General features: G+C 71.9%; 55 protein-coding genes (1 of these 55 cut by a window edge). 27 read left to right on the top strand and 28 right to left on the bottom strand.

Going from position 1 to position 55345, the window contains the following annotated elements:
* Positions 1 to 209: 209 nt before the first annotated feature.
* Entirely contained in the window at positions 210 to 1058 is an 849-nt protein-coding gene (locus AB0I15_RS32710) for a glycosyltransferase (protein ID WP_358103731.1), read from the bottom strand.
* A 116-nt stretch (positions 1059 to 1174) separates the two neighbouring features.
* Between AB0I15_RS32710 and AB0I15_RS32715 the strand changes: the two genes are divergently transcribed.
* The 5 genes from AB0I15_RS32715 to aspS all read left to right on the top strand — a co-directional run bounded on the left by AB0I15_RS32715 (position 1175) and on the right by aspS (position 6901).
* The gene (locus tag AB0I15_RS32715) at positions 1175 to 1831 is read left to right on the top strand and encodes a TetR/AcrR family transcriptional regulator (RefSeq protein ID WP_358103734.1); all 657 of its coding nucleotides are present in this window, start codon (positions 1175 to 1177) and stop codon (positions 1829 to 1831) included.
* Positions 1828 to 3186: a carotenoid oxygenase family protein gene (locus tag AB0I15_RS32720; protein ID WP_358103736.1), complete on the top strand. Its 1359-nt coding sequence runs from the start codon at positions 1828 to 1830 to the stop codon at positions 3184 to 3186. The genes AB0I15_RS32715 and AB0I15_RS32720 overlap by 4 nt, the downstream gene beginning before the upstream one ends.
* A gap of 52 nt (positions 3187 to 3238) precedes the next feature.
* Positions 3239 to 3895, top strand: coding sequence for a (d)CMP kinase (gene cmk / locus AB0I15_RS32725; RefSeq protein ID WP_358103738.1), 657 nt, complete (start codon positions 3239 to 3241; stop codon positions 3893 to 3895).
* Positions 3896 to 3925: 30 nt separating this feature from the next.
* On the top strand, positions 3926 to 5317 hold the full coding sequence (gene der / locus AB0I15_RS32730; protein WP_358103741.1) for a ribosome biogenesis GTPase Der: 1392 nt from the start codon (positions 3926 to 3928) through the stop codon (positions 5315 to 5317).
* Positions 5318 to 5638: 321 nt separating this feature from the next.
* The gene (aspS, locus tag AB0I15_RS32735; RefSeq protein ID WP_358103744.1) at positions 5639 to 6901 is read left to right on the top strand and encodes an aspartate--tRNA(Asn) ligase; all 1263 of its coding nucleotides are present in this window, start codon (positions 5639 to 5641) and stop codon (positions 6899 to 6901) included.
* Between the two features lie 145 nt (positions 6902 to 7046).
* Here aspS and AB0I15_RS32740 read toward each other — a convergent pair whose 3' ends face one another.
* Genes AB0I15_RS32740 through AB0I15_RS32750 form a run of 3 tightly spaced genes read right to left on the bottom strand, consistent with a single transcriptional unit; the run spans position 7047 to position 9957 of the window.
* A complete protein-coding gene (locus tag AB0I15_RS32740) occupies positions 7047 to 8792 on the bottom strand; it encodes an MFS transporter (RefSeq protein ID WP_358103747.1) in 1746 nt (581 codons plus the stop codon).
* Complete coding sequence (locus AB0I15_RS32745) at positions 8789 to 9439, bottom strand: LppX_LprAFG lipoprotein (protein ID WP_358103750.1); 651 nt, start codon at positions 9437 to 9439, stop codon at positions 8789 to 8791. The genes AB0I15_RS32740 and AB0I15_RS32745 overlap by 4 nt, the downstream gene beginning before the upstream one ends.
* 59 nt (positions 9440 to 9498) lie before the next feature.
* Positions 9499 to 9957: a MarR family transcriptional regulator gene (locus AB0I15_RS32750; protein ID WP_358103752.1), complete on the bottom strand. Its 459-nt coding sequence runs from the start codon at positions 9955 to 9957 to the stop codon at positions 9499 to 9501.
* Positions 9958 to 9991: 34 nt separating this feature from the next.
* On the opposite strand from AB0I15_RS32750, the gene AB0I15_RS32755 reads away from it, so the two are divergent.
* The gene (locus tag AB0I15_RS32755) at positions 9992 to 10924 is read left to right on the top strand and encodes a cation diffusion facilitator family transporter (protein WP_358103756.1); all 933 of its coding nucleotides are present in this window, start codon (positions 9992 to 9994) and stop codon (positions 10922 to 10924) included.
* A gap of 3 nt (positions 10925 to 10927) precedes the next feature.
* Here the strand turns inward: AB0I15_RS32755 and AB0I15_RS32760 are convergent, their stop codons facing one another.
* From AB0I15_RS32760 to AB0I15_RS32810, 11 genes are all read right to left on the bottom strand, one after another.
* The gene (locus AB0I15_RS32760) at positions 10928 to 11515 is read right to left on the bottom strand and encodes a 4'-phosphopantetheinyl transferase superfamily protein (protein WP_358103759.1); all 588 of its coding nucleotides are present in this window, start codon (positions 11513 to 11515) and stop codon (positions 10928 to 10930) included.
* A gap of 17 nt (positions 11516 to 11532) precedes the next feature.
* Positions 11533 to 12375 (bottom strand): hypothetical protein, encoded by an 843-nt coding sequence (locus AB0I15_RS32765; RefSeq protein ID WP_358103762.1) that lies wholly within the window; start codon positions 12373 to 12375, stop codon positions 11533 to 11535.
* The gene (locus tag AB0I15_RS32770; RefSeq protein WP_358103765.1) at positions 12372 to 13745 is read right to left on the bottom strand and encodes an MCE family protein; all 1374 of its coding nucleotides are present in this window, start codon (positions 13743 to 13745) and stop codon (positions 12372 to 12374) included. Before AB0I15_RS32770 ends, AB0I15_RS32765 begins: the two co-directional genes overlap by 4 nt.
* The gene (locus tag AB0I15_RS32775; RefSeq protein ID WP_358103768.1) at positions 13742 to 14767 is read right to left on the bottom strand and encodes an MCE family protein; all 1026 of its coding nucleotides are present in this window, start codon (positions 14765 to 14767) and stop codon (positions 13742 to 13744) included. The genes AB0I15_RS32770 and AB0I15_RS32775 overlap by 4 nt, the downstream gene beginning before the upstream one ends.
* Positions 14764 to 15801, bottom strand: a complete 1038-nt coding sequence (locus AB0I15_RS32780) for an MCE family protein (protein ID WP_358103771.1) — start codon at positions 15799 to 15801, stop codon at positions 14764 to 14766. Before AB0I15_RS32780 ends, AB0I15_RS32775 begins: the two co-directional genes overlap by 4 nt.
* The gene (locus AB0I15_RS32785) at positions 15798 to 16823 is read right to left on the bottom strand and encodes an MlaD family protein (protein WP_358103773.1); all 1026 of its coding nucleotides are present in this window, start codon (positions 16821 to 16823) and stop codon (positions 15798 to 15800) included. Before AB0I15_RS32785 ends, AB0I15_RS32780 begins: the two co-directional genes overlap by 4 nt.
* The gene (locus AB0I15_RS32790; protein WP_358103776.1) at positions 16823 to 17872 is read right to left on the bottom strand and encodes an MCE family protein; all 1050 of its coding nucleotides are present in this window, start codon (positions 17870 to 17872) and stop codon (positions 16823 to 16825) included. The genes AB0I15_RS32785 and AB0I15_RS32790 overlap by 1 nt, the downstream gene beginning before the upstream one ends.
* 18 nt (positions 17873 to 17890) lie before the next feature.
* Entirely contained in the window at positions 17891 to 18910 is a 1020-nt protein-coding gene (locus AB0I15_RS32795) for an MlaD family protein (protein WP_358103778.1), read from the bottom strand.
* Between the two features lie 4 nt (positions 18911 to 18914).
* The gene (locus AB0I15_RS32800; RefSeq protein WP_358103781.1) at positions 18915 to 19769 is read right to left on the bottom strand and encodes an ABC transporter permease; all 855 of its coding nucleotides are present in this window, start codon (positions 19767 to 19769) and stop codon (positions 18915 to 18917) included.
* Positions 19769 to 20560, bottom strand: coding sequence for an ABC transporter permease (locus AB0I15_RS32805; protein WP_358103784.1), 792 nt, complete (start codon positions 20558 to 20560; stop codon positions 19769 to 19771). The genes AB0I15_RS32800 and AB0I15_RS32805 overlap by 1 nt, the downstream gene beginning before the upstream one ends.
* A 136-nt stretch (positions 20561 to 20696) precedes the next feature.
* On the bottom strand, positions 20697 to 22091 hold the full coding sequence (locus tag AB0I15_RS32810) for an aminopeptidase P family protein (RefSeq protein ID WP_358103787.1): 1395 nt from the start codon (positions 22089 to 22091) through the stop codon (positions 20697 to 20699).
* Positions 22092 to 22256: 165 nt separating this feature from the next.
* Here AB0I15_RS32810 and AB0I15_RS32815 point away from each other — a divergent pair, with 165 nt between their 5' ends.
* The 5 genes from AB0I15_RS32815 to AB0I15_RS32835 all read left to right on the top strand — a co-directional run bounded on the left by AB0I15_RS32815 (position 22257) and on the right by AB0I15_RS32835 (position 26956).
* Complete coding sequence (locus AB0I15_RS32815; RefSeq protein WP_358103790.1) at positions 22257 to 22685, top strand: CBS domain-containing protein; 429 nt, start codon at positions 22257 to 22259, stop codon at positions 22683 to 22685.
* A gap of 49 nt (positions 22686 to 22734) precedes the next feature.
* Positions 22735 to 23391, top strand: coding sequence for a hypothetical protein (locus AB0I15_RS32820; protein ID WP_358103793.1), 657 nt, complete (start codon positions 22735 to 22737; stop codon positions 23389 to 23391).
* 205 nt (positions 23392 to 23596) lie between these two features.
* Positions 23597 to 24484 carry an endo alpha-1,4 polygalactosaminidase gene (locus AB0I15_RS32825; RefSeq protein ID WP_358103796.1) on the top strand — a complete coding sequence of 296 codons (888 nt, stop codon included), beginning with the start codon at positions 23597 to 23599 and terminating at the stop codon, positions 24482 to 24484.
* Positions 24485 to 24548: 64 nt separating this feature from the next.
* Entirely contained in the window at positions 24549 to 25322 is a 774-nt protein-coding gene (locus AB0I15_RS32830) for a cyclase family protein (protein ID WP_358103799.1), read from the top strand.
* Positions 25319 to 26956: a thiamine pyrophosphate-binding protein gene (locus AB0I15_RS32835; protein ID WP_358103802.1), complete on the top strand. Its 1638-nt coding sequence runs from the start codon at positions 25319 to 25321 to the stop codon at positions 26954 to 26956. The genes AB0I15_RS32830 and AB0I15_RS32835 overlap by 4 nt, the downstream gene beginning before the upstream one ends.
* A gap of 165 nt (positions 26957 to 27121) precedes the next feature.
* Here the strand turns inward: AB0I15_RS32835 and AB0I15_RS32840 are convergent, their stop codons facing one another.
* Genes AB0I15_RS32840 through dhaK form a run of 3 tightly spaced genes read right to left on the bottom strand, consistent with a single transcriptional unit; the run spans position 27122 to position 29155 of the window.
* Positions 27122 to 27484, bottom strand: a complete 363-nt coding sequence (locus AB0I15_RS32840) for a phosphoenolpyruvate--protein phosphotransferase (protein WP_358103805.1) — start codon at positions 27482 to 27484, stop codon at positions 27122 to 27124.
* 28 nt (positions 27485 to 27512) lie between these two features.
* Positions 27513 to 28175: a dihydroxyacetone kinase subunit DhaL gene (gene dhaL / locus AB0I15_RS32845; RefSeq protein WP_358103808.1), complete on the bottom strand. Its 663-nt coding sequence runs from the start codon at positions 28173 to 28175 to the stop codon at positions 27513 to 27515.
* Positions 28175 to 29155, bottom strand: a complete 981-nt coding sequence (gene dhaK, locus AB0I15_RS32850; protein WP_358103811.1) for a dihydroxyacetone kinase subunit DhaK — start codon at positions 29153 to 29155, stop codon at positions 28175 to 28177. The genes dhaL and dhaK overlap by 1 nt, the downstream gene beginning before the upstream one ends.
* Before the next feature lie 54 nt (positions 29156 to 29209).
* On the opposite strand from dhaK, the gene AB0I15_RS32855 reads away from it, so the two are divergent.
* Together AB0I15_RS32855 and AB0I15_RS32860 are read left to right on the top strand one after the other, a co-directional pair.
* Positions 29210 to 30376, top strand: a complete 1167-nt coding sequence (locus AB0I15_RS32855; protein ID WP_358103814.1) for a cytochrome P450 — start codon at positions 29210 to 29212, stop codon at positions 30374 to 30376.
* Between the two features lie 18 nt (positions 30377 to 30394).
* Positions 30395 to 31141 carry a lysophospholipid acyltransferase family protein gene (locus tag AB0I15_RS32860; protein WP_358103817.1) on the top strand — a complete coding sequence of 249 codons (747 nt, stop codon included), beginning with the start codon at positions 30395 to 30397 and terminating at the stop codon, positions 31139 to 31141.
* A gap of 171 nt (positions 31142 to 31312) precedes the next feature.
* Here AB0I15_RS32860 and AB0I15_RS32865 read toward each other — a convergent pair whose 3' ends face one another.
* The gene (locus AB0I15_RS32865; RefSeq protein WP_358103820.1) at positions 31313 to 32119 is read right to left on the bottom strand and encodes a serine/threonine-protein kinase; all 807 of its coding nucleotides are present in this window, start codon (positions 32117 to 32119) and stop codon (positions 31313 to 31315) included.
* Between the two features lie 57 nt (positions 32120 to 32176).
* Positions 32177 to 33421: an MFS transporter gene (locus AB0I15_RS32870; RefSeq protein WP_358103823.1), complete on the bottom strand. Its 1245-nt coding sequence runs from the start codon at positions 33419 to 33421 to the stop codon at positions 32177 to 32179.
* Positions 33422 to 33488: 67 nt separating this feature from the next.
* On the opposite strand from AB0I15_RS32870, the gene AB0I15_RS32875 reads away from it, so the two are divergent.
* The gene (locus AB0I15_RS32875) at positions 33489 to 34091 is read left to right on the top strand and encodes a helix-turn-helix domain-containing protein (protein ID WP_358103827.1); all 603 of its coding nucleotides are present in this window, start codon (positions 33489 to 33491) and stop codon (positions 34089 to 34091) included.
* 679 nt (positions 34092 to 34770) lie between these two features.
* On the opposite strand, the gene AB0I15_RS32880 is transcribed toward AB0I15_RS32875, so the two are convergent.
* From AB0I15_RS32880 to AB0I15_RS32895, 4 genes are all read right to left on the bottom strand, one after another.
* Complete coding sequence (locus AB0I15_RS32880) at positions 34771 to 35403, bottom strand: DJ-1/PfpI family protein (protein ID WP_358103830.1); 633 nt, start codon at positions 35401 to 35403, stop codon at positions 34771 to 34773.
* A 3-nt stretch (positions 35404 to 35406) separates the two neighbouring features.
* Complete coding sequence (locus AB0I15_RS32885; RefSeq protein WP_358103833.1) at positions 35407 to 36369, bottom strand: GlxA family transcriptional regulator; 963 nt, start codon at positions 36367 to 36369, stop codon at positions 35407 to 35409.
* A gap of 122 nt (positions 36370 to 36491) precedes the next feature.
* Entirely contained in the window at positions 36492 to 38117 is a 1626-nt protein-coding gene (gene pruA, locus AB0I15_RS32890) for an L-glutamate gamma-semialdehyde dehydrogenase (protein ID WP_358103836.1), read from the bottom strand.
* A complete protein-coding gene (locus tag AB0I15_RS32895; protein WP_358103840.1) occupies positions 38118 to 39035 on the bottom strand; it encodes a proline dehydrogenase family protein in 918 nt (305 codons plus the stop codon).
* Positions 39036 to 39111: 76 nt separating this feature from the next.
* Between AB0I15_RS32895 and AB0I15_RS32900 the strand changes: the two genes are divergently transcribed.
* Both AB0I15_RS32900 and ppk2 read left to right on the top strand, forming a co-directional pair.
* Complete coding sequence (locus AB0I15_RS32900; protein WP_358103843.1) at positions 39112 to 40176, top strand: helix-turn-helix domain-containing protein; 1065 nt, start codon at positions 39112 to 39114, stop codon at positions 40174 to 40176.
* A 66-nt stretch (positions 40177 to 40242) separates the two neighbouring features.
* The gene (ppk2, locus tag AB0I15_RS32905; protein WP_358103846.1) at positions 40243 to 41169 is read left to right on the top strand and encodes a polyphosphate kinase 2; all 927 of its coding nucleotides are present in this window, start codon (positions 40243 to 40245) and stop codon (positions 41167 to 41169) included.
* Positions 41170 to 41204: 35 nt separating this feature from the next.
* Here ppk2 and AB0I15_RS32910 read toward each other — a convergent pair whose 3' ends face one another.
* Complete coding sequence (locus AB0I15_RS32910; protein WP_358103849.1) at positions 41205 to 42260, bottom strand: LLM class flavin-dependent oxidoreductase; 1056 nt, start codon at positions 42258 to 42260, stop codon at positions 41205 to 41207.
* 159 nt (positions 42261 to 42419) lie between these two features.
* On the opposite strand from AB0I15_RS32910, the gene AB0I15_RS32915 reads away from it, so the two are divergent.
* Both AB0I15_RS32915 and AB0I15_RS32920 read left to right on the top strand, forming a co-directional pair.
* Positions 42420 to 44672 (top strand): CoA transferase, encoded by a 2253-nt coding sequence (locus tag AB0I15_RS32915; RefSeq protein WP_358103852.1) that lies wholly within the window; start codon positions 42420 to 42422, stop codon positions 44670 to 44672.
* Between the two features lie 16 nt (positions 44673 to 44688).
* Positions 44689 to 45459: an enoyl-CoA hydratase-related protein gene (locus AB0I15_RS32920; RefSeq protein WP_358103855.1), complete on the top strand. Its 771-nt coding sequence runs from the start codon at positions 44689 to 44691 to the stop codon at positions 45457 to 45459.
* 12 nt (positions 45460 to 45471) lie between these two features.
* On the opposite strand, the gene fdxA is transcribed toward AB0I15_RS32920, so the two are convergent.
* A complete protein-coding gene (gene fdxA / locus AB0I15_RS32925; RefSeq protein WP_358103858.1) occupies positions 45472 to 45816 on the bottom strand; it encodes a ferredoxin in 345 nt (114 codons plus the stop codon).
* Positions 45813 to 46805: an NAD(P)/FAD-dependent oxidoreductase gene (locus AB0I15_RS32930; protein ID WP_358103861.1), complete on the bottom strand. Its 993-nt coding sequence runs from the start codon at positions 46803 to 46805 to the stop codon at positions 45813 to 45815. The genes fdxA and AB0I15_RS32930 overlap by 4 nt, the downstream gene beginning before the upstream one ends.
* A gap of 216 nt (positions 46806 to 47021) precedes the next feature.
* On the opposite strand from AB0I15_RS32930, the gene AB0I15_RS32935 reads away from it, so the two are divergent.
* The 8 genes from AB0I15_RS32935 to AB0I15_RS32970 all read left to right on the top strand — a co-directional run bounded on the left by AB0I15_RS32935 (position 47022) and on the right by AB0I15_RS32970 (position 54200).
* On the top strand, positions 47022 to 48248 hold the full coding sequence (locus tag AB0I15_RS32935) for a Rieske 2Fe-2S domain-containing protein (protein ID WP_358103864.1): 1227 nt from the start codon (positions 47022 to 47024) through the stop codon (positions 48246 to 48248).
* On the top strand, positions 48248 to 49186 hold the full coding sequence (locus AB0I15_RS32940) for a hypothetical protein (protein WP_358103867.1): 939 nt from the start codon (positions 48248 to 48250) through the stop codon (positions 49184 to 49186). The genes AB0I15_RS32935 and AB0I15_RS32940 overlap by 1 nt, the downstream gene beginning before the upstream one ends.
* A gap of 32 nt (positions 49187 to 49218) precedes the next feature.
* Entirely contained in the window at positions 49219 to 50583 is a 1365-nt protein-coding gene (locus tag AB0I15_RS32945; RefSeq protein WP_358103870.1) for a hypothetical protein, read from the top strand.
* Between the two features lie 9 nt (positions 50584 to 50592).
* On the top strand, positions 50593 to 51438 hold the full coding sequence (locus AB0I15_RS32950; protein ID WP_358103873.1) for an alpha/beta hydrolase: 846 nt from the start codon (positions 50593 to 50595) through the stop codon (positions 51436 to 51438).
* Between the two features lie 3 nt (positions 51439 to 51441).
* On the top strand, positions 51442 to 51573 hold the full coding sequence (locus tag AB0I15_RS32955) for a hypothetical protein (protein ID WP_358103876.1): 132 nt from the start codon (positions 51442 to 51444) through the stop codon (positions 51571 to 51573).
* Complete coding sequence (locus AB0I15_RS32960; RefSeq protein ID WP_358103879.1) at positions 51570 to 52418, top strand: alpha/beta fold hydrolase; 849 nt, start codon at positions 51570 to 51572, stop codon at positions 52416 to 52418. The genes AB0I15_RS32955 and AB0I15_RS32960 overlap by 4 nt, the downstream gene beginning before the upstream one ends.
* Positions 52415 to 53353: a zinc-binding dehydrogenase gene (locus AB0I15_RS32965; RefSeq protein WP_358103882.1), complete on the top strand. Its 939-nt coding sequence runs from the start codon at positions 52415 to 52417 to the stop codon at positions 53351 to 53353. The genes AB0I15_RS32960 and AB0I15_RS32965 overlap by 4 nt, the downstream gene beginning before the upstream one ends.
* 61 nt (positions 53354 to 53414) lie before the next feature.
* Positions 53415 to 54200 (top strand): IclR family transcriptional regulator, encoded by a 786-nt coding sequence (locus tag AB0I15_RS32970; protein WP_358103885.1) that lies wholly within the window; start codon positions 53415 to 53417, stop codon positions 54198 to 54200.
* Here AB0I15_RS32970 and AB0I15_RS32975 read toward each other — a convergent pair.
* A complete protein-coding gene (locus AB0I15_RS32975; protein WP_358103888.1) occupies positions 54168 to 54986 on the bottom strand; it encodes an alpha/beta fold hydrolase in 819 nt (272 codons plus the stop codon). The genes AB0I15_RS32970 and AB0I15_RS32975 overlap by 33 nt on opposite strands.
* Positions 54987 to 55090: 104 nt before the next feature.
* Between AB0I15_RS32975 and AB0I15_RS32980 the strand changes: the two genes are divergently transcribed.
* Positions 55091 to 55345, top strand: partial view of an IclR family transcriptional regulator gene (locus AB0I15_RS32980; protein WP_358103891.1) — the 5' end (the start) only. 558 nt of this gene lie beyond the right edge of the window; the window shows 255 of its 813 coding nt (coding positions 1–255); it begins with the start codon at positions 55091 to 55093; the stop codon falls past the right edge of the window.

Here is a 55345-nt window from a genome sequence, read left to right on the forward strand (position 1 = left end):
GTCCCGTCTGCCCCGGGGGGGGGGGGGGGGGTTGGGGGGGGGGGGGGGGGGCGCGCCCGGGGCCGGGGGGGGGGGGGGGGGGGGGGCCGGGGGGCCCCCCCCCCGCCTCACCCCCACGCTTCGGCGCCCGGCGTTCGCCGTCCCTGACGGGCGCTCGTACCTGTCGGCTGCCCTCATTTCACGAGACGTAACGAGCGCTCCCAGGCGGATCAGCCGCCGGCCCGCTCCAGCCGGCGCCGCGCCCGTTCCACCGAGGCCGGCAGCCCGCGCCGCTCGGCGAGCGCCCGGGGCAGCCTCGGTACGGCCGTACGCAGCCCCGCCCACCCCGCCGGCCCGCCACGTAGCGCGTCGAACGACCGGCGCGCCACCACCCGCCACGGGCGGCGCAGCACCGCGGTCAGCACGGCGTCGCGCGCGGCCAGCGCCTGCCTGCCGCGTGGGTCCCTGACGGGCGAGGGGTGATGGTGGGCCACGACGTCGTCCACGTACGCCAGCCCCCACCCCTTGGCGGCCAGGTCCACGGCCAGCCGTTCCTCCTCGCCGAAGAAGAAGAGCACGTCGTCGAAGCCGCCGGCCTCGAGGAACGCCTCCCTGCGCACCACCGCCCCGCACCCCAGGAACCCCAGCACGCTCGGCCCCGGCAGGCCGGGCTCGACGCCGAGAGGTGAGCGGCGCATCCGCTCCGACCTCGCGTCCAGCCGCTCCTCCGGGCCCACCAGCACGCGGGCGGCCACCAGCGCCAGCCGCGGGCAGGCGTCCAGCACGTCGGCGGCCCGCTCCAGCGCGCCCCGCGCCCACCAGGAGTCGTCGCCGGCGAAGGCCACGTACGGCGTCCCGGCCAGCCGGACGCCGAGGTTGCGCGCGGGCGCGCCCAGGTCGGCGCCCGGCTCGACGAGCCGGACGTCGGGGAAGTGGCGGCGGACGAACCCGGCGGTCCCGTCGGTGGAGTCGTTGTCCACGAGGATCACCGGGCGGGGGTGCAGGGGGAGGGAGCGGGCCAGTGACCGCAGCCGGTCCTTGCTCGCCACCACCACCGTGACCCGCGCTTCACCCGTCACATGGGGTCACTTACCGCCAGCCCTTCTCTTACTCCTCCCGCGAGGGCATTGACGACCGGCGCGGGAGGGCGTAAGAAGAGGGTAACAGTGTTACCCGATAGAAACGGCGTTACCACATGACCTCCGTGTACCAGCAGGCCCAGCGGGAAGGGCAGAGCGTCGTCAGGGCGGCGATTCTCGACGCGGCCAAGCGGCTGCTCGTCGCAGAGGGCCCGGCGTCGCTCACCGTCCGGCGGATCTCCGGCGAGGTGGGCTGCTCCACGAAGGTGATCTACACGCTCTTCGGCGGCAAAGACGGGCTCAGCGAGGCGCTGTGGCTGGAGGGGTTCGCCAGGTTCGAGCGGCGGCTGCTGCGGGTGTCCCCGGAGGGCGACGCCCTGGATCGGCTGTACGCGGGGCTCATGGCCTACCGGGACTACGCGCTGAGCGAGCCCGACTACTACCGGGTCATGTTCCAGGGCGCGATGCCGGGGTTCAAGCCGGGGGAGGCGGCGGTCGAGGCGGCCAAGAGGACGTTCGACCTGCTGGTGCACGGCGTGGCGCACTGCATGGAGGCCGGGGTGCTGCGGGGGGCGGGCGGGGCCGGCGCGGTGGAGATCGCCGACGTGCTGTGGATGGCCATTCACGGCGCCGTAAGTCTGGAAATTTCGTGTTTTTTCGATGAGGACGTGGCCGCGCGGCGCTACCGGCTGCTCTGCACCTCGGTGCTGACGCCGTTCCTGGCCGCCCGCAGCGCCACCGATGAGGCGACGGACGAGAGGGACATGTCATGACCACCCCGTACAAGGATGGCTTCGCTCCGGTCTCCGAGGAGATCACGGCCTTCGACCTCGAGGTCACCGGGCGCATCCCGGCCGAGCTCAACGGCCGCTACCTGCGCAACGGGCCCAACCCGCTCAGCCTCGACGACCCCAGCGCCGGTCACCTGTTCCTCGGCGAGGGCATGGTGCACGGCGTACGGCTGCGCGACGGCCGCGCCGAGTGGTACCGCAACCGCTGGGTCCGCAGCGCGGCCGTCGCCCAGCGGCTCGGTGAGCAGCCGAGGCCGGGGCCGGTCCACGCGGGCATGGACTTCGCGGCCAACACCCACGTCATCGGGGTGGGCGGGCGCACGTTCGCCACCGTGGAGGCGGGGGCGCTGCCGTACGAGCTGGGCTACGAGCTCGACACCGTCGGCGCGTGCGACTTCGGCGGCGGGCTGCCCGGCGGGTACGCCGCGCACACCCACGCCGACCCGGTCACCGGCGAGCTGCACGCGCTGGCCTACTACTGGGGCTGGGACCACCACCAGCACGTCGTCATCGACGCCAAGGGCCAGGTCACGCAGGTCAGGGACATCCCGATCCCCGACGCGCCAATGGTGCACGACTTCGCGATCACCGAGCGGTTCGTGGTGATCTACGACCTGCCGGTCACGTTCAGCATGGAGCACGCGCAGGCGGGGACGCTGCTGCCGTACGCGTGGAACGAGGCGCACGCCGCCAGGATCGGGCTCCTGTCGCGCGAGAGCGGCGACCTGCGGTGGGTGGAGGCGCCGTCGTGCTGGGTGTTCCACACGCTCAACGCCTACGACGACGGCGACACGGTGGTGGTGGACGTGGTCAGCTACCCGAAGGGGTTCGTGGACGCGCGGCTCGACGCGGGCGGCCCGCCCACGCTCGACCGGTGGCGGATCGACCTGACCACCGGCCGGGTCGGGCAGACGCGGCTCGACGACCGCACGCAGGAGTTCCCGCGCATGGACGAGCGCCGTACCGGCCTGCCCTACCGCTACGGCTACACCGCCACCACCCGTGAGCTGCACGACGTGGTCGGGCGGGGCGAGGTCGAGCTGGAGGACCTGCCCGACGAGGCGTTCGACAACACGCTCATCAAGCACGACCTGGAGCGGGGCACGCAGGAGTCGCGGCGGTTCGGGCGGGGCGCGTACGTGGGCGAGCCCGTGTTCGTCGGCGCGGGGGAGGCCGAGGACGACGGCTACGTGATCTCGTACGTCAACAACCCGGCCAGGGGCGCCGCCGACCTGGTGATCCTGCCGGCGCAGGACTTCACCGGCGAGCCGGTCGCCACCGTGCACCTGCCCGCCCGCGTGCCGCTCGGCTTCCACGGGAGCTGGATCGCCGACTGACCTGGAGGCGGTAGCCTTCTCAGGTTGGGAAAACGTGAACAGGGGAGAGGCCGTGACCGGACTGGTCGTCGCCATGGACGGCCCTTCGGGGTCGGGTAAGTCGAGCGTGTCGCGCGGGGTCGCCCGCGCGCTGGGCCTGCGTTACCTCGACACCGGGGCGATGTACCGCGCGATGACCTGGTGGATGCTCCAGCAGGGCGTCGACCTGGCCGACCCCGCCGCCGTCGCGGCTCGCAGCGGCGAGCCCGCCATCGTCGCGGGCACCGATCCCGACGGCCCCGCCATCCACGTCGACGGCGTCGACGTGGCGGGGCCGATCAGGCAGGGCGACGTCACCGGCGCGGTCTCCGTCGTCGCCGCCGTCCCCGAGGTGCGGGTGCGCCTGGTCGCTCTGCAGCGGGAGATCATCGGCTCCGGTGACATCGTGGTCGAGGGCCGCGACATCGGCACGGTCGTCTACCCCGACGCCGCCGTCAAGGTCTACCTGACGGCCGATCCGGAGGCCCGTGCCCGCCGGCGCAGCGCCGAGCTGACCGGCTCCACGGTGGAGGCGCACCAGGCCGCCATGGCCCGGCGTGACACCCTGGATTCAACACGTAAGACGGACCCACTCTCGATGGCGGCTGGCGCCGTCGAGCTCGACACCACCCCGTTGACGCTGGAGGAGGTCATCGGGGAGGTGCTGAGGCTGGTCAAAGAGCGCACCTGAGCGTGCGGTACTCACAAAGGATGAAATATCGTGTCCACGGGGGATTGGGTCGAGGCAGACCTCGACGATCTTGAGATCACCGAGCACTACGACAGCACTCCGCTGCCGGTCGTCGCCATCGTAGGACGGCCGAACGTCGGCAAGTCCACGCTGGTCAACCGCATTATCGGCCGCCGCGAGGCCGTCGTCGAGGACGTTCCGGGGGTCACCCGCGACCGCGTCACCTACGACGCCAACTGGCGTGGCCGCCGCTTCACCGTCGTCGACACCGGCGGCTGGGACCCCGAGGCCACCGGGATGAACCTGCGCATCGCCGAGCAGGCCCAGGTCGCCGTCGAGCTGGCCGACGTCATCGTCTTCGTGGTCGACGCCACGGTGGGCGCGACCGACGCCGACGAGATCGTGGGCTCGATCCTGCGGCAGTCGGGCAAGCCGGTCATCCTGGCCGCCAACAAGGTGGACAACCAGCAGCTCGAGCTGGAGGCCGCCGCGCTGTGGTCGCTCGGGCTGGGCGAGCCCTACCCGGTGTCGGCCCTGCACGGGCGCTCCAGCGGTGACCTGCTCGACGTGATGCTCGACGCGCTGCCCGACACGCCCGCCGTCACGTTCGGCACCGAGCGGGGGCCCGCGCGCGTGGCCCTGCTCGGCAAGCCCAACGTCGGCAAGTCCTCGCTGCTCAACAAGCTGGCCGGCGAGGAGCGGGTGCTGGTCGACCCGATGGCGGGCACCACCCGCGACCCGGTGGACGAGCTGATCGAGCTGGGCGGGCGCACCTGGCGCTTCGTCGACACGGCCGGCATCCGGCGGCGCGACCGCGAGCTGCAGGGCGCCGACTTCTACGCCGCCATGCGCACGCGGGCGGCGCTGGAGCGCACCGAGGTGGCGATCGTGCTGATCGACGCCAGCGAGCCGCTCACCGAGCAGGACCTGCGCATCATCGGCCTGGTCATCGAGTCGGGGCGGGCCATGGTGGTCGCCTTCAACAAGTGGGACCTGGTCGACGAGGACCGGCGCTACTACCTGGAGAAGGAGATCGACCGGCAGCTCGTACGCACGCCGTGGGCGCTGCGGGTCAACATCTCGGCCAAGACCGGGCGGCACGTCGACCGGCTGGTCCCGGCGCTGGAGAAGGCGCTCGACTCGTGGTCGACGCGGGTGCCGACGGCGCGGCTCAACGCGTTCTTGACCGAGCTGGTGCAGCAGACGCCGCCGCCGGTGCGGGGCGGCAAGCAGCCGAAGATCCTCTTCGCCACGCAGGCGTCGGTGGAGCCGCCGAAGTTCGTGCTGTTCACCTCCGGGTGGCTGGAGGACACCTACCGGCGCTTCATCGAGCGGCGGATCCGCGAGGAGTTCGGCTTCGCCGGATCGCCCATCGATGTCACGATGAAGATCCGGGAAAAGCGCCAGAAGAAGGATAAATAGGCATTTGGCGGACAAGGGGGGCGGCAATGCCTTTGCCGTCCCCCTCCGCATGCTCATAAGATCAGACGCAACACGTTGACGGAGACGAGTAGCCAGCGGCTTCGCACGGGCCGAGAGAGCCGCCGGTAGCTGCGAAGGCGGTCCCGCGCACCACTGGCGAAGACACTCCCGAGTGCGGGGAGGAAATGCCCCGCCGGTCTGACCCCCGTCACCAGGTCGTCGAGGTCGCCTCGCCAGAGGCGGCGAAAGTGCGGTGGCACCGGGAGCTCCCTTCTCCCCCGCACTCCCAAGGGGTCATGCACTTCCTCGTGAGGAGCTGTGATGATCTCTCGTGTCATGTCGGCGGAGCTCGCTGAGCACGCCGGGCAACGAGTGACGATCGCCGGGTGGGTCCATCGCCGCCGGCGGCTCAAATCCGTGTCCTTCCTCGTCGTCAGAGACCGTGCCGGTCTGGCCCAGGCGGTGACCGAGGGCGACCTGCCTCCAGAGGAGAGCGTCGTCGAGGTCACCGGCACCGTGGCCGCCAACCCGCAGGCGCCCGGCGGGTTCGAGCTGGTCTCGCCCGAGGTCGAGGTGCTGGCGGAGCCCCGGGTGGCGCCGCCGTTCGACCTGTACCGGCCGGTCGTCGGGGCCTCGCTCCCGACCGTGCTCGACCACGCTCCCGTCGCGCTGCGGCACCCGCTGCTGCGGGCGCCGCTGGAGATCTCGGCGGCCAGCGCGGCCGGGTTCCGCGAGACGCTCGACGGGCTGGGCTTCACCGAGATCCACACGCCGAAGATCGTCGCCTCGGCCACCGAGTCGGGCGCGAACGTCTTCGGCATCGACTACTTCGGCCGGACCGCGTACCTCGCGCAGTCGCCGCAGTTCTACAAGCAGACCATGGTCGGGGTGTTCGAGCGGGTCTACGAGGTCGGGCCCGTCTTCCGCGCCGAACCGCACGACACGGTACGGCATCTGGCCCAGTACACGAGCCTGGACGCCGAGCTCGGCTTCATCCGCGACCACCGCGACGTGATGGCGGTGCTGCGGGAGGTGGTGGCGGGCATGCTCGACTCGGTACGCCGCCGCGCCGCCCCCGCCCTCGACCTCCTGGAGGTCGCGCTGCCGGAGGTGCCCGACGAGATCCCGGCCATCCACTTCACCGAGGCGCAGGAGCTGACCTCGTCCGGAGAGCCCGACCTCGCGCCCGCGCAGGAGCGGTGGCTGTCGGAGTGGGCGGAGAAGGAGCACGGGTCGGAGTTCCTGTTCGTCACCGGGTACCCGATGGCCAAGCGGCCCTTCTACACCCATCCCGACCCTGCCCGGCCCGGCTACTCCAACGGCTTCGACCTGCTGTTCCGCGGGATGGAGCTGGTGACGGGCGGGCAGCGGCTGCATCGGTACGCCGACTACACCGCGGCGCTGGCCGCCAAGAACGAGGAGACGGGGCCGTACCGGGGGTACCTTCAGGCGTTCCGCTACGGGATGCCGCCGCACGGCGGGTTCGCCATGGGGCTGGAGCGGTGGACGGCCCGGCTGACGGGCGCCGCCAACATCCGCGAGAGCACGGCCTTCCCCCGCGACCTCAACCGCCTCTCACCCTGACGCGCCGCGAACCCTGACGCCCCGCGCGCGATCGACGACCTGCGCACGGTTGAGGGCCCTCACACGATTGAGAGTCCTCAGCCGTGTGAGGGCCCTCTCACGCCACTTCGGGCGGGAGCCCTGCCGGTCGGCGAGGCCGGCGCGGTCAGGGGTGTGCCCTGCGTGGCATGAGGAGGGCGACGGCCGCGCCGAGCAGGCAGATGAAGGCCGTGACGAGGAACATCTCGGTGTACTCGGTGTGCAGCGCCGCCTGCACCTTCCCCGTGTAGTCGGCCAGCCGCCGCTGATAGGTCTCCGGGTCGACCCCGAACGGGAGCGGCGTGTCGAGATCGGCCGTCAGCGACTGGAACCGGTAGAACCCCCACGCCGACACCGCCGCGATGCCGATGAGCATGCCCATCATCCGGGCCACCACGACCGCCGCCGACGCCACGCCGTGCTGCGCGGCCGTGCTCACCCGCAGCACCGCCGACGAGACCGGGGCGATCACCAGGCCCAGCCCGAGCCCGGCCACGACCAGGTCGAGGTCGACCGCGAGGCCCGCGCCGGCCAGGTCGAGCGGCCACCGGCTCATCAGCCAGTAGCCGGCCGCCGCCACCGCCAGGCCCCCCACGGCCACGACCCGCTCGCCCATCCTGCGCGACAGCAGCCCGCCGACCAGGGCTCCGGCGGTCAGCGCGGCCAGGAACCTGGCCAGGACCAGCGACGCCTCCAGCGCGGTCTTGCCGAGCAGGGTCTGGGCGGTGAACGGGACGAACACCATGGTGACGAGGAGCGCGGCCCCGGCCAGGAAGCTGACGGCCAGGGTGGCGAGCAGGGGGCCCTTGCGGGTGCCGGTGAGGTCGAGGAGGCGTACCGGGGAGCGGATCTCCCACCACACGAAACCGCCGCCCGCCAGCGCGCCGGCCGCGATCACCGGCAGGCCCCACGGAGGGAGCACGGAGCTGGCCGGGTCGGGGTTGTACAGGCCGACGACGAGGAGCCCGAGGGCCAGCGCGAGCAGCACCCCGCCGACGACGTCCACCCGCCCGGCGGCCATCGTGGTACGGGTCCCGGTGGCGCCCGCCTCCACTGCGGCGTCCGCCCTCCGGGAATCCGCCGCCGCGACGCCGCCTCCCGGCAGGTGGGCCGGAAGAGCGGCGCCCGTCGTGACGTCGGCGGCCTTTGCGCTGTCGGCGGTCACTGTGACGTCCGTGTTCATGCCGGCCGTCGTGATGTCGGCGGGCGTCGTGTCCGTGGTGGAGCTCGTGGTGGTGGTCGGTGCGGCGGTGTCAGAGGGAGCGGTGAGGGAGCGGGTGTGGGGTGGGACGGTGAGGTGGACGGCGATGGCGGCCAGGGCGGCGAGAGGCAGGTTGATCCAGAAGATGGCGTGCCAGCCACCGAGTTCGACACCTGCCACCACGGTGCTGGGGATCAGCGCCACCACGCCGCCGTACAGCGGGCCGAGCGCGCTGCCCAACTCCTGGGCCGCCCCCACCGCCCCCAGGGCCACGGGACGCTCCCGCTCGTCCCACAGGTCCCCGATGAGCGCCATGGTGATCGGCAGCAGCGCGCCCCCGGCCACCCCCTGCACGGTACGCCCGGCCACCACCATGCCCTCCCCGGACGCCAGGGCCGTCAGCACCGACCCGACGGCGAACGCGGCCAGGCAGGCGTGGATCAGGGGCCGCCGCCCGTAGCGGTCGGAGAGCTGGCCGAGCAGGGGCATCGCGGCGACGTAGCCCAGCAGGAAGCCCGTGACGATCGGCGTCGCCCGCTCCAGGTGGTTGAGCGGGATGCCGACGTCCTCGGCGATGTCGATGAGGACCGTCACCACCACGTACGCGTCCAGCGCGGCCAGGAGCACCACCGCGCCGCCCGCGCCGAGCGCGACCCGGCGGGCGCGCCTCATTTGGCGGCGGGCGGCGTGATCGTGACCGGCGCGTCGTAGTCGCTGAACGACACCGTCACCGTGCCGCCCTGCAGGGGCAGGCTCGCCTTGGTGAGCCGGCTCGTCGCCTGGTCGAGCCAGACCTTGCCGTTGACGCCCTGCGTGACGCCGGGCACGATCTGGCCGACGACCTGGGCGGGGAAGGTGGTGGCGACCCGGTAGGAGCCGCTCTCCACGGCCTCGACCTTCGGATCGGTGGCCGTGGCGAGCAGTTGCGCGATGCCCTTGGTCGGCTCGAGGATCACCGACGGGTCGTAGAACTGCGCGAGCTGCTGGCGGGTCATCTTCTGGAAGCCACCCGTCGGGCCCTTGAAGTGCACGGTCTCCCCGATGAGGGAGAAGCTGACCTCCTGCAGGGTGCCCAGCACGTCGAGCGTGATCGTGCCGTCGGCGTTCCCCTCCGCCGTGAGCCGGCCGTCGGCCTTCTTGACCGGTACGTTGGGCTTGCCTTCTGTCGCGATGGCGAAGCCGGCCGACTTGACGTTCTTCATGGCCTCGGAGGCCTTCTTCATCAGGTCGGGACCGGCGGGCAACTCGGCTCCGCCGCCGCCCGACGAGCACGCCGAAGCCAACGCGAGCACGGCCACGAGGAGGAGCTTTCTGAGCATGACCGGATCGTAGCGAGCGCCCGCGAGGGCCGTGCGCCATCCCCGATATCGGTTGGGTGTCAGCGCAGCTTCTTCAGATGCTCCACGATCGGAGCGTACGCCTCCTCGATCGCGTCGAGCTGCTCGTCGGTGAGCAGGTCGACGAAATGCTCACGCACGCTCGTCACGTGGAACGGTGCCACCCGCTGGATCGTCTCCCAGCCCTCGTCGGTGAGCACGGCGAACGTGCCCCGCCGGTCGTCCCGGCAGTCCTCCCTGGTCACCAGGCCCTTGGCCTCCATGCGGGAGATCTGGTGCGACAACCGGCTGCGCGACTGGATCGTCGCGTCGGCCAGGTCGCTCATCCGCATGCGGCGGCCCTGGCTCTCGGAGAGGTTGACGAGGATCTCGTAGTCGTTCAGCGAGAGCGAGTGCTCCTGCAACTCGCGGTCGAGCCGGTGCAGGAGCAGCCTGTGCAGCGCCAGGTGCGTACGCCAGGCACGCTGTTCGGCGATGGAAAGCCAGCGAGGCGCGCTCATGATCTCTAATCTAGCGCACATACAGTGGTGCGCTATGGAGGAGAAATCGGGCGAGAGCCTGGGCACGGTGCTCGTGGCCGGCGCGGCGAACCTGACGATCGCCCTGGCCAAACTCATCGCCGGTCTCATCGGCGGCTCGGCGGCCATGCTGTCGGAGGCGGCACACTCCGCCGCCGACACCGTGACCGAACTCCTGCTGCTGGTGTCGGTCCGCCGCTCCGACAAGCCCGCCGACCGGCGGCACCCGTTCGGGTACGGCAAGGCCGGCTTCTTCTGGGCCATGATGGCGGCGGTCGCGACGCTGGTCGGCGGGGCGGGCTTCTCGATCACGCACGGCCTGCACGAGATCAGCCACGGCGAGGAGCTGTCGAACCTCACCCCCTCCTACATCGTCCTGGCCGTCTCCTTCGTCATCGAGAGCGTCTCGCTGACCAAGGCGCTCTCGCAGTTGCGCGGTGAGGCCGCGCGACACCGCGTCGGCCCGCTGCGCCTGGTGCGGCTCACCTCCGACACCGCGCTGAAGGCCGTCCTGTTCGAGGACGTCGCGGCCCTCATCGGGCTGCTGATCGCGGGCGCCGGGCTGCTCGGCTCGCAGCTCAGCGGCTCGGCGCTCTGGGACGGCGCCGCGTCGGTCGCGATCGGCCTGCTCCTGCTGGTCGTCGCGCTCATCCTGATCCAGTCGAACATGTCGCTGCTCATCGGCCAGGCCGCGCCCCTGCAGATCGAGAGCGGCATCCGCGCCGAGCTGATGGCCCAGCCGGAGGTGGTGGCGGTGGTCGAGCTCCTCACCATGATGATCGGCCCCGGTGACATCCTGGTCGCCGCGAAGATCGACTTCCGGGACGAGGCGAGCGCGGCCGGAGTGGAGCGCGCCTGCGAGGAGGTGGACCGGCGGCTGCGGGATCGCTTCCCGGGCGTCAAACAGGTCTTCCTCGACCCGACCCCGACCAGCCGCCGGCCCTCCTAGCGATCACTCCGGGATCGGCGCCCTCCGGGCCGGGGCGTCGGTGACGATCGCGACCCGGATGTCCGGGCCCGCGCTCCACTCCAGCAGGTGCCGGCCGGTCATGTCGTCGCCGCCCGCGTTGAGCTTGTCGAGGGTCAGTTCGCCTCGTTTGATCAGCGCCTCCTTGCGCGTCCAGTGCCTGATCAGCTCGTCGTTGCCGGTGACCATCGCGCGCTCGCGCGGGGTGAGCACCCGGTCGGCCAGGCCCGGGTCGAGCGGGCCGGGCGGCACGTGCTCGGCGTCCACGCCGACCTTGCCCGGCCCGGCGGCCGCGCACACGTAGCCGCGCGTGTGACTGAAGCTCACCCCCAGGTCGGGGGCCTGCTCGAGATAGGGCCTGCCGTGCCCGAACCCGTGCAGGTCGCAATATTGCAGCAGGGTCAGCTCATCCGGCCGGGCGTCGAGGACGGCGGCGGCGCAGAGTCGTACGAGGAGGTGGGCCGCGACGAAGCAGTCGCGGTCGGCCTCGAACCTGAACCGCGCGGCTCGCTCCCGCTCCACCTCGGTGAGCCAGTCGTCCGGGGCGCGCACCTCGTCGGGGCGGCCACCCATCGCTAAAGGGCCGATCGTCAGTCCTTCTTCTTCTCGTCGCCGTCGAGGTTGTACTGGTCTTCCGAGGCCGCGCCGAGCACGGTCACGTCATGGATCTTCCAGGTCCCCTTCTCCTTCACAAGACTGATCTTAAGGTGGGAGTCCTTGACGGAGCGGATCGCCTGCGAAGTGTTCACCTGTTGATCGACGACGACGATGGCGTGGGCGGTGGCCTCGTCCACGTCGGCCACGTACACCTCACGCACCGTGGCGTGCGCGGTGGCCTTGAGCTTGACGATGACCTGCGCCATCGTGCCGCCGAACGCGGCGTCGTAGGTGGCCAGGAAGTCGCCCGTGGCCTGGGCGGCGAGGGTGGAGCGGGTGGTCTGGAGGTCCTGGTAGTCGTAGCTGAGCAGGGCCGTGCTGAACGCGCCGGCCGCGCCGGAGACCTCCAGGCGCAGGGCGCGCTCGGACTCCAGCCTGGTGAGGGCGTCCTGGGCCTGGGTGGCGGAGATCCACTGCAGCACGGCGGTGGCGGCGATCGCGGCCACCACCATCGCGGCCATGGCCCCCATCACCCGCGCCCGCGTGAACCGCCCCCCACCCTTCGCGGGGGCCACGCCGGACGCCGGAGCCGCGCCGGGCTCGGCGGTCGCGTCCGACGCCGGAGTCGCGCCGGATTCGGGGGCTGTGTCGGGTTCAGGGGCCGTGTCGGATGTGGAGGCCGCGTCGGAGGCGGTTTGCGGGGTCGTCTCGGGGCGGGGGGCGGCGTCCGGTTCGGGGCGGGTGGCCGCCGGGTCGGTGGGGCCGGTGGAGGCCTCGCCCGTCGCGGCGGGTTCTTCCGTGCGGGCCTGCTCGGCGACGTCCGGCCTGGTGGTCATGTCGACTCCTCACGGCGGCGGGCGGCCCGGCCCGCCGCGATCCAGCCCACGATGCCACCACTCGCCACCACGGCGAGGAATATCGCGGCAATCAGCGGAGCGGTGTTCAGCGGGGTATCGGACGCGGCCCGGGTGGCGGCCACGCCCTTGGGCGTGCGCGTGGCCTCGGGGCTCTTCTCGGGTTCCTCGGTGTTCTTCGCGACCGGGCGTTCCGGCGTCTTACGGGGCCGCTCGGTGGGAGGGCCGGCGACGTCCCGGCGGTCACCTGCGCGGTCACCTGCGCGGTCACCGGTGCGGTCGTCGGTGCGGTCGGATCCGGCGGCCCGCCGGTCGGGGCAGGTGCGCAGCTTGGGCACCGTGGGCGGGCCGAGCGGGCCCGCGTACTCCTCGGCCGGGGTGGGGCCGCCCGGCACGCTGAAGACGAACGTCGCCTTGCCGTACACGGTGCCGCCGCGCCGGTCGCTGATGTCGTCGGCCAGGCTCAGCGCGGTCGGCACGATGCCCAGCAGGTGGTGCACGTTCCGCTCGGTCTCCGCCGAGAACGCCGGCCGGTGCGGCAGCCCGGCGGCCGTCAGCAGGCACGAGAACCCCGGCCGCGACCGCTTGATGGCCGTGTCGAGCTGCGCGAACACCCCGGGCCCCTGGTCCAGGAAGGCGTTCAGGTCCGTACGGGAGGCCCGCAGCGCCGCCGTCACCGCGCTCAGGTCGGTGATCCCGGAGGCCAGCTTCTCCCGCCTGCCGGCCAGCGTGTGCGTGAGCCGGGTGAGCTGTACCGACAGTTCGTCGAGCACCTCGGCGTTGTCGGCCAGGGTGCCGGTCACCGCGTGGGCGTCCTCGATGATGTTCCTGATCGACGACGCCCGGCCGTCCAGGGCGACGGCCAGTTCGTGGGTGATGGTCTTGGCGTCGCGCGGCGGCACCGCGTTCAGCAGCTTGCCGACGCCCTCGAACAGCTTCTTGTAGTCGAGCGGCACCGTCGTCCTGGCCAGCGGGATCGTCTCGCCGGCCGCGAGCGAGGGCCCGGTGACGCCCTTGGCGGGCGGCGAGAGCTCCACGTACGGCTCCCCGATGGCGGACTTGCGCCGCACCTCGGCCGTCACGCCCTTCGGCAGCCGGATCTCCCGGTCGATGTCGAGCCCCACGACGATCTTGCCGGGCGCCAGCCGCACGTCGCCGATCTTGCCGACCCGCACCCCCAGGTAGGCCACGTCGAACCCCCGGATCAGCCCCGGCGAGGAGACGAACTCGGCCGACACCCGGTAGGGCCGCTCGATCGCGTCCAGCCGGATGATCGTGCTGAACGCCCACGCCGTCATGACGATGCCCAGCACGACGAAGAACCCCAGGTTCAGATAGATCCGGTTTTTCATCGCGGCGGCTCCAGCAGCAGGCGGAAGTCCTCGATCCGGTTCGGCAGGGCGGGCCGCCGGTCGCCGGGTTGCGGCGCGGGCAGGAGCACGCCCTTCAGCCAGAGGTAGATGAGCACCTGCCCGTTCACCGTGATGGGCGGCGCGTCGATGAACTTCTGCAGCTTGGCCACCAGCGCCTTCAGGTCCTCCCGGCCCCGCTGCATCGCCGACGAGATGGCCGACAGCTCGCGCAGGAGCGTGCGCAGCCGGGCGGCGTGGCGCGGGTACACGGTGAGGTTGGCCTCCTTGGCGAGGTTCGTCAGCGCGATGATCGTCTTCTTCACGTGCTTGCGCCCGTGCGCGATGCGCGCGGTGGCGGAGGCCAGCGTGCCCGGCAGCCGGTCCAGCTCGGCGCTGCCCTCGGCCAGGTCGTCGCCGAGCCGGGCCAGGGCGTCGATGCTGGTGCCCAGGTCGTGGCGGGCGGCGGTGTAGGCGTCGGTGACCTCGGCGGTCTGCCTGATCAGCTTGTTGACGTCGTCGCCCTGGCCGGCGAACGCGGTGGAGGCGGCGTCGAGGATGGCGTTCACGTCCTGCGCGCCGAGCGCCTCGATGAGCGGCCCGGCCTTCGCGGTGACCTGCTCGATGTCCGGCTCTACCGAGGTGTCGGCGATCGTGGCGCCGTTCGCCAGGTACGGCCCCGTCGACAGGTCCTTGCCCACCGGCGGCGTGAGCAGCACGTAGTTCTCGCCCAGCACGGACGTCTTGGCCACCGTGGCCGTGCTGCCCACGGGCACCCGGTGCTCGGACAGGATCGACATCGTCACCCTGGCCCGGTAGCCCTGCAGCCGGATGCCGGTGACCGTGCCCACCCGCACGTCGGAGATCTGCACGCTGTGCCCGGCGACCAGGCTCTGCACGTCGTCGAAGACCGCGTTCAGCGTCAGGTCGCCGGTGGTCGCGCCGAGCGTCTGCAGCGAGCACGACGCCGTGCACGTCGCCGCGACGGCCAGTGCCGTCAGCCCGGCCAGCAGCCGCGGCCTCATCGCCCGCCTCCCTGCCGGCCGGCGGGCCGCTGGAAGGGGCAGTTGCTGAGCCCGCCCGGCAGGCACGGCACCTCGCCCAGGTTGAGGGCGTCGAACAGCGGCGTCAGCCACACCCTGGTCATGGCGTTGAGCACCACGCGGATCTTGAGGACGTGCTGCTTCCTGTCCCAGGAGTCGATCAGGATGTCGGCGAAGTCGGCCGCCCCCTTGACCGCCCGCGCCATGGACTCGCTGTTGGCCCTGACCGTCAGCACCAGCTCGGCCAGTGTCGTGGTGGCCTGTGGAAGCCGCTGCGCGTACTGCTCGATGATGACGTCGCCGCGCCGGACGAACCCGGCCATGGAGGAGACGAACTCGCGCAGCCGCTGCCGCTCCTCCGCCAGGATCGCGCTCGCCTCGGAGAACGCGTCGATCGCGCCCGTCACCTGCCTCTCGCGCTGGTTGAGGCTGGTGGCCAGCTCGTTCAGGCCCTCGGCCAGGTCGACGAGCCGTTGGTCCTGCTTGGCCAGCACGCCGGTGAGGCCGGAGGTGTCGGCGATCGCGTTGTTGATCGTCTTGCCGCGCCCCCGGACGCCGTCGGCCAGGTCGCCCGCCACCTCGCCCAGCTTGTCGTCGTCGAGGGCGTCGGTCAGCTTGGTGAACGCGTCGAGCGCGTCGTCGATCTCCACCGGCAGGTCGGTGCGCTCCAGCGGGATGGTCGCCCCGGCCTGCACCCGCTGGTCGCCGGGCTTCCAGGGGGGATAGAGGACGACGTTGCGCTCGCCGAGCGTGTTCTGCGGCGCGACCACGGCCTTGACGTCGGCGGGCAGCGGCACGTGCCGATCGACCCGCAGCTCAACGCGAACTTTATCCCCTAATATCCGGATATTGTCGACGTAGCCGGCGTCCAGCCCCATCACCTTCACCCGCGCCTCCTCGTACAGGGCGGGCGCCTTGCTGAAGATCGCCACCAGCCGGTACGGCTCCGCCCCCGCCACCGAGCACCCGGACGTCAGGAACACCCCGGTCAGCAGCACCGCCAGCAGCCGTCTCATCTGTCGCTCTTCCTGTCCTTGGCGATCGCGCCGAGCACCTCCGGGTTGATGGGGCCGAGGCCCGTGGCTATGGCCTCGAGCCACGGGCCCTGGCCGCCCATCGTGGACAGGCCGGCGAACGTCGGCCCCGCCCACGCCAGGAGCGAGTTGAGCCGCTCGTTGCTGCCGCTGAGCCGGGTGGTGATGGCGGCGTTGTCGTCGAGCACCTGGATCAGCGTGCGCTCGTGCTCGTTGATCAGCCGGGTCGTGCTGCGTACCAGGTCGCTGCCGTCGCCGAGCAGGACGCGCAGCTCGGCCCGGCGCGCCCGCAGCTCGTTCAGCATGATCTCGATCGCGTCGATGAGCCGTCCGAGCTGCTTGTCCTTGCGCTCGAGGACGTCCATGACGCGGGTGCCGTTGTCGAGCAGCCGCTGCAGTTGCGGCTCGCTCTTGCTGATCGTCTCCGACAGGTCGCCGACGTTGTCCAGCAGGCGTGTGACGCGGCCGCGCTTGAAGGTGTCCATCTTGCCGAGCTCGGTGAGCAGGTCGTCCACGGCCTCGGTGTCGAGCCGCTCGACCAGCCGGGTCGCGTCCTTGATGGCGTCGTTGATCAGGGTCGGCACGCCGGTCCGCGTCACCGGGATGCGCCGCTGCGCCTCGGGGAGCTGGTCGAGGTAGGGGGCCGACACCGCCCCGGTGAGCTTGACGTAGCGCCCGCCGAGCAGGTTCGACAGGGCGATGTCGGCCCGGGTGCCACGGCCCAGCCGTACCCCGTCGTCCACCTTCCAGCCGATGATCACCTGGCCCTGGGCGTAGTCGGCGCGCACTTCGGTGACCTTGCCGACGCGCACCCCGGCCACCCGGACGTCGTTGCCGGTCCGCAGGCCGCCGGAGTCCACGAACACCCCCGACATGGTGTAGCCGCCCTCCAGCAGCCCCAGGTTGCCCACCAGGAACGTGGTGACCAGGATCGCGCCGAGCGTGGCCAGCGACACCAGGCCGACGGCGTGCCGGTTGCGGTCGCGGAACGACTTGAGCGCCATCACCGGCCCACCAGCAGCTTCCGCAGGTCCTTCTCGCTCTGGACCCGCGTGTTGCGCAGCGGCGGCGGCGACTGCATCGGATAGGGACAGGGCGCGGCGCTCAGCGCCACGCACGGCACCGCGGTGATGAAGTAGTGGCCGCGGTTCACGGTCGAGTACGCGCGGGCGAACAGCGGCTGGAACGTGCTGACCGTCTTGTCGATCTCACCCACGTGCCGCCGGATGCCGCCGGTCAGCCCCGACAGGTTGTCCACCAGGGCGCCGAGCTCGTCGGCGTTCTTGCCGAGCACCTCGTTCGAGGTGTGGAACGTGGTCGCCAGCTCCACCAGCGCGTCGTCGATCAGCTCGCGGTTGTCGGCGAACGCCTCCGACAGCGTGACCAGGTTGTCCACGAGCTGCTCGATCTGCTTGTCCCGCCGGGCGACCACGCCGGTGACGGTGGCGTAGTCCTCCAGGAGCTGTTCGATGGTCTTCTTGCGCTCGTTGATCGTGGCGGTGATCGCGTTCACGTTGTCGAGCAGCCTCGGGATGTTCTTGTCGTTGCCCTTGAGCGACCTGGCGGCGGCGGTGAGGAGCTGGTTGATCTGCTCGGGGTCCAGGCTCCGGGTGAGCGGCCCGAGGTCGCTCACCAGCTCGCCGATGTCCACGACCGAGGAGGTGCGGGTGATGCGCGCGCCGGGCGCCAGCCGGCCGGGCGCGGTGCCGGGCAGCAGGTAGATGACGCGCTGGCCGACGGCGTTGCGCCAGCGTACGGCGGCCTCGGTGTCGGTGGGCACCCGTACGGCGTCCTGCACCTCCAGGGTCACCTCGGCCCGGCCGTCCACGACCCGGATGGTGTCCACCTGGCCGACGGGCGCCCCGGCGATCTTCACCTGGTCGCCCTCGACCAGCCCGGACACGTCGTCGAACATCGCGACCAGCCGGTAGCCGCCGGCCGTGCTCACCCGCGCGATCTGCACGCTGATCACCACGATCAGCGTGACGGTCAGGCCGAGGAACAGCGCGAACCGCACGAAGGTCCAGCGGCGGCGGACGCGTTCCATGCTCATCCCGCGCTCACCTCACCCTCACCGCCTCCCGTCGGTCGGGCCGCAGGCACCGACGATCAGCTCGCAGATGTCGGTGGCCACGAACGCCTGCACCTGGAGCTGGCGGTTGCCGTTCGGGCCGGGCGCCTCGATCAGCTCGTTGAGCAGGTCCACCAGCTCGTTCAGCCCGCGTACGCCGTCGCCGGCCAGGCCGAGCTGGGCGTAGATGAGCGCGGCCACCCGCTCGCCCGAGTGCACGCCCGCCCGCAGGTTCCCGCGGTGCTTGGCCAGGCCGTGCGCCACCTGGCCGGAGATCGAGGTGACCTCCTGGAGCAGGGCGCGTACCTTGTCGGCCCGCCTGAGCAGGTCCGGCGTGATGACGTTGACGTCGGAGGAGATGGCGATCAGCTCGTCGCCCTTGTCCGACAGGGCCGTGCCGAGCAGCGCGGCGTCACGCAGGAACTGACGGGCCCGCTGCCGCTGCCGGTGCGCGACGCCCACGACCGTGCCCGCGTCGCCGATCAGCTCGCGCAGGTTCCCGCCCTCGCCCTCGAGCCCCTTGGCGAGCGTGTGCACGATGACCGTGACCTCACGCGGATCGACGGCGTCCAGGCCCCGGTAGGCGTCGCCGAGCGTGTCCGACAGGTCCAGCGGGGCCTCGGTGGCGGTGATGACGGCGCCGGCGCCCAGGTACGGGCCCGTGGTCTCCTTGGAGCCCGGCTTGAGGTTGACGAACTTGGGGCCGAACACCGACGCCGGCTCCACGGAGGCCACCGTGGACTCGGGCACCCGCACGCCCGGGTCGATGTGCATGGTCACCACGGCCCGGCCCCTGGCGTTCAGCGCGATGCCGGTCACCTCGCCCACCGTGACGCCGCGGATCTTGACCGGGGAGGCGGTGTCGAGGCCCTGCCCGGCCCGGGTGAACACGGCGTCGATCCGGGTGCCGCTGAGCTCGGTGGTGGTGCGGACGACGAACAGGGTGGCGGCCGCGAGGACGGCGAGCACGGCGAACGCGATGCCCACCCGGGCGGCGAGGGAGAGCTCTGATCGGGCCACCGGCTCACCCCGTCAGCGGTATGTTGCCGCCGGCACCCCAGAACAGGTACGACAGCAACAGGTTGAGCAGCACGATCGTGACGATCGACTGGCGGATGGCCCGGCCCGCCGCCACCCCCACGCCCACCGGCCCGCCCGTGGCGTGGAAGCCGTAGAAGCAGTGGATGACGACGACCGCGAACGCGAACACGGCGACCTTGGAGACGCTGAACACGATGTCACTGACCGGCAGGTACAGGTAGAAGTAGTAGTCGTAGACCCCGGGCGCCAGCCCGAACAGCACGGTGCACATCAGCCGGGTCGCGAAGAAGCTGGCGAACAGCGCGATCAGATAGATCGGCACCAGCGCCAGCAGCGCCGCCACCACCCGCGTGCAGATCAGATAGGTGAAGGCGTTGATGCCCATCACCTCCAGCGCGTCGATCTCCTCCGAGATCCGCATCGCGCCCAGCTCCGCCGTGAACGACGAGCCGACCTGCGCCGCGAGCGCCGTGGCCGCGATGATCGGGGTGATCTCGCGGACGTTGGCGAAGCTGCCCACCAGGCCCATGAACGACTCAGCGCCGATCGCCTGCAGCCCCTGGTAGCCCTGCAGGCCCACGGTCGCGCCCACGACGAACGCCATCGTGAACACCACGAAGATCATGCCGCCGCCGATGACGGTCGCCCCGACGCCCACCACGACGTCGCTGACCTGCCTGATGACGACCTTGAAGTATTTGAGCCGCAGGATCACGTCGCGGACCGAGTAGAACAGCACCTTCCACACGAACAGCGGCCAGTCGGCCAGCGTCGCGAACCGCTCGGCGACGTCCCGCCCCCGCAGGGCGAGTCTGAGGCCGGCCGTCCGCGTGACCATCAGAGCGACCTCGGCGGGTAGGCCAGGAAGTACACGGCCGAGATCACGTAGTTGAACGTGAACACCAGCATGAACGTCACCACGGTCGCCTGGTTGACCGCGCGCCCCACGCCGACCGGGCTGGTCGCGCACGTCATGCCCTTGTAGCAGGCCACGCCCGCCGCGATGAACCCGAAGATCCACGCCTTGAACAGCGTGACGTACAGGTCGGAGGCCACGACCAGCGACAGGGCCCCGTCGAAGTACGCGCCGGGGGTGACGCCCTGGACGACCACGTTGAACAGGTAGCCGCCGCTCGCGCCCGCCAGGATGACCAGCGGGCACAGGCACACCGCGATCGTGCTGGCCGCCCACAGGCGCGGCGTGACCAGGCGATGGATCGGGTTGACCGACATGACCTCCATCGCGCTCAGCTCGTCGCGGATGTGGCGCGCGCCGATGTCGGAGGTCATCGCGCTGCCGCCGGCCCCCGCGATGAGCAGCGCGCTGGCCAGCGGCGCCACCTCGCGGATGAGGCCGACGAAGACCGCGCTGCCGGTGGCCGAGCCGGCGCCGAGCTGCCGGGCCAGCTCGCCCACCTGCAGGGCCACGGTGGCGCCGAGCGGCAGGGACACCAGCAGCACGGGGACACTGGTGACGCGGGCGAGGAACCGGCACTGGTCGACGAACTCCCACCACCAGCGCCTGACGTCCCAGCTCCGGCGCAGGCCCTCAAGCACGATGACGAACAGGTCTCCGACCTGGCCGAGGGCCGAGCCGGCCCGGCGTCCGACGTACCCGGACCAGGCCATCACCACCTCCGCCGCCTACGGATTGGCAACCCTACTGACGGGTTTTCTAGTAGTCGATGCTTCGGCGGGAATTTGAGGAAAAGGTATGAGGCCCGGGTCGCACCTTGTCAGCCCGGTACGAAAAGTGACCGCCCCGTTACAGCAGGTCGGCCATCCAGGACTCGATCTCGTCGGGGTGGCGGGGGAGCGCGCCGGACATCAGGGTGGCGCCGCCGGCGGTGATCGTGAGGTCGTCCTCGATGCGGATGCCGATGCCGCGCAGCTCCTCGGGCAGCGTCAGGTCGTCCGGCTGGAAGTACAGGCCGGGCTCCACGGTCAGCACGTTGCCCTCCTCCAGCACGCCGTCCAGGTAGACCTCCGCCCGCGACTTCGCGCAGTCGTGCACGTCGAGGCCGAGCATGTGGCCGCTGCTGCACAGCGTGTAGCGCCGGTACAGGCCCGTCTCCATGAGCGTGTCCGTGGACTCCTTCAGCAGGCCCCAGTCGCGCAGGCCGTCGCAGATGACGCGCATGGCCGCCAGGTGGAAGTCGCGGAAGCGGGCGCCCGGCCTGAGCGTGGCGATGGCCGCCGTCTGGGCCTCGTAGACCAGCTCGTACGCCTGCCGCTGCACCGTGCCGAACCGCCCCGACAGCGGGAACGTGCGGGTGACGTCGGCGGTGTAGAGCGTGTCCGTCTCGACGCCCGCGTCCAGCAGCAGCAGGTCGTCCGCGCTGAGCGCGCCGTCGTTGCGGATCCAGTGCAGCACGCAGGCGTGGGACCCGGAGGCCACGATGCTGTCGTAGCCCGCCGCGTTGCCCTCCAGCCGCGCGCGCAGCCCGAACACGCCCTCCAGATACCGCTCGCCGCGCGGGTGCCCGAGCGCCTGGGGCAGGGCGCGGACGACGTCCTCGAAGCCGCGCGCGGTCGCGTCCACGGCCGACTGCAGCTCGCCCAGCTCCCACGCGTCCTTGACCAGCCGCAGCTCCGACAGGAACGTCTCCAGCTCGCTGTCCCCGTCGCCGCGCTCCACCCGTGCGTCCACGGACGCGTCGACCCCGCGCAGCACCCTGGCGGGGCCGTCGAGCTTCAGGTCGCGGATGTGCCGGCACTCGACCTGGTACAGCTCGGCCGCCTCCGCCAGGTCGGGGCGGGGGCCGGCCCAGAGCTCGCCGTAGCGGCGGTCACGGTAGAACTCCTGGCCCTCCTCGCGCGGCGCGCGCGGCCGGACGTACAGCACCGACTCACCGGACGGCTCGACCACCAGTACGTCGTCGGACTCGCCCGCCCCGGTCAGGTACGAGTAAGCGCTGTGCGGCCGGAACCGGTAGTCGCTGTCGTTGCTGCGCACCTTCAGCGTGCCCGAGGGGATCACCAGCCGCTCACCGGGGAAGCGCTGCGCCAGCGCGGCGCGCCGCTTGGCCGCCCACGGCGCGATCGGCCGCGCGCCCACCCCGGCTGCTCTGCCGGTGTCCGCCCAGCCGGTCCGCATGAAGGCGGCCAGCTCGTCGGTGACGGGCAGATCGTGGCTTCCGGTGTTGAGCGGCTCGGTCATTTGGCAGTCCCTGAGTTATTTTTCGGTTTTTGTACGGGATTTAGTACGGCAAGCAGCCTACGTGACCGCTTGACGCCGTCCCCACAGTGTTGTTTGCCTGGACGCAGGGTTGGAACACTGCGGGGTACATACTGCGGGCAGACACTGACGGCAGGGGTGGTGCACATGCTCATCGGGACGATCCTTCGCGGCAAAGGCAGTGACGTGACGACCGTGGCGCCTGGGGCGACCGTGCGGGAGTTGCTCACCAAACTCGCCGAGCGCAACATCGGCGCCGTCGTCGTCTCATCGGACGGATTCACCATCGAAGGGATCGTCTCCGAGCGAGACGTGGTGCGCCGCCTCCACGACCGCGGCGCGGAGGTCCTGGACGCGTCGGTGGCCGAGATCATGACCACGGAGGTGCGCACGGTCGGGCCGGGCGAGAACGTCGACTCGCTGCGCCGGACCATGACCACGCAGCGGTTCCGGCACATGCCCGTCGTCGAGAACGGCAGGCTCATCGGCATCGTCAGCATCGGTGACGTGGTCAAGAGCGCGATCGAGGAGCTGGAGACGGAGAAGGCGTCGCTGGTGGACTACCTGCACCGCTGACACCGCGATCTTGACTGCGTGATCTTGACAGAGGTGGGACGCTTGGTCCGTGATGTACGGGCCCCCTCCTCCCGAATATCCGCCGGTGCCCGAGTACCCGCGGGCGACGGGCAGTCCGCCGATCATCGTGCTCGTCTCGGGGCTCGCCGCGCTGCTGGGCTTCCTGCTGGGCGTCTTCGTCGGGTTCGGCGCGGGGGCCACGTCGGACGAGCCCCCGCCCAGGGTCACGGTGACGGTCGAGGAGAGCCCGCCGGTCGATCCCACGCCGTCCGATCCCACGCCGAGCGAGAGCGCGCCGCCCACGGCCACCCAGCCCACGAGCGGCCCGCCCACGACCGGCCAGCCGCTTCCCGGACAGACCCCACCCGGCCAGACTCCCCCCGGGCAGACGCCGCCGGGCCAGACCCCTCCCGGGCAGACCTCTCCCGGCCAGACCCCTCCCGGTCAGACGCCCCCTGCGCAGACCACGCCCGCGATCAACCCCGCGTCGCTGCGCACGTTGGTCGTCGGCACCGACATCCAGCCCGGCACCTACCGCACGTCCGGGCCGACCACGGGGTTCAGCATGTGCTTCTGGGCCCGGATGCGCAGCGCGAACGGCGACATCATCGCCACCGGCATGCCGACCGGCCCCGCCACCGTCACCATCCAGGCCACCGACAAGGTCTTCCAGACCGGCGGATGCACGGAATGGACGAAGGCATAACGCTTTTGTGCGTGAAAGCCTGGACAACGGAGCACGAACGCGCAATTCTGGCGGGCGACAGAAGGGAGGCACGCCCGCGCGTGCTGGCGTGACGCCCTGCGGTTATGGGCCGCGCCACTCCGGCGCCCTTGGCAGGGCGTGGCGGAGAGTGTGGAACAGCACGCATCGCCACCGATCCGAACCCGTTCGTTCGTGAGGAGTGACCATGCGTCTTCCCGTATTCGTGTCCGTGCTGCTCGCAGCCGCCTTCCTGGCCCCCGCCCCGGCACAGGCCCAGGCCGAGGCCCAAAGAGAGGCCCAAAGAGAGGCCCGGACGGTCGCCGCCCTGCCCGCCCCGGTCGCCTGCGCCGGCTGCTGGAAGCCCGCGCTGAACACGAGCTGGGACTGGCAGCTCATCGCCCTGCCGAAGAAGCCGTACCCGAATGTGCAGATGTTCGACATCGACGGCTTCGCCGCCGCGGACGGCGCGATCGTCAGGTCGCTCAAGGCCGACAAGCCGGGCCGCCGCGTCGTCTGCTACATCAGCGCGGGCACGTACGAGGACTGGCGTCCCGACGCCGATGAGTTCCCCGACTCGGTCCTCGGCAACCCGCTCGAGGACTGGGAGGGCGAGCGGTGGCTGGACGTCCGCCAGTACACCGGCAGGCTCGGCGACATCATGAAGGCCAGGCTCGACATGTGCAAGGCGGCCGGTTTCGACGCCGTCGAGCCCGACAACGTCGACGGCTACAGCAATGACAGCGGCTTCCCGCTCAAGGCCGCCGACCAGCTCGCCTACAACTCCTGGTTCGCCAACGAGGCCCACAAGCGGGGCCTGTCGGTCGGGCTGAAGAACGACGTGGAGCAGATCCCGCAGCTTCTGCCGTACTTCGACTTCGCGGTCAACGAGGAGTGCTGGGAGCACTCCGAGTGCACCAGCGCCCAGAACGGCGGCGACTACGGCTACGACCAGTTCGTCAAGGCGGGCAAGGCCGTGTTCCAGGTGGAGTACAACCTGGCCACCTCGGCGTTCTGCGCCAAGTCCAACGCCCAGAACTTCAACTCGCTGAAGAAGACGTACGACCTCGACGCCTACCGCGTGGCCTGCCGCTAGGAGGGGTGTTTGCACTGGTAGGGCGGGCGTAGGAGGATGCGCTCAGCCCACCAAGGAGGAAGACATGTCGGTGTTGCAGAGCTTCGTGGACAGCGTGCGCAGCGGGGCGATCGAGGTCATCGACCTCACCGCGCCTCTCACCTCGGAGACGCCGATCCTCCAGTTGCCGGAGCCGTTCGGCAACACGATCCCGTTCCGCCTCGAGGAGATCAGCCGCTACGACGACCGCGGCCCGGCGTGGTACTGGAATGACATCCACACGGGTGAGCACACCGGCACCCATTTCGACGCTCCCGTCCACTGGGTCACCGCCCGCGATGGGCAGGACGTCTCCCAGGTGCCCGCGCGCAGCCTCATCGCGCCCGCGGTCGTGCTCGACTTCGCCGCCGAGGCGTCGAAGGACCCCGACTTCCTCCTGCAGATCGCTCACGTCAAGGAGTGGGAGCGGGCCAACGGCCCGCTCCCCGAGGGCGGCTGGCTCCTCTACCGCACCGGCTGGGACACCCGCTCCGCCGACCAGGCCGCGTTCCTGAACGCCGACGAGACCGGGCCGCACACGCCCGGGATCTCGGTGGAGTGCGCGTCGTGGCTGGCGTCCGAGACCCCGATCCTCGGCGTCGGCGTCGAGACCGTCGGCACCGACGCGGGCGCGGCCCACTCCTTCGACCCGCCCTTCCCGTGCCACTCCTTCCTGCTGGGCGCGGGCAAATACGGCCTCACCCAACTGCGCAACATCGACCGCCTGCCCGTGACCGGCGCCGTCGTGGTCGCCCCGCCGCTGCCCATCGTGGGCGGCTCGGGCAGCCCCGTGCGCGTGCTGGCCCTGGTCGAGCGTTGATCGTCGCGGAGGCCGTCGGCCGGGCCCTGGCCGCCTGCGGCGTCGGGACCGCCTTCGGGGTGGTCGGCAGCGGCAACTTCCACGTCACCAACGCTCTCGTGGCCCACGGCGTACGCTACGTCGCCGCGCGCCACGAGGGCGGGGCCGCCACCATGGCCGACGCCTACGCCCGGATGAGCGGGCGGGCCGGGGTGGTGTCGGTGCATCAGGGGCCCGGGCTCACGAACGCGATGACAGGACTCACGGAGGCGGCCAAGAGCCGTACCCCGCTGATCGTCGTCGCGGGTGAGGCCACGGAGCCGCAGTCCAACTTCCACATCGACCAGGCCGCCCTGGCCACGGCGGTGGGCGCGGTGCCGATGCGGGTCACGGAGGCAGGCAGCGCGGTGGCGGTGGCGGTGGCGGTGGAGGCGTACCGGGTGGCCGTGGAGGAGCGGCGCACGGTGCTGCTGAACCTGCCGCTCGACGTCCAGACGGCCCCCTGCGACGCGGTCCCGCCTCCCGCAGGAGCGTCCGCGTCGTCCGGAGCCGAACCGTCCGTGACGTCCTCGGCGTCCGTGGCGGAGCTGAGGCGGCTGCTGGCGGCGGCGGAGCGGCCGGTGTTCATCGCCGGGCGGGGCGCCCGGCACGCGCGGCGGGAGCTGGAGGAGCTCGCCGGCCGCGCTGGGGCGCTGCTGGCGACCTCGGCGGTGGCCAAGGGGCTCTTCCGGGGCAGCCCGTGGGACCTCGACGTCTCCGGCGGCTTCGCCACGCCGCTGGCCGTCGAGCTGATCCGCGGCGCCGACCTGGTGGTCGCGTGGGGCTGCGCGCTGAACATGTGGACCTCCCGGCACGGCTCGCTCGTCTCGCCCGGCACGAAGGTGGCGAAGGTGGACCTCGATCCGGGCGTGTTCACCACGCACGTGCCCGCCGACGTGGGCGTGGCGGGCGACGTGGCGGCCGTCGCGCGTTCGCTCGCCGACCTGCCGGCCGCCTCCGGTTACCGGTCGCCGGAGGTCGGGCACCGCATCCGGGAGGAGGGGCGCTGGCGGGCGGTCCCGTACGCGGACGAGAGCGGCGGCGGTCGCATCGACCCCAGGACGCTCACCATCGGCCTCGACGACCTGCTGCCGCAGGAACGGATCGTCGCCATCGATTCCGGAAATTTCATGGGATATCCGTCGATGTTCCTTGAGGTGCCGGACGAGGGCGGGTTCTGCTTCACGCAGGCGTTCCAGTCGATCGGGCTGGGCCTGGCCACCGCCATCGGCGCGGCCGTGGCCCGCCCCGACCGGCTCCCGGTGGCCGCGCTGGGTGACGGCGGCGCCCTCATGGGCCTGGCCGAGCTGGAGACCGTCGTTCGGCTGGGGCTGCCCATGGTGGTCGTGGTGTACGACGACGAGGCGTACGGGGCCGAGGTGCACCACTTCGGGCCGCACGGTCATCCGCTCGGCACGGTCACCTTCCCGCCGGCCGACCTCGCCGCCATCGCCCGCGGCCACGGCTTCGCCGCCGTGACCGTCACCGGGGAGGGCGACCTGGCGGGCGTGGCCGAGTGGCTGAAGGGTCCCCGGGACCGGCCGCTGCTGGTGCACGCCAAAGTGACCCGGGAACGCGGCTCCTGGTGGCTGGAGGAGGCGTTCAGGGGCCACTGATCGACACCGGACGCCGGCCACCGAACGCCGGCCACCGGACGCCAGGCCGGGCCCGGCTCGGCGCCCGCGATGGTCGTTTCGGGGCGGCGGCCGGGTGTGTGCTTCGGGGTGCCGGTCGGGCGGGTGCTTCGGTCCGTGACCGGGTGTGCCGGGCGGGTGCTGGGGTCAGAGTTTGCGGTAGGTGCGGGCCTCCTCGGCCGCGGCCAGCACGTCGGCCAGCGGCACGCCCGTGCCCGCCGCCACCGCCGCCGCGATCGCGCCCTCCACGAACGGCACGTCGGCCACGACCACCCGCCCGTCCTCCTCCAGCAGGCGGGCGGTCAGCACCGAGCTGCCCAGGTCGGGGATGAGCACCACGCCGTCCCCCTGGTCGACGCTGCGCACGGCCCGCTCGATGACGTCCACGCTCGTGCCCAGCGCGCCGTCCGCCATGCCGCCGGCCGCCGCCATGGGCGCCTCCGTGCCCGCGATGCCCCGGGTCAGCGCCACCACCTCGGCCGCCAGCCCGGCACTGTGCGAGACCAGCACCAGCCCCACCATCACACCCGCCCCGCCCTCATCCGGCCACGGTCGCGAGTGCCGCCATGATCAGGGCCGCCGACGCCGCCCCGGGATCCTCGTGGCCGACGCTGCGCTCGCCCAGGTAACTGGCCCGCCCCTTGCGGGCCTGCATCGGGATCGTGGCCTTGGCCCCCTCCGCCGCCGCGCGCGCCGCCTGGCCGAGCGCCTCGCTCACGTCCACCCCGTCGCGTACGGCCAGGGCCAGCGCGCGGGAGGCCGGAGCCAGCGCGTCCACCATGGTCTTGTCGCCCAGCGCCGCCTTGCCGAGCCGCTCGACCGCCACCACCCCCTCCTCGAACGCCGCCGCGAACGCGGCCAGCGTCACCGGAACCCGTGCCTCCTGTGTCCCCTGTGTCCCCTGTGTCTCCGCGGCCTTGCTCATCTGCTTGCCCATCTGCCGGAACACCGACCCGTACAGCGGCCCGGACGCGCCCCCGACCTTGCGGATCAGCGTCGTGCCCGCCGTGGACAGCACCTGCGCGGGTGAGGCGGGCGGGGCGCCGGTCAGCGCCTTGCACACCTCGGTCAGGCCGCGGTCGAGGTTCGTGCCGTGGTCGGCGTCGCCGATCTCGGCGTCGAGGCGGGTCAGGCGGTCGCGGTCCTGGTGTACGAGCCGGGCCGCCTCCTCGAACCAGGCCACGAACACGTCGGCGTCCATCAGCGCCCCCAGCGCAGCCCGGGCGTCTCGACCGGCGCGTCCCACAGACGGGTCAGCGCGTCGTCGAGCAGGCAGATCGTCACGGAGAAGCCCTGCATGTCGAGGCTCGTCACGTAGTTGCCGACGAGTGAGCGGGACACCCGCGCCCCCTTGCCCTTGACGAAGGCGGCGACCTCGGCGAACACCACGTACAGCTCCATGAGCGGGGTCCCGCCCATGCCGTTGACCATGACCAGCAGGTCGCCCCGCAGCGGCAGGTCGCCGTGGACGGCCTCCATCGCGATGCCCGCCAGCTCACGGGCCGACACGTGCGGCACCCTGGCCCGGCCGGGCTCGCCGTGGATGCCGATGCCCAGCTCCACGTCCGTCTCCGGCAGGTCGAACGTGGGTTTGCCGGCGGCCGGGGTCGTACAGGAGGTCAGCGCGATGCCGAACGAGCGGCTGCGCTCGTCCACCTCGCTCGCCACGGCGGCGACGTCGGCCAGTGGCGCGCCCGCCTCGGCCCGCGCGCCCGCGATCTTCTCCACGAACAGCGTCCCGCCGGTGCCGCGGCGGCCGGCCGTGTAGAGGGAGTCCTGGACGGCGACGTCGTCGTCCACCAGCACGGTGGCCACCGCGGTGTCCTCGACCAGCTCGGCGGCCATCTCGAAGTTCAGCACGTCGCCGGTGTAGTTCTTGACGATGTGCAGGACGCCGGCGCCGCCGTCGACCGCCCGCGTCGCCTCGATGATCTGGTCGGGCACCGGGGAGGTGAAGACCTCGCCGGGGCAGGCGGCGTCGAGCATGCCGTGGCCGACGAAGCCGGCGTGCAGCGGCTCGTGCCCCGAGCCGCCGCCGGAGACCAGGCCGACCTTGCCGGGGGTCGGGCCCTCGGCCCGGTAGACCACCCGGTCGTGGATCCGCAGCGAGGGGTGGGCCGCGGCCATGCCGTTCAGCGCGTCCTCAACGACGGAGTCTGCCGTGTTGATGAGCTTCTTCATGGTCAAAACATCTGCCCGTTTTCACGACCGCGCAAGCGTCGTAGCGTGGGCGGCGTGGATGTCGTCTACAGTCCCTACGATCCCGTGGTGAACGACGACCCGTACCCGGTCTATACGTGGCTGCGTACGCAGGCGCCGCTTCACCACAACCCCGACCTCGGCTTCTGGGCGCTGTCCCGGCACGCCGACGTCTCCGCCGCGCTCGCCGACAGCGCCCTGCTGTCCAGCGACCACGGCCCCCTCCTCGACCCGGGCGCCTCAGGACCGCACGCGCGCACCTTCCTGTCGTTCGTGGCGATGGACCCGCCCGAGCACACCCGCATGCGCGCCACCGTCTCCCGGGCCTTCACCCCGCGCCGGGTCGCCGCCCTCGAGCCCATGATCAGGCAGATCGCCCGCGGCCACATCAGGGCGGCCGTCGAGCGCGGCACGTTCGACTTCGCCCGCGACATCGCCGCCAAGCTGCCGCTCGACGTCATCTCCGAGCTCCTGGGCGTGCCCCCGGCCGACCGCGCGGACGTGCGCCGCCGCTCGGACGCCCTGCTCAGGTACGACCCCAACGGCCTGATGGTCGAAGACGGCATCAAGGGCATGCTGGCGCTCGGCGACTACTACCGCTCGATCGTCGACGAACGCCGGGCCGCGCCGCGCGACGACCTCGTCTCCGTGCTCGTCGCCGATGAGGAGCTGTCCGACGACGACATCGTGGCCTTCCTGTTCCTGCTCGTCGGAGCCGGCGCCGAGACCACGACCCACCTGCTCACCGCCGCCTGGTACTGGGCCTGGCGCAACCCCGCCCAGCGCGCCGCCGCCTTCAGCGGGGCGATCACGCCCTGGGTGGAGGAGTCGCTGCGCTACGACACCCCCGTGCCCGGCGTCGCCCGCCGCCTCACGCGCGACACCGACTGGTACGGCACCACCGTCCCCAAGGACGCCAAGGTGTGGCTCCTGGTCGGCTCCGCCAACCGCGACGAGAGCGTCTTCCCCGACCCCGACGTCTACGACCTCGACCGCGACACCAGCAAGGCGATCAGCTTCGGCGTGGGCCGCCACTACTGCCTCGGCGGCCCCCTCGCCCGGCTCGAGGCGCGGGTGGCGCTGGAGGAGCTGACGAAGGCCGTCGCACCCGGTTACGACATCGACGAGGCGGGCATCGAGAGGACCGCGCACGGCAACGTACGGGGGATGGTCCACCTGCCGACTTCCGTGAAACCTGGCTGAGTAGGCTACCTTCTGCTCATGGCTGAGATCGTGTACCCGCCGGTGATCGCCGCCGCGCGGACCCTCTTTCGCGTGCTGGACCTCCGCTTCCACATGGAGGGCACCGAGCACGTGCCGCGGACTGGGGGAGCGGTGCTGGTGAGCAACCACATCAGCTACCTCGACTTCATCTTCGCCGGGTTCGCCGCGCTGCCGTCGAAGCGGCTGGTGCGCTTCATGGCCAAGCAGGACGTGTTCGACCACGGGATCTCGGGCCCGCTGATGCGTGGCATGCACCACATCCCCGTGGACCGGGGGGCGGGCGCGGGCTCCTACGCCACGGCGCTGCGGATGCTGAAGGCGGGCGAGGTGGTGGGCGTGTTCGCGGAGGCGACGATCAGCCGGTCGTTCACCGTCAAGGAGATCAAGAACGGCGCCATCCGCATGGCCCAGGCCACCAACACCCCGCTCATCCCGGTGGCGCTGTGGGGCAGCCAGCGGCTGTGGACCAAGGGCCGGCCGCGCAAGCTGCTCCAGCGCCACGTGCCGCTCACCATCCTGGTGGGCGAGCCGATGCACCCCAAGCGGGGCGAGAACGTCAACGACCACACGGTGGAGCTGCACACGCGCATGTCGGAGCTCGTCGACCGGGCGCAGCGCACCTACCCGGAGGTGCCGCCCGGGGTCTGGTGGCAGCCCGCCCACCTGGGAGGCACCGCGCCGACCCCGGAGGAGGCGGCGGCCATGGACGCCGCCGAGGCGGAGGCCCGCGCCAAGAAGGACTGACGCGCGGACGAACAACGGGCGTGTCATGAAGGACCGGCGCGCCACGCGCAACCGGCGCACCGACGCGGCACGGCGCACCGACCCGCCACGGCGCGGTCGCCGAGCGGGGCGTGGGCGTCCCGGTGAGGCGCCCCACCGCGATTCCCTCGCGGTGGGGCCGGCCCCGGAACGTCAGATGGCCGCCTGGTAGGCGCTCGCGCGCATCCCGGCCAGCAACCCCGCCGTCTGCTCAGGCGTGTAGCGGCGCACGGGGTCGTGATGCAGCAACCCCTCGATGAGCGGCCGCATCACCCCGGCCCGGCGCGGTGGCGGGTAGGGGCCGCTGCGCGCCATGCCGAGCACCGTCGCGGCGTCCTGGCCCGGATAGGGCGGCTGGCCTTCGATGGCGCTGTAGAGGGTGGCGCCGAAGGACCACATGTCGGCCTCCTTGCTGGCCGGCCCTCCGTGCAACCGCTCGGGCGCCATGAACGCCGGGGTGCCGCGCAGCCGCCGCGAGGTCGTCATGCGAATGTCGCCCTCGGCGGTCGCGATGCCGAAGTCGGTCAGCACCACCCGGTCGCCGGTCAGCATGACGTTGGCGGGCTTGACGTCGCGATGCAGCACTCCGGCCTGGTGGGCGGTGCGCAGTGCCGCGAGCAGGTGCTGGCCGATGGCCGCCACCGACTGCGCGGGCAATGTGCCCACCTGGGAGAGCAATTGGTGCAATGAGAGCCCGTCGAGGTACTCCATCACGATCCAGAGCTTGCCGCCCTCCTCGATCAGGTCGTGCACCGTGACGATGTTGGGATGCGTCAGCCCAGCAGCCATCCTGGCCTCACGCAACACCCGGCGGCGCACCATCTCGACCTCACCGGCCAAGGTCAGCTCCTTTAGCGCCACCGTACGGTGGAGGAGCTGATCGAACGCCCGCCAGACGACTCCCATACCCCCACGACCGGCCTCCTCGTTCAGGAGGTACCGTCCGCCGATCTCCCGCATACCATCCCCTCAAGCTCGGGGATTAATCATGTCACCTCAGCAACAGCTGTAGGGTGCCTAACGTGATCTGGATATGTCGGAAAGTGTAGCTTCGCTGGTCAGAGGCCCAGAAATTCGATCCGACAAGGCGCGCCACACCAGTCCGACTGCTCCCAAACATACTCCAACGGCGCCTATGAGGACGGCCGCAAGCCCGGCGAACTCGGCCACGACGCCTCCGAGCGCCGCCCCGAGGGGCATGCCTCCCATGCCGACGAGCCGGTATGCCGAATTGACCCGGCCGAGCAATTCCGCCGGAATCAGCCGCTGCCGCGTGGAAATAACCAGGACGTTTCCGGCCGCCCCGAACAAGCCCCACAAGACGGCGGTCGGATAAAGCGTCCAGGGTGATGGCACGAGCACCGGCACCAGGAGCAGCAGGCTGGTGGTCAGCCAGCATCCGAGGAGCGTCCTGACCTCGCCGAAGAGCCCCGCCACCCGGCCCGACAGCAGGGACCCGAGCACCGCTCCGGCGGCGAAGGCCGTGGTCATCAGGCCGTACTCGCCCGGCTCCAGGCCGATCGCCGACCCGCCGCCGACCGCCCACAGGACGAAGACGGCGAAGTAGGCGGAGTTGGCCAGGTTGAGCAGGCCCGCCGAGACGGCGAGGCTCCGCAGGACCCGGTGCGCCCAGAGGTAGCGCAGCGCCTCGCCGATGTCGCGGCGCAGCGGCCGCCGCCCGGTGGGGGCGGCGGGCAGCCGGTACGCCCCCCGCATCCCCAGCAGGAGCAGCCCGCCGGCGGCGTACAGGACGGCCGGGGCGCCGAAGAGGGCGGCGGGCAGGGCCACGACGAGCAGGCCCGCCACCGGGGCGCCGATGAAGTCGTTGCCGATCATCTGGGCGGTCGAGACGCGCCCGTTCGCCCGCGTGAGGTGCTCGCGGGAGACGGTCATCGGCAGGACGGACTGCGCCGAGAGGTCGGCGAAGACCTCGCTCACCCCGGCCAGCAGTACGGCGGCCAGCAGCAGCCACAGGTCCAGCAGCCCGAGGGCGGCCAGGAGGGTGGCGGCGCCGAGGATCGCGGCCCGCGCGAGGTGGGCCACGACCATGATCCGCCGCCGGTCGGCGCGGTCGGCGATCGCGCCGGCGTGCAACGCGAGCACCAGCCACGGGAGCGTGGCCGCGGCCCCCACCAGCGACACCAGCGTGGGGGAGCGGGTCATCGACACCGCCAGCAGCGGCGCGCCGACCTTGAGCAGCCCGTCGGCCAGGTTCGACAGTGCGGTGGACGACCACAGGAATCCGAACGAGCGTCCCAGCATGGCTCACTCCGGTAGTGTGTAAGGAAAAGTATGCATGGATTTCTTTGCAAAGATAGGCTTGCACAGTATGACACGCAAGAGCTTCTCCGCCCGTACGCTCGACGCGAACGCCCTGAAGTCCTTCGCCCACCCGCTGCGGCTGCGCATCTACGAGCTCCTGGACGAGCACGGCCCCTCCACGGCCACCCGGCTCGCCGCCCTGCTCGAGCAGAACACCGGCGCGACCAGCTACCACCTGAGAGAGCTGGCCGGGCACGGCATGATCGAGGTCGTGCCCGGGATGGGGCGGGGCAAGGAGAAGTACTGGCGCATCACGCCCGGCGGCTTCTCCTACGGCGAGCCGCCCGCCGACCCCGAGACGGCGAGCGCGATGGAATACCTGCTCGACGATCTGGTGCGCCAGCGCGGCGCCGAGCTGGCCCGCTGGCGGCGGAAACTGGACAAGGCGCCGGAGGAGTGGGTGCAGGCCGGCGCGTTCGGGCGGCGGTCGCTGCGGCTCACCGCGGAGGAGACGGCGCTGATGCGGGACGAGGTGTTCGAGGTGCTGGAGCGCTTCAGGGCGGTGTCGGACCGCCGGGAGCAGACGAGCCCGGGCGGAGCCGGGGACGCCGGGCACGTGATCGTCCACTTCGACGTCCTGCCGGTGGGCGCCGGGGAGGAGCCCGAGTGAACCCGCCGCCGGTCGGTGACTCCGGTTCCGTCCGGGCCGTTGACCGGTGGCCTCGCGCTTCGGTGGGAGGGGTCAGGGGTGCCGGTCGCGATCACAACCTAGGGTTTTCCCTAGGCCCCGCCCCGAAGCGGGCGCCTCGCCGTACCCCATAGTCTCCTTCGTCACCCGGCCTATTCCGCGCGAATCCGCGCAGACCCACACGGGCGAAGGAGCCGACATGGCACGCGAAACCGGCACCACGGCGGCCGGGCCATGAGGCCTGCGCTCGCTCCCGAGTGGGTGGAACGCTCCAAGTCGACAGGGCGCTCCGGTGGTGTTCCGGATGCGTGGAGGGCGACCTCATGGGCGGCCGGCGGGGGCTCGCCCGCGAGCGAGCACCCCTGGGCGCGCCGGGAAAGGGCGCGGGCCGAGATGCTGGGCGCGGCGCCGCCGTCGGAGCGGGCAATGTTCGGTGGCGCCGCTGCCCTTATCGTCCCGTCACACCGGCCCGCTGAAAAGCTCCGGGCCCGCCGGACATAGGGCCCGGGGGCAGCGCCCTCGTTCCGGGCTGGAGGGACGAGGGCGTCTGCTCCGCCGAAACCGTCAGGCGGTCTCGAACGTCAGCCGTCAGGTGGTTTCGGGACGTCAGCCATCAGGTGGTTTCGGTCATCAGCCGTCAGATGGTTCGGGACGTCAGCCGTCAGATGGTCTCGGACATCAGGGCGAGCACCCGTTCGGGCATGCCCTCCGGGGCCGTCTTCGGGGAGCCGCAGGCGAACGGCGGTTGCGGGTCGTACTCGATCGCGAGTTGCACCATCTGCGCGGTCTCCGCGCCGTCGGCCTGGGACAGCAGCGTCAGCGCCATGTCGATGCCCGCCGACACCCCGGCCGCGGTGACGATCTTGCCCTCGGTCACCACCCGCTCGCTGACCGGCTCGGCCCCGAAGGTCTTGAGCAGGTCCATCAGGCCCCAGTGAGTGGTCGCCTTGACGCCCGTCAGCAGCCCGGCCGCGCCGAGGATGAGCGAGCCGGTGCACACCGAGGTCGTCCACCGGGTGTGCTCGTGCGCCTGGCGGATCCATCCGAGCAGGGCCTCGTCGGACAGGGCCGCCATGGTGCCGGGCCCGCCGGGGACCACGATCACGTCAGGCGCGGGCACGTCCGCGTACGAGGCCGTCGCGGTCAGCGTGAGCGCCCCCTGGTCGTCGGTGACCGGCCCCGGCTCGGCGGCGACGAACGTGACGGTGCAGCCGGGCGCCATGGCCAGCACGGTGTACGGCCCGACCGCGTCGAGCGCGGTGAAACGAGGATAAAGCGGGATGGCCACATGCATGGGTCATCTCTCCTTCGACTGGAATCTGCGGCGATGATCGCCCGGTGAGATCCGCCAGTGCCGCCTGAAGACGCGATAGAGCGTCTCCGGCGTGCCGAGCCCCGACTCCCTGGCCACGCTCTCCAGCGGGAGGCCGGTGACCTCCAGGAGCCGCCTGGCGGTGTCGGCCCGGCTGCGTTCGACGTACCGGCCGGGTGACAGGCCGGTCTGCTCGGTGAAGACGCGCGAGAAGTGCCGCTCGCTCATGCCGATCCGTGCGGCGAGCGCGGGCACGCTGAGGTCGGCGCCTGGGTTCGCGTCGATATAGCCCTGTAGCTCCCTGAACGGCTCGCTGCGCGGCGTCATGGCCCGCATCGGGGTGCTGAACTGGCTCTGCCCGCCCGGCCTGTGCAGATAGACCACGAGGCCGCGGGCGACGTCGCTGGCGAGCGCGTGACCGTGGTCCCTCGTCACGAGCGCCAGCGCGAGATCCACGCCCGCCAGGACGCCCGCGGAGGTCCAGACGTCGCCGTCCTCGATGTAGAGGGGGTCGGCGTCCACCTCGACGCGGTCGTAGCGGGTCTTGAGGTCATGGGCGGCGAGCCAGTGCGTGGTGGCCCGCCGGTGGTCCAGCAGCCCGGCCTCGGCCAGCAGGAACGCGCCGTTGCAGACCGAGGCCACCCGCCGGGCCCGCGCGGCCAGCCCGGCGACGGCCGCGACCAGCTCCCGGTCCTTGAGCTGGTCGGGCACCGTGAACCCGCCCGCCACCAGCAGCGTGTCGATCGGTCCTGTGACCTCGCCGAGCGCCGTGGCGGCCACCCCGACGCCGTTGTGCGCGGGCACCACGCCAGGCCGTACGGCCGCCACCTCGACCCGGTAGCCGCCGTCGGACGCCAGCAGGGCCGCGGTGCCGAACACGTCGGCGGGGCCTGCCATGTCGAGGAGCTGGAAGCCGGGAAAGACGACGATCAGGACGCGTCGCTGCATGCTTTCATGCTGGTCGCGGGCCCGCGATGGCGTCAACGACGCGACTGTTGCAGATTAGGACATGGCGTGGGCGTCGAGGATGGTGGCGTGGGCCCCCGACAGCGCCGGGGGCCCTGGCACCGTCAGCCCATGTGGGGGTAGCGGTGGTCGGTCGGCGGGACGAAGGTCTCCTTGATCGTGCGGGCGTTCACCCACCGGATCAGGTTGAAGATCGAGCCCGCCTTGTCGTTGGTGCCCGAGGCGCGGGCGCCGCCGAACGGCTGCTGCCCCACGACCGCGCCCGTCGGCTTGTCGTTGACGTAGAAGTTGCCCGCCGCGAAGCGCAGCCGGTCGGAGGCCGAGGCGATCGCGTAGCGGTCCTGGGCGATGATCGAGCCGGTCAGCGCGTAGGGGGCGATGCTCTCCATCTGGTCGAGCACCTGGTCGAAGTCGCGGTCCTCGTAGACGTGCACGCCGAGGATCGGGCCGAAGTACTCCTTGACGAAGATCTCGTCCGTGGGGTCGGCGCACTCCAGGATCGTCGGCTTGACGAAATAGCCGACCGAGTCGTCGTACGAGCCCGTGAGCACGTCGATGTTCGAGGCCGCCCGCGCCCGGTCGATCGCCTCCTTGTGCTTGGCGAACGCCCGGTCGTCGATGACCGCGCCCATGAACGTCGACAGGTCGCCCGCCACGTCGCCCACGGTCAGCGACTCGGCCACCGACACGAAGTCGTCACGCATGCGGTTCCAGACCGAGCGCGGCACGTACGCGCGGGAGGCGGCCGAGCACTTCTGGCCCTGGTACTCGAACGCGCCCCTGACCAGCGCCGTCGAGAGCACCGCCGGGTCGGCGGACGGGTGGGCGAGCACGAAGTCCTTGCCGCCGGTCTCGCCGACCAGGCGCGGGTAGCCGTGGTAGGAGGCGATGTTCGCGCCCACGGTGCCCCACAGGTGCTGGAACGTCGCGGTGGAGCCGGTGAAGTGGATGCCGGCCAGCGCCGGGTGCCCGAGCGCCACCTCGGAGACGGCCTGCCCGTTGCCGGTGACCATGTTGATCACGCCCGGCGGCAGCCCGGCCGCCTCCAGCAGCCGCATCGTGAAGTGCGCGGCGAACTGCTGGGTCGGCGACGGCTTCCAGACGACGACATTGCCCATCAAGGCGGCCGACGTCGGCAGGTTTCCGGCGATGGCGGTGAAGTTGAACGGCGTGATGGCCAGCACGAAGCCCTCGAGCGGCCGGTACTCCATCCTGTTCCACACGCCGGGCGACGAGATCGGCTGGTCGGCGTAGAGCTGACGGGCGTAGGCCACGTTGAACCGCAGGAAGTCGATCAGCTCGCAGGCGGCGTCGATCTCCGCCTGCTGCGCCGACTTCGACTGGCCCAGCACGGTCGCCGCGTTCAGCGTCGCCCGCCACGGGCCCGACAGCAGGTCGGCCGCCTTGAGGAAGATCGCGGCCCGCTCGTCGAACGACAGCGCCCGCCAGGCGGGGGCCGCCCGCAGCGCGCTGTCCACGGCGTCCTGCACGTCCTGGGCCGTAGCGTCGTTGGTACGGCCCAGGACGGAGGCATGGTTGTGCGGCTGCACCACGTTGACGGGCGCGCCGCCACCGAGGCGCTGCTCGCCGCCGATGGTCATGGTCAGGTCGATGGAGGAGCCGGCCAGCTCCTTGACGCGGTCCTCCAGCGCGGCCCGCTCGGCGCTGCCGGGCGCGTAGCCGTACACACGCTCGTTCGCGGGCACGGGGACGTTGCTGATGGCATCCATTTACTTACCCCCAAGGGCACGAAGGAAGAAGGCGACGTTGGCGGGGCGCTCCGCTAGGCGGCGCATGAAGTAGCCGTACCAGTCGTCGCCGTAGGGGACGTAGACGCGGACCGTGTGGCCGGCCCCGGCGAGGGACTCCTGCAGGTCGGTCCTGATTCCGTAGAGCATCTGGAACTCGTGGTCGCCGATCGTCCGCCCGAACCGGTCGGCGAGCAGCTCCGTGATCGCGATCATGCGATCGTCGTGCGTCGCCACCATGGGGTAACCGTTCCCCGCCATGAGGATCCGCAGGCATCGCACGTACGCCTTGTCGACGGCCGTCCTGCCCTGGTGGGCGACGGAGGCGGGTTCGCGGTAGGCGCCCTTGACCAGGCGTACGCGGGAGCCCTCCGACGACAGGTCGCGGCAGTCCTGCTCACTGCGGAACAGGTACGCCTGGATGGCCACGCCCGTGGCCGGGTGGTCCTCGCGCAGCTTGCGCAGGATCGACAGCGTGGAGTCGACGGTGGTGTGGTCCTCCATGTCGAGCGTGACGGTCGCGCCCGACGACGCCGCGGCGGCGCAGATCTCGCGGGCGTGCTCGAGCGCCATGGCGTCGTCGAGCCGCTGCCCGACGGCCGACAGCTTCACCGACACCTCGCCGCGGTCGCCGAGCCCGAGCGGGCCGATTTCGCCGAGCAGCGTGACGTAGGCGTTCGCGGTGGCCTCGGCGGCCCGCGCGTCGAGCGTCTCCTCGCCGAGATGGTCGATGGTCACGGCGAGCTTGGCGTCGCGCAGCCGCTCGACGGCCTCGCGGGCCTCCTGGGCGCTCTCGCCGGCGACGAACCGCCGCACCACGTTCTTGGTGAGCGGGAAGCCTGAAACGGAGCGGCGGACGACACCGCTCCTGGAAGCGGCGAGCAGCAGTTGACCCAGCATGGTGCCCAGTTTAAAAACGCAGCTCAGAGGGGGCCATCGACGCGCGTAACGCCGCGTGTGGCAGGCTGTCGTACAAATGCACAACTCGGCAGACCTACAAGAGATCGTCGACGAGATCGCCGCCCGGCTGGGGGCGTCCGCGACGCTGGAGGACCGCTCGTTCCGGCTGCTGGCCTACGGAGCGCAGCACGGCGACATCGACACGGTCCGCCAGGAGTCGATCCTGCGCCGGCGCGCCACGGGCGAGGTACGCGAATACTTCGAGCGCTACGGCATCGCCAGGGCGAACGGCCCGGTCCGGATCCCCGCCGACGACGAGCTCAAGGTCCTGGCCAGAGTCTGCTGGCCGCTGCGTCACGCCGACGTCACCTACGGCTATCTGTGGCTGCTCGACTCGGGTGAGCTGACGGACGACACCCTGCGCGCCACGGCGCCGCTCGTCTCCAGGGCTGCCGCCGCGCTCGCCCAGGAGGCCAGGAGCAGGCAGGACCTCGGCCGCGGGCTGCGCGCGCTGCTCTCCGCCGACCCCGAGGAGCGGGCCGACGCCTCCATCGAGGTGCCGGGCCCGGTGACGGCGGTCGCCGTACGGGAGTCGCAGGAGCGGGTGGCCGCCCTCTGGACCCTCCCGCGCGGCGTCCTGGCCCGCCCGGGCTCGCCGGTCGCCCTGCTCGCGCCGGCCCACCTCGCGGGGGAGGTGGCGCAGACGGTCCAGAGCGCGTACGGCACCGCCGCCGGCATCGGCGCCCCCCGCACGGACCCGGCCGACGCCTGGCTGAGCTGGCGCGAGGCCCGCCAGGCGCTGCGCATCGCCGAGCACTTCCCCCGGCACGCCCCCATCGCCCGCTGGGAGGACCTGGGCGTGCACCGCCTGCTGTCCCGGCTCAGCCAGGCCGACCTGCGGGAGCTGGCGGCCGAGACGGCGGCGCTGGACACGGAGCTGGCCCACACGGTGGAGGTCTACCTCGACCGCGGCGGCCACGTCCAGAAGACGGCGGCCGAGCTCGGCGTCCACCGCCAGACGCTCTACTACCGGCTGGGCAAGGCCGAACGCCTCACCCACAGAGACCTGTCCGACGGCGACGACCGCCTGGCCGTGCACCTGGGGCTGAAGGCGGCCCGGCTGCGCGGCCCCGATGCCTGAACGCGCTGGGCGGTCAACCGGTGGGCTCATGCGCCCCGGCGCGCACCGCTGCGTCATGCTGGCCTGGTGACCAGTACGAACGGCGAGCCGCCGATCCACACTGACCTGCTCGACGCCACCCCGGGGCTGCGGGTGGACGACCGGGACGACGACGATCCGGTGCTGCTGCGCGCCGACGGTCATCCGGTCGACACCTGGCGCCAGCACTACCCGTACGCCGAGCGCCTGTCGCGGGAGGACTACGAGCGTGACAAGCGGCTGCTGCAGATCGAGCTGCTCAAGTTGCAGTACTGGATCAAGGATACCGGCGGGCGCCTGGTGGTGCTGTTCGAAGGGCGGGACGCGGCCGGGAAGGGCGGCACCATCAAGCGCTTCATGGAGCACCTCAACCCCCGTGGCGCGACCGTCGTGGCGCTGGAGAAGCCGAGCGAGCGCGAGCGCGGCCAGTGGTACTTCCAGCGTTACATCGCCCATCTGCCGGCCAAGGGGGAGATGGTGCTGTTCGACCGCTCCTGGTACAACCGGGCCGGGGTCGAGCGGGTGATGGGGTTCTGCACCGAGCAGGAGTATCTGGAGTTCATCGAGCAGGCGCCCCGGGTGGAGAGCCTGCTCGTGGACTCGGGCCTGCGCCTGGTCAAGCTCTGGTTCTCGGTGTCGCGGGCCGAGCAGCGCACCCGGTTCATCATCCGCCAGGTCGACCCGGTCAGGCGGTGGAAGCTGTCGCCGATGGATCTGGCCTCGCTGCACAAGTGGGACGACTACACCCAGGCCAAGGAGTACATGTTCCTGCACACCGACACCGAGTGGGCGCCGTGGACGGTCATCAAGAGCAACGACAAGAAGCGGGCCCGGCTGGAGGCCATGCGCCACGTGCTGAGCCTCTTCGACTACGCCCGCAAGGATCATGGCGTGGTCGGCGTGCCCGACCCGCGCATCGTGACCTCCGCGGCCGACATCTTCGACGAGGACCACGACCTGCCCGAACCGGCCTGACGCCGCCGCCCGCCTGCCTGTCCCGTCGCCCCGCCTCAGCGCAGGAGCGGGAGCAGCCGGTCGCCCTGGCGTTTGATCTCCGGCAGGTAGGGGGTGTCGGAGAGCACGAAGTGGGTGACGCCGAGGGCCTGGTATCCGCGCAGCGACTTCGCCACGTCCTCGGCCGAGCCGACCAGCCACGTCGTGCCCGCGCCGCCGCCGCCGAACCTGCCGGGAGCGGTGTAGAGGTTGTCGTCGAGCACCTCTCCCCGCGCGGCCAGGTCGAGCAGCCGCTGCTGGCCGACGGCGGTGTGCCGGTTCGGGTCGCGCGTGATGACGCCCTTCGCCATCTCCTCGACCTTGGCATCGGCGTCGGCCCAGGCCTGTTCGGTGGTGTCGCGCACCAGCGTGGTGATCCGCAGGCCGAACTCCAGCGGCGGGTGCTCGCGGCCGAGCGTCTCGCCGAGCCGCCTGAGCCGCTCGATCCGCGCGGCTACGCCGTCGAGCGGCTCACCCCAGAAGAGCTGGACGTCGGCCTCGGTGGCGGCCACCCGCTCGGCGGCCTCCGACGCGCCGCCGAAGTAGAGCCGGGGGTGGGGGCGTCCGTCCCGGGCCACGGGGCGGGGCACGACGGTGGAGCCGGTGACGCTGAAGTGCTCGCCGTGATAGGTGACGCTCTCCTCGGTCCAGAGCCTGCGTACGAGCTGGATGAACTCCTTCGTACGGGCGTAGCGGTGGGCCTGGTCGCCCTCACTGTCGCCGTACGCCGCCAGGTCGTCCTTGCCCGACACGATGTTGACGAGCACCCGGCCCCCGGTGAGGTGGTCCAGGGTCGCGGCGGCGGAGGCGAACTTGGCCGGATGCCAGTAGCCGGGCCGGACGGCGATCAGCGGCTGGAACGTCGTGGTCCGCGCGGCCAGCGCGGTGGCGACCGTGAAGGTGTCGGGCCGCCCCCAGCCGGTGCCGATGAGCGCGCCGCCCCACCCGTGCTCCTCGAGGGCCCGGGCGTGGGTGGTGAGGGTCTCCAGGCTGTTGTGGTCCACGACGGTGTCGTCTCCGCGGTGGCCGGGATGCACCTGGTTCGGGATGTACCAAAGGAAGTGGAGGCTCATCAGCGATCTTCCCCGTTCTACAACCTATTCTTCATGTAGGTAAAGCATAGATTAAGCACGCCTGTTCCCAGAGCGGACCGCTGGACAGACCGGGACGGTCGCGCCCGGCCGGTCGCGGCCCTAGGGTCGAGCCTCCGGCACACACGGGAGGAGACGAGGGTGCGGGTGCTCGACCTCACCGACGATCTGGCCTGCAACGGGACGAGGCTGCTGGTGGGCCTCGGCGCCGACGTCGTACGCGTGGAACGCTCCCCGGCCCCGGCGCTGTCGCGGGCGGAGAGCCTGCACTGGCACGCGGGAAAGCGGGTCGTGCGCGGCCCGGTGAGCCCCGCCGAGCTCGACCGGCTGGCGGAGCAGGCGGATGTGATCGTCGAGAGCGGCCCCCTGGGCGAGCTCGCCGGAGTGCGCACGGACTCCACCGGCCCCGCAGTCGCCTCCCGGTGGCCGTGGGCCGTGCACGTCGTGGTCACGCCGTTCGGCACGACCGGTCCCCGGCGCGCGTGGCGGGCCGACGACCTCGTGGCCGCGGCGGCCGGCGGCATGGCGTGGCTGGGCGGGAAGCCCGGCCGGCCGCCCAAGGCGCCTCCGCGCGAGCAGGCCACCCAGCTCGCCGGGGCGCACGCCGCCATCGCGGCGCTGCTGGGCCTCATCGCCCGCGACCGCACCGGGCAGGGCCGGCTCATCGACGTCTCCGTGCAGGAGGCGGTGGCCGCCACGCTGGAGACGGCCGCCATCTCCTGGATCCACGCGGGACGCTACCCCTCCCGCAACGGCGGCGTGTACGAGCACGTCGCCCACCGCGTCTTCCGCGCCGAGGACGGCCACGTCGCCGGCGGCTACTCCGGCAGCGACCGCATGTGGACGGACCTGCTCGCCTGGATGGCGGAGTCGGGCGAGGCCGGGGACCTGACCGAGGACACCTGGTCCGATCCCGTCCTGCGCTGGCGTGGCCGCGCGCACGTGGACGAGATCGTGGCCAGGTTCGTCGCGCGGCGCTCCGCCGCCGCCATGGCCGAGCAGGGGCGCGCCAGAGCGCTGCCCTGGGCGCAGGTCGCCACGGCCGCGAGCCTGCCCGCCAACCCGCAGCTCACCGAGCGCGCGTTCTTCACCCGGGTGCTGGGGGAGGGGCTGCCGCCCGGCGGGGTGCTGGACGTCGGCTTCCCCTTCGCCGCCCCGGGCCTGCCCCGCCCGGTGCGCCTCACCGAGCCGCTTCCCGCCGACCCCGCCGCCGCCTGGCGCACCGACAACCCCCGGGGCCGCAGGGAGGCCGGCGGCGGGGCGAGCCCGCTGGAGGGCCTGCGGGTGCTGGACCTGACGTGGGTGCTGGCCGGCCCGTACGCCACCAAGACGCTGGCCGAGCACGGCGCCGACATCATCAAGATCGAATCCCGCCATCGGGGCGACCCCACCCGCTTCGCGCCGTCGATGCGGCTGCGGCCCGGCGCGGGGGCCGACGACAGCGGCTATTTCATCAACTTCAACCGCGGCAAGCGCAGCGTCGCGCTCAACCTGCGTACCGAGCCGGGCCGCGAGGTGCTGCGCCGGCTCGCCGCCGAGTGCGACGTGGTGATCGAGAACTTCAGCCCCGGCGTCCTCGCCCGATGGGGGCTGTCCTACGACCGGCTGGTGGAGCTGAACCCCGAGGTCATCCTCGTGTCGATGTCCGGGGTCGGGCAGAGCGGGCCCTGGCGGGACGCGGTGACCTTCGCCGACACGCTCGCCGCCATGTCCGGGCTCACCAGCGAGACCGCCGACCCCGGCGAGGCGCCGCAGGGGCTGACGTTCGGGCTGGGTGACATGGTGGCCGCCAACTCGGCGGTCCTGGCCGTCCTCGACCTGGTCGCGGCCGGGCGCGGGGGGCACGTGGACCTGTCCCAGCTCGAGACGATGGCCGCGGCGATGGGGCCGGCGCTGATCGAGTCGGAGCTGGGCGAGCCCGGCACGGCGCCCAGGAGGGGCGTCTACCCGACCAAGGGTGACGACCGCTGGATCGCGCTGTCGGCACGCGGCGAGGAGGAGTGGCGGCGCCTGGCCGCGTACGCCGGGCTGGCGGACGTGCCCGAGGACGAGACCGGCGCCGCCCTGGCCGCCTGGTGCGCGCGCCACGACGGCGCGGAGCTGGCGGCCGAGCTGCAGGGGATCGGCGTGGCCGCCGCCGTCGTCGCCACCGGCCGGGACCTGGTGGAGGACGACGAGCACCTGGCGGCGAGGGGCTTCTACCCGGTGCTGGAGCACGCCCTGGCCGGCCCGGTCCGGCACGAGGGCGTCGTGGTCCGCCTGTCGGCCGCCCCCGGAACGCTCACGACCTCCGCCCCGCTGCTCGGCGAGCACACCGGCGAGGTGCTGAAGAGCCTGCTGGGCATGGACGAGGACGAGCTCTCGCGGCTGCGCGAGGCCGGTGTCCTGGAATGAACGCATGGGAGCGCGCATGAAGAACCACCTGGACGTACGGCGCGACGGAGGGACGGCGACGATCGTCATCGACCGGCCGCCCGCCAACGCCGTCGACCCCGCCCTGATCGACGAGTTCCTGGAGGTGCTCCCCGGACTGGCCGGGGACGCCGCCGTCCGGTGCCTCGTCATCCGGGGGACCGGCCGCTTCTTCGTGGCGGGGGCGGACATCGCGGTGATGCGCGACCTCTCGGAGGCCAACCATGTGCGGATGCGCCGCTGGGTCGAGGTGCAGCGCCTGCTCGAACTGGCGCCCAAGCCGGTCGTCGCGGCGATGAACGGGCACGCCCTGGGCGGCGGCGCCGAGCTGTCCCTGGCCTGCGACCTGCGCATCCTGGCGGCCTCGGCGACGATCGGCTTCCCCGAGATGAGTCTCGGCCTGTTCCCGGGAGCGGGCGGCAGCCAGCGGCTGCCCCGGCTGCTCGGCCCGCATCGCGCCAAGCGCCTGATGATCGACGGCGCCCGCCTGTCCGCGGCCGAGGCGCTCGACCTGGGCCTGGTCGACGTGGTCGCGGCCGACGAGGACTTCGACCGCGTGGTGGCCGAGCACGCCGCGAGCCTGGGGGCCCGGCCGACCGCGGCCATCGGCCTGCTCAAGCGGGCCGTGGACGCCGGATCCGGCCTGCCCGTCGAAGAGGCGCTGGAGGTGGAGTGGAAGGCGGTCATGGAGCTGATCGCGACCGCCGACGCCGCCGAGGGGCTTCAGGCGTTCCTGGACGAACGCCCGCCCCGGTTCACCGGCCGGTGAACCGGCCCCTGGTCAGGAGGCGTCGTAACCCGTCACCATCGTGGTGTCCGTGAGGACGTCGCCGACCTTGCGGGCGCCTCCCGGGCTGCCCAGCGGTTCGTCGCGCCCGGCCAGCACCTCGGTGAAGAAGCTGCGGGAGTCGGCGGCGAAGAGCGTGCGCGTCTCGTCGCCACGGGCCGAGCGGTCCACGAAGATCGCCTCGACCGGGCACTCCGGCTCGCACGCTCCGCAGTCGATGCACTCGTCGGGGTTGATGTAGCTCTTGCGGTCGCCGACGTAGATGCAGTCGACGGGACACACGTCCACGCACGCCCGGTCGTTGACGTCGATGCAGGCGGGGCCGATGACATAGCTCATGAGTCGCTCCTGTTGCTCTGAGGGGTGTCGGTGGAGTGCCCGGGGAAGAGGCTCAGCCCGGGGTCCAGCTCGACGGCGGCGTTGTTGACCGCGGTGGCCACCTCGCCGAAGCCCACCGACATCAGCCGGACCTTGCCGTCGTACTCGGTGAGGTCTCCGGCGGCGTACACGCCGGGCAGGCTGGTACGCATGCGCTGGTCCACCAGGACGGACCTGCCGCGCAGCGCCAAGCCCCAGCCGGCCAGCGGCCCGAGGTCGCTGATGAAGCCGAGCGCCGCGATCACGGAGTCCGCGGGCAGCTCCCGGTCGGCCGCGTCGCGCGTCCGCAGGTGGGCCCGCTCGACCCGGTCGCCGCCGGACAGGGCGACCACCTGGCTGTCGACGACGATGCGGACGCCCGCGACGCGGGCCGCGGCGACGCCGGCGGCGTGCGCGCGGAAGGCGGCCCGGCGGTGCACGAGGGTGACCGACCTGGCCAGGGGCGCCAGCGCCAGCGACCAGTCCACCGCGCTGTCCCCGCCGCCCACGACGACGACGTCGCGGCCGGTGTGCTCGGACAGGTCCGGCACGAAGTAGTCCAACCCCCGTCCGAGCCATTCGTCGCCGCCCGGCAGCGGGCGGGGGGTGAACGTGCCGATGCCCGAGGTGAGCAGGACGGCCCCCGCGCGTACGGCGGTGCCGTCGGACAGGGTCACGACCGGCCGCCGCTCCTCGTCGCGGCTCAGCTCGACGGCCTGCCTGCCGAGCAGGTAGACGGGGTCGTAGGCGGCGGCCTGGGTCTTGAGCGCGTCGACCAGTGAGCGGCCGAGTATGCCGGGCAGGCCGGCCACGTCGCGCACTTCCTTTTCCGGGTACAGCGCCGAGATCTGCCCGCCCACCTGGGGCAGCGCGTCCACGACGACGGTACGCAGGCCGCGGAAGCCCGCGCAGTAGGCGCCGTAGAGGCCGGTCGGCCCGGCACCGATGATCGCGATGTCGGTTGATGTCACAGCCACGGAAGCTACAGACGGCGGCGGCGGGAAAGCGCACGTCGCGGACCGCTGACCGGAACGCGGCTCGCTCAGCGGGACACGGTCCGCTGGGCGGGATGCTCCGCTGGGCCGGCCGGTCGCGCCGGTGGTGAACTGCCTGCGTCAGCAGTGCCGACAAAACAGTCGTAAATACGCGACACCCGTACAGACGAGACATGGGAAGCGGAGGCGAGCATGAGCGCAGAGGCCGAGACGCCGGCTGCGACCGGGGGGACCGCCAGGCGCCGGCCGTCACGACGCGGCCGGTTGCCCGGCCGTCAGGACTGGTCGAGCTGGCCGCACTACCAGGCCGCGGCCAGCGGGTTCCGTGGTTACTGGTATCCGGTGGCGTTCTCCTCGCACATCACGGGCAAGCCCAAGGCGATCACCCTGCTCGGCGAGCGCATCATGGTCATCCGTGACGGCGGCAGGGCGTACGCGCTCAAGGACCGGTGCCCGCACCGGGGCGTGCCGCTCAGCTACGGCAACCAGCAGTTCCCCGGCACCATCTCCTGCCCCTACCACGGCTGGACCTTCGACCTGGAGACCGGCGACCTCAAGGCGGTGATCACCGACGGCCCGCGGTCGCCGATCTGCGGGAAGGTGACCCAGCCCACCTACGACGTCGAGGAACGCCTCGGCATGGTGTGGATCTTCGTGGGCGACGGCGAGGACGCGCCGCCCATCGACGACCAGCTTCCCGAGGAGCTGCGCGACAACCCCGCCGTCGTCGGCTCGCGCATCCAGGCCCGCGAGGGGAACTGGCGTTTCGCCTGTGAGAACGGCTACGACGAGGGACACGCGAAATACCTGCACCGCACCGCGCTGTGGCGGCTGTTCAAGGCCATGCCGGTGTGGAACGAGACGCGCATCGTCCGGCGTGGCCGCTGGATCTACCGGGTGCAGGACGCCCAGCACTGGGACGCCGACTTCCCCGGCCTCGGCCCCTGGAGCAACCAGGCCTGGTACAAGCTCAAGCCGCCGAAGCAGATCGCCAACATCGGCAACACGGGCGGCCACCGGAAGGTGAACCCGGCCATCGCGGCCGAGGACTTCCCCGGGTTCGCCTCGGTCAGCATGCCGGGCGTCCTGCGCATCGTCTACCCGACCTTCATCCACTACGAGTTCTACGTGCCCGTCGACGCCGACCACCACCTCTACGTCGGCGTGATGGCCAACTTCGAGAAGGGCGTCAGAACGCTGCCCTTCTACGCCAAATACCTCGGCGCCGTCCGCTGGCTCTTCCACGGCCAGTTCTCCGGCCAGGACAAGTGGATGGTCGAGGTGACCGACGCGCCGCCGGAGCGGCTCTACCGCCCGGACGAGTCGCTCCTGCAGTGGCGCAAGCTCGCCGAGGACGTCACGGAGGAGCGCGTCGAGCGGCTGCGCGCGGCCGGGCTGATCGCGCGGGACGCCGGCTGATGGGCAGGATCGTCCTGGGCGTGGGCGCCTCCCACTCCACGCTCATGAACACGCACTGGGAGCAGGTCGAGCACAAGGATCGCGCCGAACGTCTCCGCGACGCGCTCGGCACGGCCCGCGACGCCCTCGCCGCCGCCCGTCCCGACGTGGCGATCATCGTCGGCTCCAACCACTTCCGCGGCTTCTGGCTGGACCTGATCCCCGCCTTCACCCTCGGCGTGGACGAGGTCGTCTCCTCCGGCGAGGCCGGCACGCCGTCGGGGCCGCAGCTCACCCGCCCCGCCGTCGCGCAGGCCGTCGCCGAGTCGCTGGTGGCGGCGGGCACGGAGGTGGCGATCTCGGCGAGGCTGCAGATCGACCACGGCCAGAGCCACGCGATCCAGTACCTGTTGCGCGGCCTCGACGTGCCGGTGATCCCGCTGGTGGTGAACGTGTTCGCCACGCCGCTGCCCCTCATGCGGCGCTGCGCCGAGCTGGGCGGCAACCTCGCCGCCGCGGTGGCGGAGCTGCCGGGTGAGCTCCGGGTCGCGGTCATCGCCTCGGGCGGCCTGTCCCACCGGCTCCCGTGGCCGAGCCGCTGGCAGGACCCGCACGGAGAGGACGAGGAGTTCCTGGTGGAGGCCTGGCGGGAGGGCCGGGGCGACTGGGAGCGGTACGACGCCCGCAGACGCCGGATCATCACCGCCGCGCGGCCGACGATCTTCCCCGAGTTCGACGAGGAGTTCCTCGCCGCGCTGGAGCGGGGGGAGCTGGCGCGCTACGCGGAGCTGTCCACCGAGCAGATCGAGGAGGCGGCCGGCAACGGCGGGCAGGAGCTGCGTACCTGGCTGACCATGGCCGCCGCGCTCGGCTTCGCGCCCGGACGGGCACTGGCCTACGAGCCGATGCCGGAGTGGCTGACCGGCATGGGCGTCGCCGTCATCGAGCCCCGGCCATGACCGAGGCGGAACGCCGTGACGGAGCCCCGCTCATGACCGAGCTGATGACCGAGGCCATGACCGAGCCCATGACCGAGCCCATGACCGAGCCCATGACCGAGCCCATGACCGAGGCGGAACGCGAGGGCCTGGTACGGCGGGCGCTGGCCGCCATCACCGAGGACCGGCTGCGCGAGGCGGCGGTGGACGTCACCGCGATCGCCAGCCCCACCGGCGGCGAGGCGCCGCTGGCCCGCCGGCTGGCCGATCGGCTGGCCGCGGCGGGCCTGGACGCCCACCTGCAGCGCATCGACGACGGCCAGGCCAGCGCGGTCGCCCGGCTGAGAGGCGACGGCACGGGCCCCGACCTCATGCTGTACGCCCCGATCGACACCCTGACCACCGGCGACCCGGATCTGGACGTGCCGTGGATCGGCCCGGCCCTGCGCCCCGACATGCGGCCCGAGGCCCGCTGCGACGGCCCCTACGTCAGCGGCCTCGGCGCCGGCAACCCCAAGGGCCATGCCGTGTGCGTCCTCGTCGTCGGCGAGGCCCTGGCGGAGCTGCGGCCGACGCTCGCCGGCGACCTGCTGCTGGCCTTCGGCGCGGGCGGCATGCCGGCCAACGCCGTCGACGCCGCCGGCCGCGCGAACACCGGTCACGGCGTCGGCTGCTCGTTCCTGCTCGAACGCGGCTGGCACCCCGACTACGCGGTGATCGCCAAGCCGGGGGACTTCGTCGCGCACGACGAGGTCGGGCTGTGCTGGTTCGAGATCGTCGTCCCCGGCACCCACACCTACGCCGGCAGCCGGCACCGGCTCCCGTACCGGAACCCGATCGTGACCGCCGCCGAGGTGGTGACCAGGCTGGAAGGCTGGCTGGCGGACCACCCCGAACGCCACCGCACCGCGACGGCGGCGCCGCAGGGCATCGTCGGGTCGGTCGCCGGCGGCTGGGAGCGCATGCCCTCGGTGACGCCCGCCGCCTGCCGCATCCGCCTCGACCTGCGCATCGCGCCCGGCACCACCCCGCTCGCGACCAAACGGGAGGTGACGGCGTACGTCCGGCGGCTGTCGGAGGAGCTGGACGTGGCGCTGACGGCCGAGATGGTGCTGGCCATCCCGGGCACGAGCACACCACCGGACAACTGGGTGGTCGGCAGCGCCGTCCGCGCCTGGGAGAGCGTCAACGGGCGCCCGCACGAGCCCGTCGACGGCAACAGCGGCGCCACGGACGCCAACATCCTGCGGGCGCGCGGGATCCCGACCGCCCGCGTCGGCATGCCCAAGGCCGTCTCCGACGACTTCGCCCTCGGCATGAACACCGTCGACGTCCGGGCCATGCGCCGGCTGTGCGAGGTGCTCCTGCGGGTCGCGGTCGACACCACCACGCGCACGCGCGCCGAGACCAACGACTGAGGAGGCGATATGGAACCCCCCACCGGTTCGTACGCCGACGCCGACGGCGTCACCTACCACTATCTCGACCTGGGAACGGGCCGGGACACGATCTTCCTGCACGGAGGCGGCCCCGGCTGCACCGGCTGGAGCGACTTCGGCCCGGTGGCGCCGCTCTTCGCCGCCGACCGCCGCTGCCTGATCGTCGACATCCTGCAGTACGGCAGGTCGGAGAAGTGCGTGATCACCGGCCCGATGTGGGACTTCCACGCGGACAAGATCGTCGCGCTCATGGACACGCTGGGCGTGGACCGGGCCGACTTCGTCTGCAACTCCTGGGGCGGCACCATCGCGCTGTGCCTGGCCGCGCGCCACCCCGGCAGGGTGCGCTCGCTGGTCGTCACCGGCAGCATGCCCGTCTTCCACGGCCCGCTCGCGCCGCTGCCCGAGGGCGGCCGCCGCGGCCGCAACGCCAGGGACGCCTACTACGGCGGCGAGGGGCCCACGCGGGAGAAGATGCGCGACCTCATCACCCGCCTGGAGTGGTACGACGGGGACCGGCTGCCCGAGTCCACCCTGGACCTGCGCTACGAGCAGAGCCTGGACCCGCGGGAGCGCGAGCTCGCCGCCATGTCCGACTCGCCGCGCGGCGAATGGCAGGACCTCACCGCCGAGCTGGCCGGGATCCAGGCGCCGGTGCTGTTCATGTGGGGGATGCACGACGCGTTCCTCACCCCCGACTACCCGCTCATGCTCGCCCGCATGGTGCCGAGAGGGAACCTGCACGTCATGGACCACGTGTCGCACCATCTGCAGGAGGAGCGCCCTGAGGCGTACCACGCCGTGGTGACCGGATTCCTGAACTCGGGGGCGTGAGCGATGTCGAGGACGAGAAAGCTGCTGATCGCCGCCTTCGGAGTCGCGCTGGCGGCGGTCGCCGGCCGTCTGCTCGCGGCCCGGAGCAACACCCAAGTGCACCGCATCAACCAGGACAAGGTGACCCCGCGATGACCATATGGACGGAATTGGGCCCGCTGAGCTTCAGCCTCTCGTACGTGGACGCCGCCGGCGTGCCGACCCGCAGCCTCCGGGCCGGGTCGGGCGAGCCCGTGGTGTTCCTGCACGGCACCAGCGGCCACCTGGAGGCGTTCACCCGCAACCTGGCCGCGCACGCGGCGCACTACGAGTGCCACGCGATCGACATGCTGGGACACGGCTACACCGGCAAGCCCGACCACCCCTATGAGATCCCGCGCTACGTCGACCACCTGCTGGCCTATTTCGACGCGGCCGGCATCGAGCGCGCCCACATCGTGGGCGAGTCGCTGGGCGGCTGGGTCGGCGGGCGCGCCGCGATCGACCACCCCGACCGCGTGGCCAGCCTGCAACTGCTCTGCGCCGGCGGGACCGTCGCCAACCCCGAGGTCATGAACCGCATCCGGACGAGCACCCGCGAGGCCGTGCTCAGCGACGACGTGGAGCTCACCCGCAAGCGGCTGCGCCTGCTCATGGCCGATCCCGCCGACGCGACCGAGGAGCTGGTGGCGGTGCGTCACGCCATCTACCACACCCCCGAGTTCGTGGCGGGCGTCGACAATCTGCTATGCCTGCAGGACATGGAGACCCGCCTGCGCAACATCCTGCGCCCCGCCGACCTGGCCGCGATCTCGCAGCCCACGCTCATCGTGTGGGGCCGCAAGAACCCGTTCGGCGACGTGCCGGAGGCCACCGCCATGCACGAGGCCATCGCCGGCTCGCAACTGGAGCTGCTGGAGGAGTGCGGCCACTGGCCCCAGCACGAGCAGGCCGGCCGCTACAACGCGCTCAGCCTGGCCTTCCTGGCCAAGAACTCGTGACGCGCGCCGCGCGGTTCCACGGCTGGGGTGTGCCGCCGGTCGTGGAGGAGCTGCCCGAACCGGCGCACAAGCCCGGGAACGTGCTGGTCGAGGTACGGGCGGCGGCGCTCGGGCACCTGGACCTCACCGTGGCGAGCGGGTCCTTCGGCATGCGGCCGGAGCTGCCGTACATCGGGGGTGTCGAGGCCGCCGGAGTGGTCCTCGACTCCGACACCCTGGCCCCCGGCACGCAGGTGCTCCTTCGCGGCGGCGGGCTGGGCCTGCTGCGCGACGGCTGCTGGACCGAGCGCGTCAGCGTCTCTCCCAAGGCCGTCACCCCGATGTCGCCGCCGCTGGAGCCGGAGGTGGCCGCGTCGTTCTTCGTCCCGGCCACCACGGCGTACGTCGCCCTGCACGACGTCGCCCGGCTGGAGCCCGGCGAGGAGGTCGTCGTGACCGGCGCGGCGGGCGCGGTCGGCGCCATGGTCGCCCAGCAGGCGCGGCTGGCCGGCGCCACGGTGACCGGCGTCGTCGGCCGGGCCGACCAGCTCGGCCAGGTCCCCGAGGGCGTGCGCGCGGCGCTGCCCGACGACCCGGAGCTGTCCGCGGGCCGCTCGGCGTCCCTGCTGGTCGACACGCTCGGCGGCGGTGACCTGATCGGGCGCACCCGCTGGGTGCGCCCAGGGGGCCGGGCGGTGGTGATCGGCTACGTGCTGGGCTCCGCGGTCACCGTGGACCTGCCGTCCTGGCTGCTCGACGACGTGGCGCTGCTCCCGGTCAACATGGTCCGCCACGAGCGCAGGGCCCGCGAGGTGGCCCCGGCGCTGGTCGGCCGCCTCGCCGCCGGTGAGCTGAGCGTGGCGGTCGAGCGCTTCGACCTGTCCGAGATCGCCAAGGCCCTCGAACTCCTGCGCGACGGCAGGGTACGCGGGCGCGCCGTGGTCACCTTCGGGTAGCCGTCTCGCTCAGCGGAACAGTCTCGTTGAGGGAACCAGACATAGGCGCAATTATCGTCGAATGTCGCTTACTTACCCCCCAGCGTTCTGTCCCCCCGAGTCGAACAGCGTCCTGGGCAAGGTGCGGCTGATCCTCGAGGCGTTCGGCCCCGACGACGAGAGCCTCGGCCTGTCCGAGATCGTCCGCCGCACCGGAGTCGCCAAGGCGTCGGTCCACCGGCTGGCGCAGGAGCTGCTGCAGTGGGGGCTGCTGGAGCGGCGCGGCTCGGAGTACTGGCTCGGCATGCGCCTGTTCGAGATCGGGCAGCGCGTGCCGCGCCAGCGGATCCTGCGCGAGGCGGCGCGGCCCTTCATGGAGGACCTCTACCAGGCCACCGGGGAGACCATCCACCTGGCGGTGCTGGACGGCATCGAGGTGATCTACCTGGAGAAGGTGTCCGGCCACGGCCAGGTCTCCAAGCCGTCGCGCATCGCCGGCCGCATGCCGCTGCACTGCACCGCGACCGGCAAGGCCCTGCTCGCCTTCGGCCCGGCGGCGCTCTTCGGCGACGTCGTCGCCGCCCCGCTGCCCCGCGTGACACCGCGGACGGTGACCGCGCCCAAACTCCTGGCCCAGGAGCTGCAGCAGGCACGCAAGGCCGGCTACGCCGTCGAGCGGGAGCAGACCCGGATCGGTTTCCTCAGCGTGGCCATCCCGCTCACCGGAGTCACCGGGACGGTGGTCGCGGCGCTGTCGGTGACGGCGCCCACCTTCCGGGCCGACGTCACCAAGTATGTGGGCCTGCTGAGCATGGTGAGCAGGCGCATCACCAAGTCAATCCTGGCCGCCGACGGCGGCCGGGCCTAGGAACCCCAGGACGGCCTCGGCGACCTCGCCGGCCTTGTGCTCCATGAGGGGGATGGTCCCGCCGTCGATGACGGCCGACCTCACGCTCGCCGCCCCGGTCAGGTGCTCGCGGAGCGGGGCCATGGCCGGCATCGCGAACGGGTCCGCGGCGGCTCCCAGCAGCAGCACCGGAGCCTTGACCAGGCCGATTCGGTCCTCCATGCGGTAACGGGCGCAGGCCCGGTGCCCCTCCGCCGGGTCGACCCCCGGGGCGAGGGCGTCGTGCACGAAGCGGTCGAGCAGCTCCGTGGCCGGCTCGGGGTAGTAGGGCAGCCGTTTGCGCCACAACGTGAGCAGGTGGTCGCCGCCGGGGTCGCGTACGGCCTCGTCCACCCCGGGCCCGTCCGCGTGGGACTCGCGGTATCGGGGGCCGGTCCACGGCGCCGACGACAGCACCAGCAGGCCGACCCGCTCCGGCGCGGAGGCCGCCAGTTCGATGGCCACCGCGCCGCCGGTGTGGTGTCCCATGACGTCGGCGCGCTCGATGCCCAGGACGTCCAGCAGCGCCAGGGCCCCGGCGGCGAACAGCTCGATCGTGTGGGGCGCCGGGGGCTTGGCGCTGGCCCCGAAACCGAGCATGTCCATGGCGATGGCGCGGCGGTGCGGCGCGAGGAGGGGGAGGAGCTCCCGGAACTCGTCCCAGGACCGGGGCGTCTGGTGCAGGAGCAGGAGGGGGCGGCCCGTGCCCTGCTCGGCGTAGTGGAGCCGGCCGAACGGGGAGGGGGCGTACCCGAAGCTGATGTCCACGAGATCCTCTCTTATGTAGGGCATCTGGCCTGATACCTATACATTTCAGACGTTATGGACTATCCATGTGGATAGTCAGCGATGTGGTAGCGAGGGGAGTCCCGGTGTCCTCACAGGTCTTCGAGGAGGCGTCGGCCGATTCCAGCGACGACGAGGAGTATCCCAACTCGGTTCTCGGCAAGGCGCACCTGCTCTTCGGGGCGTTCGAGTCGGGAGCCGTCCGGCTGCGGCTCACCGAGCTGAGCCGGCGTTCGGGGGTGCCGAAGGCGTCGGCGTACCGGCTGGCGCAGGAGCTGGTGCAATGGGGGCTGCTCGAGCGCAGCGGGGACTCCTACCAGCTCGGCATGCGCATGTTCGAG

The sequence above is a fragment of the Nonomuraea sp. NPDC050643 genome (assembly GCF_040654715.1).
Taxonomy (GTDB): Bacteria; Actinomycetota; Actinomycetes; order Streptosporangiales; family Streptosporangiaceae; genus Nonomuraea.

What these genes read in the sequence shown, in the direction of transcription:
- AB0I15_RS32715 (WP_358103734.1), top strand. Translation starts at nt 1,175, where the DNA reads ATGACCTCCGTGTACCAGCAGGCCCAGCGGGAAGGGCAGAGCGTCGTC.
- AB0I15_RS32720 (WP_358103736.1), top strand. Translation starts at nt 1,828, where the DNA reads ATGACCACCCCGTACAAGGATGGCTTCGCTCCGGTCTCCGAGGAGATC.
- aspS (WP_358103744.1), top strand. Translation starts at nt 5,639, where the DNA reads ATGATCTCTCGTGTCATGTCGGCGGAGCTCGCTGAGCACGCCGGGCAA.
- AB0I15_RS32740 (WP_358103747.1), bottom strand. Translation starts at nt 8,792, where the DNA reads ATGAGGCGCGCCCGCCGGGTCGCGCTCGGCGCGGGCGGCGCGGTGGTG.
- AB0I15_RS32745 (WP_358103750.1), bottom strand. Translation starts at nt 9,439, where the DNA reads ATGCTCAGAAAGCTCCTCCTCGTGGCCGTGCTCGCGTTGGCTTCGGCG.
- AB0I15_RS32750 (WP_358103752.1), bottom strand. Translation starts at nt 9,957, where the DNA reads ATGAGCGCGCCTCGCTGGCTTTCCATCGCCGAACAGCGTGCCTGGCGT.
- AB0I15_RS32755 (WP_358103756.1), top strand. Translation starts at nt 9,992, where the DNA reads ATGGAGGAGAAATCGGGCGAGAGCCTGGGCACGGTGCTCGTGGCCGGC.
- AB0I15_RS32760 (WP_358103759.1), bottom strand. Translation starts at nt 11,515, where the DNA reads ATGGGTGGCCGCCCCGACGAGGTGCGCGCCCCGGACGACTGGCTCACC.
- AB0I15_RS32765 (WP_358103762.1), bottom strand. Translation starts at nt 12,375, where the DNA reads ATGACCACCAGGCCGGACGTCGCCGAGCAGGCCCGCACGGAAGAACCC.
- AB0I15_RS32770 (WP_358103765.1), bottom strand. Translation starts at nt 13,745, where the DNA reads ATGAAAAACCGGATCTATCTGAACCTGGGGTTCTTCGTCGTGCTGGGC.
- AB0I15_RS32775 (WP_358103768.1), bottom strand. Translation starts at nt 14,767, where the DNA reads ATGAGGCCGCGGCTGCTGGCCGGGCTGACGGCACTGGCCGTCGCGGCG.
- AB0I15_RS32780 (WP_358103771.1), bottom strand. Translation starts at nt 15,801, where the DNA reads ATGAGACGGCTGCTGGCGGTGCTGCTGACCGGGGTGTTCCTGACGTCC.
- AB0I15_RS32785 (WP_358103773.1), bottom strand. Translation starts at nt 16,823, where the DNA reads ATGGCGCTCAAGTCGTTCCGCGACCGCAACCGGCACGCCGTCGGCCTG.
- AB0I15_RS32790 (WP_358103776.1), bottom strand. Translation starts at nt 17,872, where the DNA reads ATGAGCATGGAACGCGTCCGCCGCCGCTGGACCTTCGTGCGGTTCGCG.
- AB0I15_RS32800 (WP_358103781.1), bottom strand. Translation starts at nt 19,769, where the DNA reads ATGGTCACGCGGACGGCCGGCCTCAGACTCGCCCTGCGGGGGCGGGAC.
- AB0I15_RS32805 (WP_358103784.1), bottom strand. Translation starts at nt 20,560, where the DNA reads ATGGCCTGGTCCGGGTACGTCGGACGCCGGGCCGGCTCGGCCCTCGGC.
- AB0I15_RS32810 (WP_358103787.1), bottom strand. Translation starts at nt 22,091, where the DNA reads ATGACCGAGCCGCTCAACACCGGAAGCCACGATCTGCCCGTCACCGAC.
- AB0I15_RS32815 (WP_358103790.1), top strand. Translation starts at nt 22,257, where the DNA reads ATGCTCATCGGGACGATCCTTCGCGGCAAAGGCAGTGACGTGACGACC.
- AB0I15_RS32825 (WP_358103796.1), top strand. Translation starts at nt 23,597, where the DNA reads ATGCGTCTTCCCGTATTCGTGTCCGTGCTGCTCGCAGCCGCCTTCCTG.
- AB0I15_RS32830 (WP_358103799.1), top strand. Translation starts at nt 24,549, where the DNA reads ATGTCGGTGTTGCAGAGCTTCGTGGACAGCGTGCGCAGCGGGGCGATC.
- dhaL (WP_358103808.1), bottom strand. Translation starts at nt 28,175, where the DNA reads ATGGACGCCGACGTGTTCGTGGCCTGGTTCGAGGAGGCGGCCCGGCTC.
- dhaK (WP_358103811.1), bottom strand. Translation starts at nt 29,155, where the DNA reads ATGAAGAAGCTCATCAACACGGCAGACTCCGTCGTTGAGGACGCGCTG.
- AB0I15_RS32860 (WP_358103817.1), top strand. Translation starts at nt 30,395, where the DNA reads ATGGCTGAGATCGTGTACCCGCCGGTGATCGCCGCCGCGCGGACCCTC.
- AB0I15_RS32865 (WP_358103820.1), bottom strand. Translation starts at nt 32,119, where the DNA reads ATGCGGGAGATCGGCGGACGGTACCTCCTGAACGAGGAGGCCGGTCGT.
- AB0I15_RS32870 (WP_358103823.1), bottom strand. Translation starts at nt 33,421, where the DNA reads ATGCTGGGACGCTCGTTCGGATTCCTGTGGTCGTCCACCGCACTGTCG.
- AB0I15_RS32875 (WP_358103827.1), top strand. Translation starts at nt 33,489, where the DNA reads ATGACACGCAAGAGCTTCTCCGCCCGTACGCTCGACGCGAACGCCCTG.
- AB0I15_RS32880 (WP_358103830.1), bottom strand. Translation starts at nt 35,403, where the DNA reads ATGCATGTGGCCATCCCGCTTTATCCTCGTTTCACCGCGCTCGACGCG.
- AB0I15_RS32885 (WP_358103833.1), bottom strand. Translation starts at nt 36,369, where the DNA reads ATGCAGCGACGCGTCCTGATCGTCGTCTTTCCCGGCTTCCAGCTCCTC.
- pruA (WP_358103836.1), bottom strand. Translation starts at nt 38,117, where the DNA reads ATGGATGCCATCAGCAACGTCCCCGTGCCCGCGAACGAGCGTGTGTAC.
- AB0I15_RS32895 (WP_358103840.1), bottom strand. Translation starts at nt 39,035, where the DNA reads ATGCTGGGTCAACTGCTGCTCGCCGCTTCCAGGAGCGGTGTCGTCCGC.
- AB0I15_RS32900 (WP_358103843.1), top strand. Translation starts at nt 39,112, where the DNA reads ATGCACAACTCGGCAGACCTACAAGAGATCGTCGACGAGATCGCCGCC.
- AB0I15_RS32910 (WP_358103849.1), bottom strand. Translation starts at nt 42,260, where the DNA reads ATGAGCCTCCACTTCCTTTGGTACATCCCGAACCAGGTGCATCCCGGC.
- AB0I15_RS32920 (WP_358103855.1), top strand. Translation starts at nt 44,689, where the DNA reads ATGAAGAACCACCTGGACGTACGGCGCGACGGAGGGACGGCGACGATC.
- fdxA (WP_358103858.1), bottom strand. Translation starts at nt 45,816, where the DNA reads ATGAGCTATGTCATCGGCCCCGCCTGCATCGACGTCAACGACCGGGCG.
- AB0I15_RS32935 (WP_358103864.1), top strand. Translation starts at nt 47,022, where the DNA reads ATGAGCGCAGAGGCCGAGACGCCGGCTGCGACCGGGGGGACCGCCAGG.
- AB0I15_RS32940 (WP_358103867.1), top strand. Translation starts at nt 48,248, where the DNA reads ATGGGCAGGATCGTCCTGGGCGTGGGCGCCTCCCACTCCACGCTCATG.
- AB0I15_RS32945 (WP_358103870.1), top strand. Translation starts at nt 49,219, where the DNA reads ATGACCGAGCTGATGACCGAGGCCATGACCGAGCCCATGACCGAGCCC.
- AB0I15_RS32950 (WP_358103873.1), top strand. Translation starts at nt 50,593, where the DNA reads ATGGAACCCCCCACCGGTTCGTACGCCGACGCCGACGGCGTCACCTAC.
- AB0I15_RS32955 (WP_358103876.1), top strand. Translation starts at nt 51,442, where the DNA reads ATGTCGAGGACGAGAAAGCTGCTGATCGCCGCCTTCGGAGTCGCGCTG.
- AB0I15_RS32960 (WP_358103879.1), top strand. Translation starts at nt 51,570, where the DNA reads ATGACCATATGGACGGAATTGGGCCCGCTGAGCTTCAGCCTCTCGTAC.
- AB0I15_RS32970 (WP_358103885.1), top strand. Translation starts at nt 53,415, where the DNA reads ATGTCGCTTACTTACCCCCCAGCGTTCTGTCCCCCCGAGTCGAACAGC.